Origin of the sequence: Denitrificimonas halotolerans, assembly GCF_034259425.1 — a bacterium.
GTDB lineage: Bacteria > Pseudomonadota > Gammaproteobacteria > Pseudomonadales > Pseudomonadaceae > Denitrificimonas > Denitrificimonas halotolerans.
Map to the genome: position 1 here is coordinate 1 of NZ_JAXIVU010000017.1, position 56,705 is coordinate 56,705.

The following is a 56,705-nucleotide window of genomic DNA, read 5'->3' on the forward strand; positions in this document are numbered from 1 at the left end:
ATTACATTAGCTACTATAACAACGAACGAATCATGCTTAATTTAAAGATGAGCCCTGCTCAATACAGAGCTCAGTACCTAAGTAAAAGCGTGGCTTAAGAGTCCAAGAAAAGGGGTTCACTCCATATGCCTGTCTCGTACTCGGATTTTTAATGTTTTGGTGTGCTTTATCATACTGTATACAACACCAGTACCAACCTATACTGCAAAGACTTTAGCAGCCTGTTAAGGGGTTAAGGGGCTGCTTACGCAGCCCTCGTTATCCATCCCCGCACTAAAAGTACGAGGTCTTACGCGATTTTGATAATACAGCACAACAGTTACAGACATTAGTTAATGTCAACATCGTTGCCTTCCTTAAAAATACTGCCTGCATGAACGCAGCAATGGCCTTTTATCACAACAATTCGCCTGATGCTTTATCCATAGTGTTGAAGCAGGTATCATTGCCCCTCAACTCTATCTTTCCCTCTTAAACTTGCGCGCAGGCACAGCAGTCCATGTCGACGGTTCGTATTGGTTCCTACACATTAGCTAACAACCTGATTCTCGCTCCTATGGCTGGCGTTACGGATCGCCCACAACGTTTGCTCTGCACGCGCTTTGGCGCGGGTATGACCGTTTCAGAAATGCTCACCAGTGATACACGCTTATGGAACAGTCGCAAATCAAGCTTACGTCTGCTCAATGAGCAAGATCCTGAACCCCGCTCAGTGCAAATTGCCGGTGCCGAACCCGATATGCTCGCTCACGCGGCGCAACAATGTGTTGCCTTAGGTGCACAAATTATTGATATCAACATGGGGTGCCCTGCAAAGAAAGTCTGCAACAAAGCAGCCGGCTCAGCATTACTCAAAGACGAACAGCTTGTTGCACAAATATTACAAGCAGTACGCGCGGCTGTTGACGTGCCGGTTACTTTAAAAATTCGCACAGGATGGGATCAAAACTATAAAAACGGAGTGAATATCGCTAAAATTGCGGAGCAATCAGGTATTAATGCCCTTGCGGTACATGGCCGCACCCGTGCAGATCGCTACAATGGTGACGCCGAATACGATACTATTGCGCAAATTAAGCATGCGATATCCATTCCCGTATTTGCTAACGGAGATATTGATAGCCCAATCAAAGCCAAACAAGTGCTCGATTACACCGGTGCTGATGGCTTATTGATTGGTCGCGCAGCACAAGGACGGCCATGGATTTTTCAGGAAATTAACCATTTTCTACGTACAGGCGAACAGCCACCTGCAATCAGTTTGCATACCTTAGAATTGGTTCTACTTGAACACCTTGACTTGCTCCATGCCTTCTATGGTCAACCCATGGGCGTACGCATCGCCAGAAAACATACGCACTGGTACTTAGCATCACTACCAGGCGCACAACAATTTCGTACAACGTTTAATCAGCTTGATTGCGAAGACGCACAGAAAGAACAGATTCAGATTTTTTTCAACAACCTTCGTGCTTTAGGCTTAACAGACGCTGCATGATTCTAATGATGAAACGTTCAGTTATGAGATATCTGCCGTGACAAAAACTACTATGCCGCTTTCTACCATCAACACCACCGAACACTTGACGTTACGCGCCTGTGTCGAAAAAACAATGCAAGATTACTTTGCTCATTTAGATGGTGCGCATGTCAATGATGTATATAACTTAGTACTCAGTGAAGTTGAAGCACCATTGTTTGCCTCAGTAATGCAGCATGTTAAAGGTAACCAGACCCGCGCCTCCGAGATGCTCGGTTTAAACCGTGGCACACTGCGCAAAAAACTGAAGCAATATAACCTTCTTTAAAAATAACACTGCACAAAAGCGTTGCAGTTTGCCCTTTATAGTTAGGATACCCAATGTCTGACCACACCACCAAAACGCCCATTCGTCGTGCACTCATCAGTGTTTCTGATAAAACTGGTATTGTTGAATTTGCCCAAGCGCTGGTCGCTCAAGGAGTTGAGATTCTCTCTACTGGTGGCACCTTTAAATTGCTCCAAGACAATGCAATTCCAGCCATTGAAGTTGCCGACTACACAGGCTTTGCGGAAATGATGGACGGCCGTGTTAAAACACTCCACCCTAAAATTCATGGCGGCATCCTCGGCCGTCGTGATATTGATAGTGCAGTAATGGAAGAACACGGCATCAAACCGATCGACTTAGTTGCAGTGAACCTCTACCCCTTTGCAGCAACTGTTGCCAAGCCAGGCTGCACACTGCCTGACGCTATTGAAAATATTGATATCGGCGGCCCAACTATGGTACGCAGCGCAGCAAAAAACCATAAAGATGTGGCCATAGTAGTCAACACCGATGATTACAAGGAAATCATCGAAAGCTTAAAGCAAGGCGGCTTAAGCTACGCACAGCGCTTTAACCTTGCGCTCAAAGCCTTTGAGCACACGGCTGCCTACGATGGCATGATTGCAAACTACTTAGGTACAATTGATCAGTCTGCGCCAACCTTAAGCACAGAACAACGCTCTGATTTCCCCCACACCTTTAATACCCAATTTATTAAAGCGCAAGACATGCGTTATGGTGAAAACCCACATCAAAAAGCAGCGTTCTATACTGAAGCCAACCCACAAGAAGCTAGTGTTGCCAGCGCAGTTCAATTACAAGGTAAGGAACTTTCATTCAACAACGTAGCCGACACCGATGCTGCTCTTGAATGTGTAAAAAGTTTTGTAAAACCTGCCTGTGTGATTGTGAAACACGCCAACCCATGTGGTGTTGCTGTCGCCACTGACGAGGAAGGGGGTATTCGCAAGGCCTACGATCTCGCTTATGCCACCGACAGTGAATCTGCTTTCGGCGGTATCATCGCTTTTAACCGTGAATTAGACGGTGCAACTGCACAAGCTATTGTTGAACGTCAATTTGTTGAAGTCATCATCGCCCCACGCATTAGTCAAGCAGCTCGCGATGTAGTAGCAAGCAAAGCTAACGTACGCCTCTTAGAGTGCGGCCAATGGCCTGCCGAGCGCAGCCCAAGCTGGGATTACAAGCGTGTTAACGGTGGTCTCTTGGTACAGAGCCGTGATATTGAAATGATCACTGCTGATGACTTAAAAGTGGTCACTCGTCGCGCACCTACCGAGCAAGAAATTCACGACCTAATATTTGCGTGGAAAGTTGCTAAATTTGTTAAATCCAATGCCATTGTCTATGCGAAAAATCGCCAGACCATCGGTGTTGGTGCAGGTCAAATGAGCCGCGTAAACTCTGCCCGTATTGCAGCCATTAAAGCTGAACATGCAGGCTTAGAAGTAGCCGGCGCAGTCATGGCATCGGATGCCTTTTTTCCATTCCGTGATGGCTTAGATAACGCAGCAAAAGTAGGTATTCGTGCAGTAATCCAGCCCGGTGGCTCAATGCGCGATGAAGAAGTGATTGCTGCAGCTGACGAAGCAGATATTGCCATGGTATTCACTGGTATGCGCCACTTCCGCCATTAATCGCTCTTTTAAGGACCATTTCTATGAAAATTTTAATTATTGGCAATGGCGGGCGCGAGCACGCTCTGGCCTGGAAAGCAGCGCAAGACCCACGTGTCACTCAAGTATTTATTGCTCCTGGTAACGCTGGTAGCGCAACAGAAGACAAATGTGAAAACATTGCCATTGATGTCTTAGCTATTGATCAGCTCGCCGATTTTGCTGAGCAAAATAATGTTGCCCTAACCATTGTCGGCCCTGAAGCTCCGCTGGTTGCAGGTGTTGTGGATAAGTTCCGTGAACGTAACCTAGACATCTACGGCCCCACTGCTGCTGCAGCCCAATTGGAAGGGTCGAAAGCTTTCACTAAAGATTTCTTAGCTCGCCATAATATTCCAACAGGTCGCTACGCTAACTTCACTGAAGTCGAACCTGCTCTAGCCTATATCCGTGAGCAGGGTGCACCTATTGTGGTTAAAGCTGATGGTTTAGCCGCCGGCAAAGGTGTCATAGTGGCCATGACCTTAGAAGAAGCAGAGGCTGCAGTTATTGACATGCTGTCTGACAATGCTTTTGGAGATGCCGGCTCACGTGTAGTGATCGAAGAATTCCTCGATGGTGAAGAAGCTAGCTTTATTGTAATGGTAGATGGCGAAAACGTTCTACCTATGGCCACCAGTCAAGACCACAAGCGCGTCGGTGATGGTGATACTGGTCCGAATACCGGCGGCATGGGCGCTTACTCTCCAGCCCCTGTAGTGACCGATGCTGTACACCAACGTGTCATGGATGAAATCATCTACCCTACTGTGCGTGGTATGGCAGCTGAGGGCAATATCTACACCGGCTTTTTGTACGCAGGTTTAATGATTGATAAAACCGGAGCGCCAAAAATCATTGAATACAACTGTCGTTTCGGTGACCCAGAAACGCAGCCGATTTTACTGCGTCTTGAATCCAGCTTAATCCTACTCATTGAAGCAGCTTTGGCTAAAGCCTTAGATAAAGTTGAAGCACAATGGGACCCCCGTCCAAGCTTGGGTGTGGTACTCGCGTCAGGCGGCTACCCTGCCGATTACAGCGCAGGCCATGAAATTAAAGGTTTGGATGCCGCAGCTCAACTCGAAGGCAAAGTGTTCCATGCAGGCAGCAGCCTAAAAGACGGTAAAATCGTCAACACTGGCGGTCGCGTACTCTGCGCAACAGCCATGGGAAACACCGTTGCTGAAGCACAAGCCAATGCTTACAAACTAGCTGAACAAATCAGCTGGGAGGGTAGCTTCTACCGTAAAGATATTGGTTATCGTGCAATTGCTCGCGAGCAAGAATAACCTGCCCACCCCGAATAGCGCCTCACACTGAGGCGCTATTTTTTCGCTCCTAGGTTCCCACTCAGCACACATAATTCACTACAATTATATGCGTGACTGCCCATGATCATGATGCTGTAAATACGCCACAGCCAAACCACTACAACTGATAATACACACCCCTAAAATCGAGAGTGCATCAGGTAGCTGTCCAAAGGTAAAGTAGCCCACCACCCCAGCAAAAATAATCTGTCCATAAGTAAAAGGCGCTAAGGTTGCAGCTGTTGAATACTTTAAAGCCATGGTCAGCAACATGTGTGCTGTCATCGCTAAAATACCCAACACCAACATAAAAGTGAGATCTAAACTTGGTACATCTAAGGTGTACTGACCAGGCAGTAACGCAGTCAACACTAAGGTTCCAAAAAGCCCTGATAGGAAGTTACTGGTTACCGCATGATCGGTGCTAGCTAAGCGTCGAGTCAATAATTGATAAATAGCAAAGCAAATCGAGCCTCCCAAAGGCAAAAGAATTGCAGGGGTAAAAAGGTCACCACCTGGGCGCACAATAAACATCACGCCTAAGAAACCAATACTGACCGCCACCCACTGACCTTTACTGACCTGCTCGTGCAATACCACCGCTGAAAGCACAGTAACGATCAAGGGGGCTAAAAACATCACCGCAGTTGCTTCCGCCAACGGAATGTAGCGCAATCCAGCAATAAACAAAAAACTAATGCTCAATAAACTGATGGCACGTAATAACTGCAACCACGGCCGTCGTGTGCGTAAAATTGCCCAACGCATTTTAGGAAAAAACAACAGTACCATGGCAACTGTTTGGATAAAGTAACGCGCCCAAATCACCATGATCAATGGGTAGATGTGTGTTAAATATTTGGAAACCCCATCGTGACTGGCTAATAACAAACCTGCACAGAGGACCAATAAAATACCGTAAAGCGGTTTTGATGTTGTACTCATAAATCCTTCACATATTAGTTAGCTTGCTAACTATATCCAATAAAAACAGCGCCTGCATAGAGTTTGACCTCTACAAACAGCTCAAAAGGTTTTGAAAGTTAACAAGTGCCCGGGCTAGAGTTACCTAAAAGAGGTTAATACATACATTTAAAAAGCAGCGTATTTTTAGGTCAGATACTGAACTGTATATACAGCCCAAGCTAAAGTCTGCTAGCACACCACAATTTATTCAATGAGGTTTAATTAGCGCAATTAGAATGCTGTACCTGTGCGCAATGCTTCTTTTTCCGCCACAGAGGGGGGCTTACGGCTGGCTAAATAATGACGACTAAAGCGGCTAAACCATTTTTCTAGAGCTGCCCCTGCGATACTGTCTTCAGCTAAATGCAAGCACAATGCTGTCACTTCTGCGGTGCATAAATGCTCATCACGAGTCGAGCGACGCAACCGATAACGGGAAATATCATCAGGCTGTAAACTCAATACAGGTAAATCTGCTAAGTAAGCTGATTTTCGGAACATTTTCCGTGCTTCAGTCCAAGTTCCGTCTAGCACGATAAATAACGGACGCTTACCCTCGACTTCCAATTGAGCATTTGGCACTGTATGTACCACGCGCTCAGCAGGTACATACTCTTCAGGGAAAACCACATAAGGCTGCCACTGAGGATCAGCCAACAGTTCGAGAATCCCTTGATCCACTTCAGTACGCGACCAACCAAAAGCAAAGGTATCTGGCACCACATCCGCAATCAGCCACCCCGTATTGGTCGGCTTGAGTGGCTCAGCATCGTACATCAGTAAACATACGGCACTTTTAGCCGTAACCTCAGGCCGCCAAGCACACATACAATAATCGATACTGACCCGGCATCGCTCGCAGCGTACTAATAAGGCACCACGGGCAAGAAAAGGTTTTTTGCTGCGTGCCAAGCGTTGATCACGCAAACGCGCTACTGCGTGCGGCATAAAATACACTCGAAAGAATAAAACGCATAGTTTAACAGATTTAGCGAGCAGCTTGATGAGCTTTGCTCACTCATCCTGAACAATTGACACCTTCATACTAAAAGCGCGAGGCTTTCCTAATTTTGGTTACAATCAAGCCAATGCATAGCTAACCATGCTTGACATCCTCCCCAACCTAAAGGACAAGGATTCCTACTGCTAGACGACCATGCCCGGCCGCAAGAATGTTACGTGCCGCGTTGATATCGCGGTCGTGGGCGACACCGCACCCACTGCACGTCCATTTTCTTATTCCAAGTCCTGCGATACCTTTCGGCCTCAATTCGGGCAAGCTACCACAATGCGAACAGGTTTGGGTGGTGTATGCCTCGTTCACTTCCTTAAAAACAATGTCTGCGTGAGCGCATTTATAGTCCAGCATTGTTTTTAATTGACCCCAACCAGCATCCAACACTGACTTGGCCATCGTGGTTTTAACAAGTTTTAAGCTACTGACATTGCCCACATAGATTTCACCGCAGCGATTGATTAGCTTACGGCTGAACTTGTGCAATGCATCTTTTCTACGGTTAGCGATTTTCGCATGAATGGTTTTGACTTGGGTTTTATTTCTGGCTCGTTGTGCTATGGCCAACTTTTCCTCGAGGCCACGATAGAAGCGACCCGCTTCCAGTTTTATGCCATCCGAGCAGGTGGCAGTGTCGGTCAAACCAAGCTCAATACCAATACGGTCTTGGCCTTTGCTTGGCTCGACCTCCACATCAACCACTACAATAAAGTACCAGCGGCCACGGGCATCTTCGTTGAAGCTACCAGAGCGGAATTTATATTGGCTCAGGCCGTAGCTGTCCCACACCTTGAAGTAGTGGCCGTTGTGGTAGACCTGCCCGTTTTTCCATTGAGCTGCACCGGTATTGACGGGTATCCAGCCCAGTGAGCGGCGTACACCGCCTGATTTGCGCCAGTTCAGCCGCACCTTATTAAACTGCTTGCGGCGTGTGACATACTCACCCGCGATGCACTGTAAGGTTTGGCTGTGCAGCCCAAGCTCTTTATCTGCGCCCTTAGTGTAGGGATGCATATCATACGCAGACAAAAACACACCGCGCTCCTTAATCGAGCGGCGGCTTAATTCATTAACAAAATTCCAGACAAAATTGACGCTTCGAGCCATGCGGTTTAGCAAGGGCACATGCCTATCTTGTACTTGAACTTTTAATGTTTTGGTGTGCTTTATCACACTGTATACAATACCAGTACCAACCTATACTGCAAAGACTTTAGCGTGTTTGTTTAGGGGTTAAGGGGCTGCTTACGCAGCCCTCGCTATCCATCCCGCACTAAAAGTACGAGGTCTTACGCGATTTTGATAAACAGAAACGCAACCCGAAGGTTGCGCTCTGTATTCCTTATTATCTATCTGTTACTTAAAGACAATCTGACCGTCTTCAACAAACGCCTTAATAGTGGTTCCTGGCTCAAAATCACCAGCTAGTATCTGTTGTGCCAATGGATTCTCTATCCAACGCTGAATCGCACGCTTCAGCGGACGTGCACCATAAACTGGGTCGTACCCTTCTGCGACCAACTTTTCTAACGCTTCAGGTGTTAACTCAAAGCTCAGTTCACGCTCCACTAAGCGCTCACGCAAACGACCCAGCTGAATATCAGCAATACCGGCAATTTGCTCCGAGCCCAGAGGCTCAAAGATCACTAGCTCATCAATACGGTTGATGAACTCTGGTCGGAAGTGTGCACCAACCGCATCCATCACCGCCGCACGCTGCGCCTCACGATCTCCCATCATCTCTTGGATCTGTACCGAACCTAGGTTCGACGTCATCACTACAACCGTATTACGGAAGTCCACAGTACGGCCATGACTGTCGGTTAAGCGCCCATCATCTAACACCTGCAATAACACGTTAAACACGTCTGGATGGGCCTTTTCTACTTCATCCATTAACACCACTGAATACGGCTTACGACGCACAGCTTCAGTTAGGTAGCCGCCTTCTTCATAACCCACATAACCTGGAGGTGCACCAATTAAACGCGCCACTGAGTGTTTTTCCATAAATTCGGACATATCAATCCGGATTAAGGCATCCTCGGTATCAAACAAAAACTCCGCTAAGGCCTTACACAACTCAGTTTTACCCACGCCGGTAGGCCCTAAGAATAGGAATGATCCACTTGGGCGATCGGGGTCTGACAAGCCTGCTCGTGAACGACGCACGGCATTAGATACAGCCACTACAGCCTCATCTTGACCAATCACGCGTGTGTGCAATAGCTCTTCCATTTTCAATAACTTATCACGCTCACCCTCAAGCATTTTCGATACAGGAATACCTGTCCAGCGAGAGACCACATCTGCGACCTCTTCGTCTGTCACCTGAGTGCGCAATAACTGATTCTCTTCTTTAGTTCCTTCATCAACCTGTGCAAGGCTTCGCTCTAGCTCTGGAATCACACCATATTGCAACTCTGCCGCACGGTTGAGATCACCTTTGCGTCGCGCCAGCTCAATCTCTTGACGGGCCTGTTCAATTTTCTGCTGCAACTGTGCAGAACCTTGTACCTCTGCTTTTTCAGACTTCCAAATTTCCTCTAAGTCAGCATATTCACGCTCTAGCTCAGTGATTTCTTGCTCAAGTTTTTCTAAACGCTTCAAAGTTGCTGCATCTTCTTCTTTATGCAGTGCTTGACGCTCAATTTTCAATTGGATTAAACGACGATCTAAACGGTCTAACGCTTCAGGTTTCGAATCAATTTCCATCCGGATCATACTGGCCGCTTCATCAATCAAATCAATAGCCTTGTCTGGCAACTGACGATCAGTGATATAGCGATGAGACAGTTTAGCTGCAGCAATAATGGCGCCATCCGTAATACTGACACCATGGTGCACCTCATAGCGCTCCTTCAGGCCACGTAAGATCGCAATGGTATCTTCTTCGTTAGGTTCATCCACCTGAACCTTTTGGAAGCGACGCTCTAGGGCTGCATCTTTTTCAATATACTGGCGGTACTCATCCAAAGTGGTCGCACCAACACAGTGCAATTCTCCGCGAGCCAACGCAGGTTTCAACATATTACCTGCATCCATTGCGCCTTCACCCTTCCCAGCGCCTACCATAGTATGCAGCTCATCGATAAAGAGAATGATCTGACCTTCTTGTTTAGCCACCTCATTGAGCAAACTTTTCAAACGCTCTTCAAATTCACCACGGTACTTAGCTCCCGCGATGAGCGCTCCCATATCTAAAGACAATAGACGCTTACTCTTTAAGCCATCCGGCACTTCACCATTAATAATGCGCTGCGCTAAACCTTCAGCAATGGCTGTTTTACCTACGCCTGGCTCACCAATTAACACAGGGTTGTTTTTGGTACGGCGCTGTAAGACTTGAATAGTGCGACGTATCTCATCATCACGACCAATTACAGGGTCCAACTTACCCTCTTCTGCACGCTGCGTTAAGTCAATGGTGTACTTGTCCAAGGCTTGCCGTGACTGTTCAGCATTTGGGTCATTCACAGTTTCACCACCCCGCAAGTTAGTGATGGCATTTTCTAATGACTGTCGGGTGACTCCCTGGGATAACAAAATCTTACCCAAGACGGTATTTTTATCCATTGCAGCCAGCAAAACCAACTCGCTGGAAATGTACTGATCACCTTTTTGTTGCGACAAGCGATCAGCCTGATTCAATAAGCGGGCTAAATCCTGCGATAAGGTCATATCGCCCGTAGGGTTTTGTAGTTTCGCAAACTGATCCAAACCTTGAGTAAGCTCTGTATGAAGTTTCTTAACATCAAACCCCACTTGCATCAGCAGGGGGCGAATCGCACCGCCTTGCTGATCCAGTAATGCCAACATTAAGTGCAGCGGCTCAACTGCAGTATGGTCCTGACCAATTGCTAATGATTGTGCATCAGACAGTGCAAGCTGCAACTGACTGGTAAAACGATCAATACGCATAATTTTAATTCCTCATTATCAATACTGTGAGCCGGCCATTCACACATTACAGACCTTACTCACTCTCATGCTTTGTATAATGAGGGCACTTTGGTAAATTTCAAGGCGTAAACTAAGTCACTCAGCGCTTGCCATCACAAATTGACTGCTACTGAACCAGAAAAAACAAAAATAGGCCCAACTTTACCTCCTATTATTCAACCTTACCTCCTGCAACCCCCTCGATTTGGCCTCGCCCCCGCCTGAAAAACTAACCCTTAGTTGTATTGCACAAAAAATCTATCAGTTAAAAGCGTTGAAACGCAGTGAAATCAAGGGGTATCTTATGATTTCCACGAATAACACCAAAGTATAGGCTTCCGTTTCTCTTTATTTTCAGGATAGTAGAGGTTGAGTATTTCTCAACAACGGGAACCTTCCGTATTCTAAATATAATAATGGAGAGCAGTTGTTATGACTGATTCTAAAGAAGCAAGAAACAAAGCGTATTGGGCAGCAAACTTGCGCCTGATTATGTTCTGTTTGTGCATCTGGGCCACAGTTTCTTATGGCTTTGGTATGCTCTTACGCCCATACCTCATGGGCATTTCCATTGGTGGTGCAGATCTAGGATTCTGGTTTGCACAACAAGGCTCAATTTACACCTTTGTCTGCCTGATCTTTTTCTACGCATGGAGAATGAACAGACTGGATAAAAAATTCGGCCTGGAGGAATAACCCATGAGTCAATTTGTCGTCAACATGATCTTTGTTGCTGCTTCATTCGGGCTTTACACCTGGATTGCAGTTTGGGCACGTGCAAAGTCCACCCGCGAATTTTATATCGCAGGTGGTGAGGTGCATCCAGTCTTTAACGGAATGGCAACCGCTGCTGACTGGTTGTCAGCGGCATCCTTTATTTCTGTCGCCGGTCTAATCTCAGTCGGTTACGTTAACTCGTCCTTTATCCTAGGTTGGACCGGTGGCTATGTACTACTTGCTACCTTGCTAGCACCTTATCTGCGTCGCTTTGGTAAGTACACAGTGCCTGACTTCGTAGGTTCACGTTATGACAGCCGTGCAGCTCGCCTGGTTGCTGTAGTCTGCTTAATCGTGATCTCGCTGACCTACGTGATCGGTCAAATGACCGGTGCAGGTGTTGCCTTTGCCCGTTTCTTAGAAGTGAGCAGTACTACGGGACTGATCATTTCAGCTATCGTAGTGTTCTTCTATGCCGTTCTCGGTGGTATGAAAGGGGTTACTTATACTCAGGTCGCACAGTATATTGTCCTAATTCTTGCATTTACTGTTCCTGCGGTTTACTTGTCTTTACAAATGACTGGTCATTTCCTGCCACAAGTCGGCTTTGTCAGTGACTTTGGTAATACAGGTCAGCCATTACTGCATAAGCTGAACGAAGTGGTTCGTGACCTTGGTTTCCAAGACTACACTGCTGATGTCGAAAACAAGCTCAACATGTTCCTCTTTACCTTAACCTTGATGGTCGGTACTGCAGGTTTGCCACACGTGATTATCCGTTTCTTTACCGTACCTAAGATCTCTGATGCACGTTGGTCCGCAGGTTGGGCTCTGGTATTTATTGCGCTGTTCTATACCACTGCGCCACCATTAGCGAGCATGGCCCGTTTGAACCTCTTAGAATCAATCTACCCTGGCGAAGGTATCGAAGAAGCCATGGTGTATGAGGAACGTCCTGAGTGGTTTGAAAAATGGGAAACCACTGGCTTATTGACCTTTGAAGATAAAAACAACGACGGACGTATTCAGTACTACAATGATAAAAACGAAGAGTATGCTGCCACCACAGCGGCTGAGCGCGGCTGGGAAGGTAATGAGCTCACCATTAATAACGATATTTTAGTTTTGGCTCTGCCTGAAATTGGCAATATGCCGAGTTGGATTATCGGTTTAATGGCTGCCGGTGGTATTGCTGCTGCACTGTCCACTGCATCAGGACTGCTCTTAGCAATTTCTTCTGCAGTCAGTCATGACTTAATTAAAAACACACTATTCCCACAGATTTCAGACAAAGCAGAAATGCTTGCTGCGCGGATATCCATGGTAGGAGCTATTTTAATTGCTACATGGCTAGGGATTAACCCGCCTGGGTTTGCCGCACAAACGGTGGCTCTAGCGTTCGGTATGGCAGCATCGTCTATCTTCCCGACGCTGATGATGGGTATTTTCTTCAAGCGTATTAACGCCAAAGGTGCTGTTGCAGGTATGAGTATTGGTGCGCTGTTCACCATCTGCTATATCTTCATGTACTTAGGCTGGTTCTTTATCCCTGGAACCAACAACTTCCCGAATACACCTGAATTCTGGGTGTTTGGAATCTCTCCTTTATCGGTCGGTTGTATTGGTGCTGTGATTAACTTCCTTGTGGCAATCTCTGTATCTTATGCGACAGAGGAGCCTTCTGAAGAAATTCAGCGCATGGTGGAAAGCGTACGTTACCCTTAATCAGGTAGCGCACCGATGAATCAGTAGTTTTTGACTACTCATCTCAAAGTGGGCTTCCGAGGAAGCCCACTTTTCATTTAAGAGTACTGTGTATGACTTGGCATTTATTTGCAGTTTTTATTATTGGTCTATGTTTGGGTGGCATTGCCTTTTTTCTGAGAAAAGTCAGCCGCGATAGACTCCCCAAGTGGATTATTCCAATCTCTGCTGGAATCGGCATGTTCAGCTACCTTGCTTATTACGACTACACATGGTTTGAGTTCAAGCAAAGTCAATTACCTCCAGGATCTATAGTGGTAGAGCGTGCACACCACAGCAACTTTTTTAAACCTTGGGGCTATATTGTTCCCTCAGTCACCTCTTTTGTCGTCTTAGACGGTCAGGTTCGCACCACTCAAATCAACAGTGAAACCCTTGTAGAATATGTACGTTATGAGTTTATTAATGACTATAGAGAACGCTTAGAAACACAACCCTATGTGCTGAACTGCTCCACTGCTGAGCAACTACCAGTGTTAGACAAGCAGCAAAAGCAAACAATAAAGGTTGAGCAAGTTAGCCGCGACAGCTTACTCTTTACACAGTTGTGTCACACACACTGAGTTCTCAAAACACCATGCGGCCACCGCGCACTTTCGCTGCCGACAAACCATGCGGCAGCAGTGTTTGCTGATGATGGGCATGACACAAAGCGATAGCCAACGCATCCGAGGCATCAATCTGTGGTTTTTTAGTCAATTTAAGTAGATGCATGACCATCAGCTGCACCTGTTCTTTTGCTGCACGCCCGCTCCCAACCACTGCTGACTTTACTTGTGTCGCGCTGTATTCAGATACAACCAAGCCTGCCTGAGTGCCGGCTACAATAGCTACTCCCCGTGCCTGCCCCAGCTTTAAAGCAGAGTCTGCGTTACGCGCCATAAACACCTGCTCAATACCCATAGTATCCGGCTGATAGGTTTGAATAATCTCACTCACGCCAGAGAAAACTGCATTCAAACGCTCAGGCAACTCGCCTTTACCGGTACGTATACAACCTGAAGCCACATATTCACAACCTCGCCCTGTATCACGCACTACACCGTAACCTGTAATCCTCGACCCTGGATCAATACCTAAAATAAGTGTCATTTGGATACCTTTTGTCAGCCTTTATAGCACTGTTGTTTTCTGCACAAATAAAAAACCTCTGGGCTTGTAAACAAGCAGCCAGAGGTTTGTGAGCAACAGAATCAACTGAAATTTACAGTTGCTCCATAATTTCCTCAGGAATCTCAGCGTTGGAATAGACGTTCTGCACGTCATCCAAGTCTTCTAAAACCTCCAACAGTTGCATAGCTTTTTTTGCAGTTTCTAAATCAAGCTCTGCCGTTGTTGTGGGCAACATCGTTACTTCGGCTTGCTCAGACTTAAACCCAGCAGCTATCAGACCTTCATTCACACGAATAAAGTCCGCAAAAGAAGTTAACACCTCAACAGAGCCATCATCGTTGGTCACAATGTCATCAGCATCCAACTCCATAGCAACTTCCATCAAGGCTTCTTCATCAACACCTGGTGCATAGCAAATCTGCCCTTTACGCTCAAACAAATAAGCAACTGAACCATCCGTCCCTAAATTGCCACCATACTTATTGAAAGCATGACGCACTTCTGCAGCCGTTCGGTTACGGTTATCGGTCATGGCCTCGATGAGCACAGCCACTCCACCTGGTGCATAGCCTTCGTAAATCAGCTCTTCAACGTTATCACCATCGTTAGCACCAACACCACGCGCAATAGCACGGTCAATAGTGTCTCGCGGCATATTTGCAGCTAGGGCTTTATCTACGGCCAAACGTAAACGCGGATTATCAGCAGGCTCGCCACCGCCTTCTTTTGCAGCAACTGTCAGCTCACGAATTAACTTAGTAAAAATCTTACCGCGCTTCGCATCTTGACGCTCTTTACGGTGCTTAATATTCGACCATTTCGAATGCCCTGCCATATATGACCCCCGTTCCTCTGTTTTTCCTGTGAATAACGATAGATTACAACTGACTGCTGCACCTCTGGTGCAGCAGCATGCATATTAACGCCCTGTGTTATTCAGCTTTTGGCTGCTCACGTAAGCGAATGTGTAAGTCACGTAGCGCTGCATTATCAACCGTACCCGGCGCATGAGTCATCACACAGGCTGCACTCTGAGTTTTCGGGAAGGCAATGACCTCACGAATAGACTGAGCGCCAGTCATCAGCATCACTAAACGGTCCAAACCAAAAGCCAGCCCGCCGTGCGGTGGTGCACCATACTTTAAAGCATCCAGTAAGAAACCAAACTTTTCTTGCTGCTCGGTTTCATCAATACCTAGGATTTCAAACACAGTTTGCTGCATGGTACGGTCATGAATACGGATCGACCCACCACCTAACTCCGTACCATTCAATACCATATCATAGGCACGTGATAGTGCTTTTTCTGGGTGTGCACGTAACTCATCTGGTGTGCACTTTGGTGCTGTGAATGGGTGATGAATGGCCGTCAGTGAACCATCATCATTCGTTTCAAACATTGGGAAATCAACGACCCACATTGGTGCCCACTCACAAGTGAGCAAGTCCAAATCATGTCCTAAGCGAATGCGCAATGCACCCAATGCATCATTCACCACCTGAGCTTTATCAGCACCGAAGAACACAATATCCCCATCAACTGCACCCACACGATCGAGGATGGTATTGAGGTTATCTTCAGGAATAAACTTCACGATAGGTGACTGTAAACCTTCCGCACCTTTAGCACGTTCATTAACTTTAATATAGGCCAAGCCACGTGCACCATAATTACCGACATACTTAGTGTATTCATCAATTTTACCACGCGGCATGCTTCCTTGGCCGGGCACACAAAGTGCTGCAACACGACCTTTCGGATCATTTGCAGGACCACTAAAGACCTTAAAGTCCACATCAGTTAACTGGTCTGCAACATCCACCAACTCCAACGGAATACGCAGATCTGGCTTATCTGAACCAAAACGACGCATAGCCTCTTCATATGGCATGTGCGGGAAGTCACCAAACTCTACATCCAGCACTTCCTTAAACAACTGACGCACCATTGTTTCTGTGATAGACATAATGTCTTCTTCATCCATGAAACTGGTTTCCATATCAATCTGAGTAAACTCAGGCTGACGATCAGCACGTAAGTCTTCATCACGGAAGCATTTAGCAATCTGATAATAACGATCAACACCTGCAACCATCAACAGCTGTTTAAACAGTTGCGGTGATTGCGGCAAAGCAAAAAAACTACCCGCATGAGTACGGCTTGGTACCAAATAATCACGCGCACCTTCCGGTGTTGCACGGGTTAAGATAGGAGTTTCTACATCTAAGAAACCATTGTCATCTAAGTAACGTCGGATGCTGCTAGTAATACGTGAGCGCAGCTTTAACTTGGCTGCCATTTCAGGACGACGCAAGTCAATAAAACGGTAACGCAATCGCGTTTCTTCACCGACATCCGAATGCTCATGCAACGGGAAAGGTGTGGTTTCTGCTTGATTTAAAACTTCTAAGTCTGTGGCAATTACTTCAATGCCACCGCTTGGCATATTTGGATTAACTGCACCTTCTGGGCGTGGATTCACTACACCCGTTACTTTAACAACATATTCGCTACGGACACGATCGGCCGTGGCAAAAACTTCGGCCAGTTCTGGATTAAACACAACTTGAGCCAAGCCTTCACGATCACGGATATCGAGGAAAATAACTCCACCGTGGTCACGACGACGGTGTACCCAACCGCAAAGAGTAACGGTCTGCCCGTTAAGGGATTCGTTTAAGTGTCCGCAATAGTGGCTGCGCATCATGATAGCGTTCGCTTCCTAAAAATTTGAAATAACTGATACCTGGTTTATACAAAACACTAATCAATAGCGTCAGTTTACAAGCATCGCAGAAAACCCTGATTATATAGCCTAACCGCCTGAACTGCTATGCCATGTGTAGCAGCCTTATACAACGGCTCACTTTCACACAAGAACAGCTCACCTACTCATTAGTACAGAGTACAAAAAATATTTCCCACAACTCTTTAAAGCCTTAACTGTTCAGGCCTAACTCAAATTTCCCAAACTCCCTACGCAAAGCTGAATTTAGTTGTTTGAGTCATTGACGTGTTTGCTGTTTAATAAGCTATGAGTGACTGAAGATTTCTCTTCAGTGATTAAAAACGACATCAGCGCAGCTGGTTGAGAGCGTTGTACTTCTAGTCGATTATTATATTGTTGTGATTCTTATCAAGGTGAGTCCATTGCGTATGTTAAAAATTGTTCATTTGGTTACTGGTGCTATCGCACTCCTTCTCACACTGGCACTAGCCAGCAAAAATACAGGAGCAGCTCTACTCCTCGCTTCATTTGCGTTTGCTAACTTACTTATTGCGCCTATCCAACCGACTTGGGCACGAGGTGCTCGTCGCCAACTGCAAGGTTTAGTCTCTGCTTTAATTGTTTTAGCCACTGCAATGCAAGCAGTCTTCATTATCAGCGGAGTAGATGCTCCTGATCAGTTCAACGCCTCACTGCTCAGTGTAGCCACTTTATTTGCGGCGGTGATTCTGCACTTAGCTCTCAATTTACGTAAGGTGAGCACTAAAAGCTCCCCGCTATCTCAGGACCTTAGCGACCGTGAAACTGGTACAGTAAAATGGTTTAACACTTCAAAAGGATTTGGTTTTATTTCGCGTGACTCTGGTGATGATATTTTTGTGCACTTTCGGGCTATTCGTGGTGAAGGCCACCGCGTCCTGGTCGAAGGCCAACGCGTTGAATTTACCGTAGTTGACCGTGAGAAAGGTTTGCAAGCCGAGGACGTCATTGCGGCACTCCCTGACGAGCGCAACTAAAGACGCACTGAATCACTCAAAAGGTCTGCTCAATAGCAGGCCTTTTTATTACCCTCAGTACAGTACTACATTTGGAGCTTTGAACAATAAAAACACCCGCTTAAGAGCGGGTGTTTTTATTCATATAACTCCACAACAATGGCGGCTAAACTCCACGCAGCTGTCGTGCTTCCAACAAGCGGGTGCATGCCGTAATAAATGCCGCAGTGCGTAAAGAAACATCATGCTCTTTAGCTGTTGCCGTCAGCGCATGATAGGCATCTAGCATAATTTTTTCTAAACGCTCATTGATTTCCTCTACACTCCAATAAAAATTCGAAGTGTTTTGTACCCACTCAAAATAGCTGACAGTCACCCCACCCGCGTTAGCCAACACATCTGGCACTACAACAATACCCTTGCTATTTAAGATATCATCCGCTTCAGGTCGGGTTGGTCCGTTGGCGCCCTCTACAATAATGCGCGCTTGAATCGAATCAGCATTCTTTCTCGTAATTTGTCCTTCCAAAGCAGCAGGAATTAAAATATCTGTTTCTACCGACCAGAACGCTTCTGCAGAAATAGCAGTAGTATTGGCTGCACCGCCTACACCACCCGTTTGCTTAACATGCTGAAGTAAAGCCTCAACATCAAGCCCTTCAGGGTCAGCAATACTGCCTGTGTGGTCTTGAACTGCAACAACTTTGGCACCCACTTCGGTGAATAAGCGCGCTGCAGTACCACCGACATTACCAAAGCCTTGGATACTCACTCGCGCACCCGCAAGGTTAATACCTGCATCTTTAGCTGCTGCCACACCTGTAATAAAAACGCCGCGACCAGTCGCCTCAACACGCCCTAAACTACCGCCAAGGGGGATAGGTTTACCCGTTACAATACCCGGCTGAGCAGAACCAGCACGAGCTGAGTAAGCATCCATCATCCAAGCCATAGTTTGCGCATTGGTATTCACATCAGGACCTGGGATATCTTTATCAACACCAATAATCGAGCTGATTTCATTGATATAACGGCGCGTAATGCGTTCCATTTCAGCCGCGGAGTGTTGACGCGGATCGACACGCACTCCACCTTTACCGCCACCAAATGGCAATCCAACGACCGCTGTCTTCACTGACATCCAAGCCGATAACGCCATGACTTCAGATAAGGTGACATCTTGGTGATATCGCACACCGCCTTTACCTGGTCCACGGCTCAAGCTGTGTTGCACACGATAACCTTCAAAGTGCGCAATACTGCCATCATCCATACGCACAGGGATGTCAACAATCAAGCTCCGTTCTGGGTGCTTTAAGGTATCAACCCACTCGCGTAACGCCCCTAAATAAGGCGTAACTCGATCCACTTGCTCAAGAAAAACCCCCCATGGGCCTGGATTATCAGGGTCTAAATAGGATGGCAGATGTTGGTTTTGTTGTTCTGACATGGTTCAACCTTCGTCATTTAAAGTGTAAGCCTGATTCTTGAATAGGCCGTGCAAAACTAAACATCTTAACGTATTGATTGATGACTGACTCGTCAAAAATTAATGTTTTATCATTTTTATCCAAAAACTGGTTAAAACTTCAGGAATCATTTTGCTTACCAAAATCGCGGCAAGCCTCGTACTTTGAGTGCGAGGATGGATAGCACGGGCCACGCAAGCAGCCTCTTAACAGACGGCTACAACCTTTGCAGCACAAGCCGACACTGACGTTATATACAGCTTATTGACATCCTCCCCGTCCTTTAGGGTGGGGAGGATGTCAATCACACAGACACAATTTGATATATAGGTAGAACCTACCCCTATAGCCTCTCTGAATGTTCTAGCATTTCCTTACCACAATCTGATACCTTCCTATTCATACAAGTCTATTTGTGACTAAAGTCAATTATATCGATCACATTTGTTAGCCTATTTCCCAGGTGGTGAACTATGAACGACCCTCAATTACTCTTTCAACCTTGTCAACTCGGCACACTCTCACTTCCTTCTCGCATTGTGATGGCGCCTATGACCCGCAACTTTTCACCGAACGGAATTCCTACCGAGCAAGTCATGGAGTATTACCGTAAGCGCGCAGCTGCAGGAGTCGGCTTAATCATTACTGAAGGCACAACGATCAATCATTGCGCAGCGAATGGTTATCCACAGGTACCACGTTTTTATGGAGAAGATGCCTTGGCCGGATGGAAAAAAGTAGTGCAAGCGGTACATAACGAAAGAGGAAAAATCATGCCACAATTGTGGCATGTGGGTAATGTTCGCCGCCTAGGTACTGAACCTGATCCAAGTGTTCCTGGCTATGGTCCAATGGAACAAAGCAAGGAAGGTAAAAAAATTGTACACGGCATGACTCAAGCGGATATTGATGCCGTAATTGTGGCCTTTGCCCAAGCAGCTCAAGATGCGCAGGCCATTGGGATGGACGGTGTAGAGATCCATGGCGCCCACGGTTACCTAATTGACCAGTTTTTCTGGGACGGCACCAACCAAAGATCCGATCAATATGGCGGCAGCATGACTAACCGCAGCCGCTTTGCAGTGGAAATTGTACAGGCAGTACGTGCCGCTGTTGGCCCTAACTTTCCAATTGTTTTCCGTTTTTCACAATGGAAGCAACAAGACTATAACGCTCGCCTAGCGCACACGCCGGATGAACTCAAAACTTTTTTACAACCCTTAGTTAACGCTGGCGTTGATATTTTCCACTGTTCAACTCGTCGCTTTTGGGAACCAGAATTTGAAGGCTCAGACCTCAACCTAGCTGGCTGGACTAAGCAACTAACAGGAAAACCCACCATCACCGTAGGCAGTGTCGGCTTAGATGGCAGCGAATTCACTAGTTTCTTAGCGGGCACCAAAGAAGTGGCACAACCTTCCAACCTAGAGGGCTTGCTTGCTCGTCTTGCAACAAATGAGTTTGATTTGGTGGCCGTTGGCCGCGCCTTATTACAGGACCCAGAATGGTGCGTAAAAGTCCGCGAAAACCGCTTAACGGAACTTTTACCTTTCAGCCGTGAAGCTTTAAGCTCACTCTCTTAAGTGAGCTTAAAATGACTGTGCAGCTCAATCAGTCGCTGCACAGTCATTACTCTATAATTAAATTGGCTACTCCTCAGCGCCTTCACGATCACGATAACCAAGCAGATACAAAATACCATCCAAGCCTAAAGTTGAAATCGCTTGGCGAGCAGACTTTTTAACCATAGGCTTAGCACGGAAAGCCACACCTAAACCAGCAAGTGCTAGCATAGGTAAATCATTTGCACCATCTCCCACGGCAATGGTTTGCTCCAAGCGCAAGCCTTCTTGTTCTGTAAGCTCTACCAACAAATCAGCTTTACGCTGTGCGTCGACAATGGGCTCAATCGCACGCCCCGTTAACTTACCGTCTACGATCTCCAGCTCATTGGCATAGACATAATCAATACCTAAGCGCTTTTGCAGCTGCTTAGCAAAGTAGGTAAAGCCACCTGATAAAATTGCCGTTTTATAACCTAAGCGCTTCAGTTCAGCAAATAACATCTCAGCACCTTCGGTCAGACGCAGGGAGTCCGCAATCTCTTGCAATACATCCTCAGATAAACCTTCTAATAAGGCTAAACGTTCTTTAAAACTAGCCTTAAAGTCCAGCTCACCCTGCATAGCTCGTTCAGTAATCGCTGCAACTTGCTCACCCACGCCTGCGGCTTTAGCGAGTTCATCAATGACTTCTGCCTCAATCAAGGTTGAGTCCATATCAAACACCGCTAAACGACGATTACGACGAAAAACAGTGTCACGTTGAAAAGCAATATCTACATTCAGTTCTTGAGCCACACTTAAGAACTCTGCACGTAAAGCCGCAGCATCAGCCGGTTCGCCACGCACAGAAAATTCAATACAGCCTTTACCTTGATTCTCAGGCATATCTAAAGACATGCGCCCAGATAAGCGATCAATATGATCAATGTTTAAACCATACTCTGCCGTAATAGCACTGACACGCTGTAACTGCTCAGCCGTCACCTGACGTGTGAGCAATGTGACAATGTAACGGGGTTTGCCCTGCCCAGCGACCCACTGCTGATAATCCTCTTCTGAGACTGGCGTAAAGCGCACTTGCTGATCCAGTTTATAACCAGTAAAAAGGACTTCCTTGAGCACAGCAGACGCATGCTCATTGCTCGGGATCTCAACCAAAATACCAAAAGACAGGGTGTTATGAATAACGGCCTGACCGATATCCAAAATATTCACACCACTGTGCGATAGCACGCCCATAATGGCGGCAGTTAACCCCGGACGGTCTTCACCTGTGATGTTAATCAGGACAATTTCGCGCACGGTGCTTTCTCCGCAGATAAAAAAGAGTCATTCTAGCCATTTAATCGCATAACGGGCAGTCCTTTTGCTTGTTCTATGCATTATGCTCGCTATACTTTACCTTTCTTATGCTGCTAACAAGAGTTTTGCTAGCAAACTGTTGACGCTTATACCGTTATTTACTTGGAATTTCTTGTCTATGCCTCCAGAGTCTGTACATCCACAGCGCGCCAGCATTACTTCGCGTATCGCAGGTTATAACTCATTAATTATTATCGCCTGTCTCGCAGCTTTCGCTTGGTTAATGCACACACAACTGCACTGGTCCGCCGAGCAACAAGCCGATGCCTTAGGTCAAAGCTTATTACAGCACACCCACACCGCAGCAGAAGATGCCTTAGCCGCAGAGGACACCCTAAGCGTTGCTGTCCTTTTACGAGAGCTAGTTAATAACCCTTATGTCAGCTATGCAGCCCTGCATGGAAAAGATAACCGTATTTTAGCCGAAGCTGGTCAGCGCCCTAAAACCAAGGGAAACAACTCGGGACTGTATTCCAAGCAACTGTTTAAAGAGAACCAAACAACAGGCTCCTTGCATTTACAAATTGATATGCGTCAACTGCAAGAACCCATGCTGTTTAGTATGCAGTCCATGGCCATCGTAAGTATCACGCTCTTTTTACTGGCACTTTTTTTATCCATACATCTCGGCCGTTCTGTTGCCCTGCCACTCAAGAGCTTAAGCAACTGGCTGATCAACCCAGCGCCTCCCGCACCCTATATCCAGCACACAGATGAAATTGGCCTACTTGCGCGCCAACTAAATAAATACTTTCTTGCTGACACACAAAATACGGATCTGGACGCAGTTGCAGTCGAGTCAATGAGCAACCCGCAACCGGAAGAGCAGCCCGTAACAACCACCACAAACCCTGTAAAGCAAGTCAGCGAACAGCCTTTACCCGGTCACTCTCAAGTTTCACCACCAAATACAACGCCAGTCAAAAAACTGGTATACAGCCCTCATAGCGCAATTTTAGCGGTAGAGCTTGGCAATATGGAGCAATTACGTCAGTTACCACCTGAACGCCTAACGGGACTCCTTAAAAAGTACCGCTATGCCGTTGAACAGGCTGCTCATTTATATGACGGCCAACTGCACCCTTTAGCAGACGGTCGCAGCATTATCACGTTTAACGCAAACTTGCCTGACTACCCACTCAATGCACTGTGCTGTGGTGAACTTCTGCGGGCTTTTGCGCACCACTTACAGTTGGATATCACTGATACGGATATCAACGTGCAAGTTCAGTTGGGTTTAAGTGAGGGTTCTGTGGCTAAAGACGCTACTCTGGGCGAACTATTACTGAGTGAAAGCGCGCAAACAGCCCTCACCTTAAGTCAATATAGCCGCAACTTATTACTGTTAAGTAACAGTTTGGCAAACAATGCCACTCTGACAAACAGTGCTCGTATTCGCTCTATTGCCAATCCTGCAAAAACCAGTTGCCTCGAAACTTTGCTAGAGCCTTATCCAACCCAACTGGAAACGCAGTTACACCGCTTACAAATACGGGATTGACATCCTTCCATCCTCCTCGACCTAAAGGGCGGGGATTCCTACTGCTAGACGACCATGCCCGGCCGCGAGAATGTTACGTGCCGCGTTGATATCGCGATCATGGGTGACACCACACCCACTGCACGTCCATTCTCTTATTCCAAGTCCTGCGATACCTTTCGGCCTCGACTCGGGCAAGCTGCCGCAACTCGAACAGGTTTGGGTGGTGTATGCCTCGTCAATTTACTTAAAAACAATGCCTGCGTGAGCGCATTTATAGTCCAGCATTGTTTTTAATTGACCCCAACCAGCATCCAACACTGACTTGGCCATTGTGGTTTTAACGAGCTTTAAACTACTGACGTTGCCCACATAGATTTCACCGCAATAGTTGACCAGCGTGCGGCTGAACTTGTGCAGGGCATCTTTTCTACGGTTAGCGATTTTCGCATGAATGGTTTTGACTTGGGTTTTATTTCTGGCTCGTTGTGCTATGGCCAGCTTTTCCTCAAGGCCACGATAGAAGCGGCCCGCTTCTAGCTTGGTGCCATCCGAGCAGGTGGCTATATCAGTTAAGCCAAGGTCAATACCGATGCGGTCTTGGCCGGCGGGTATCTCAGTCTGCACATCCACCACTACATTGAAGCACCAGCGGCCACGGGCATCTTCATTGAAACTGGCCGAGCGGAGTTTATATTGGCTCAAACCGTAGCTATCCCAGACCTTAAAATAGTGGCCGTTGTGGTAGACCTGTCCGTTTTTCCATTGAGCTGCACCTGTATTGACGGGTATCCAGCCCAGTGAGCGGCATACACCGCCTGATTTGCGCCAGTTCAGCCGCACCTTCTTAAACTGCTTGCGGCGTGTGACATACTCACCTGCAATGCACTGTAAGGTCTGACTGTGCAAGCCCAGCTCTTTACCCGCGCCCTTAGTGTAAGGGGGCATATCAAAAGCAGCCAAAAACACACCACGCTCTTTAATCGAGCGTTGACTTAATTCATTAACAAAGTTCCAGACGAAGAAACTGTGCTCAGCAGTCAACACCTAAAATCGCTTGAAAGTATTTTTAACGGTGTGTGCGTGAGCTTTGAGTCAGAATTGGTTGAATTTAATGGCGAAGCTGACCACGTACACCTTCTGGTAAACTTTCCTCCCAAGGTTTCTTATCACGCTTAGTAAATAGCTTGAAAGGCGTATCAAGCCGCCGACTTAAACAAATGCATCCTGAGTGGGTTAAGTCTGCATACATGAAAAATGCATTATGGAGTCCGAGTTACTATGCTAGCAGCGTAGGCGGAGCGCCTATTGCAGTGATCCGGCAATACATTGAGCAGCAGACAAAACCCCAGTAGGGTTGCAGAAGCAACCCTCACTATCCAGCCTCAGACTAAAAGTACGAAGTCTTACGCGATTTTGATAATACCTATCTCGTACTCGAATCTTTAATATTTTGGTTGTTTAACCATACTGTATATACACCGGTGCTTACGCATACCGTAAAGACCATAAGCACTTATTCACTGGTTGCATAAACAACACTGACTCTGTAACTTCTTAAAAGCGATACACTTCAGGTTCACGCTCAAATTCAAACTCCACTTTAGGCATTTTTATGCTTTCCTGCTCAGGTTGTACTTGTGCTTCGTTTTCACTGATAGTGCTCACTTTATTACGAGCCTGCCGCTTACTTGGCTGATTGGGCACCGTTTCTTGCAGTGCTTGCCCGAGCTGCTTCGAGAGCTGTGCTAGCAATTCACTTTGCGCACGTACTTGATCACCTACGCTACCATTGTGCGACTGCTCTAAGCTCGTTAACTGACTCTTACGCAATACTCCCTCACCATCTAACACGCGCCACTGTGCTTCAAGTACTGCGGGCTGTTCAACCCCAGAATCTAAACGACTAATACTAAGCACCACCTGTGCCTGCGCCTTCATCCCTATACGGTCAGGGTATAAAGAAATACGACTGGTACCCAACTCGGCCGAAATTTGACGCAATAAAAAATGACCAATTTCATCTTCTAAATTCCCTGCCCAGCGAGCCTCTGTACTAATGATCAAACTGCCGTCAGTATTACGTTGTAAAAGGCTTTCACGTTGCAAGTAATCAGCAATATTTAAAGGTCCTAGCAGGACAGTCGCACTGCTATTTAAATTTACCTTTTCCATTACCGGCTGTTGTAATTGATACAGCTGGGCCGGTGGCGCAACACTACAACCAACCGTACCTAGTGTTAATGCCCCGAGTACTGTCATCGCCAGCGGCAAGCGTTTTAAATAATTCATTCATTCACCGTTTCTTGCCAAAGATTATCGATTGCGGCTGTTGCTCAATACTTTCCGCAGTACGTTGCAAAGCTTTACTGGCTTGGCCTAGATTTTGTAAAGACTGTAACAATTCATATTGTAACTCTGACTCTGGACCAATACTGCGACGGCTGTCACTGACCATTGTCTCCATCTCTTGCAGGGCATCTCGTGCATTTTGTGCAGCATGACGCACATCAGCAAGCGCCTCTTTCAGTGCAGAGCTACCACTTTCCACATCATCCAACATGGTTGGCAAACGTGTATTTAATTGCTGACTGATTTGTTCAAAGTTATTTAAAGTAACACTGAGGCTTTCAATCGCGGCTTGCGTCTCCGGTGCAGAAGCTAAACGCTCAAAAGCTAACAACGTTTTATTTGCAGCTTCTAACGTTTCCTTCATAGGGATTTCTTTTAACCCACTGACCAACTCACGCAGCACATCTGCAGCCTGATCAATACGCGATGGCACTGTAGGTATAGCCGGCAATTCAATCACATGCGGGTCACGAATATAACCTTCCTGGCCCGGAAAAAAATCCAACGCAACTATGGCTTTGCCTGTTAATAGACTCGGGGTTTGCAACTGCGCGCGTAAGCCACGCTCAATTAAACGATCAACCACACGATCGAACCCTCCCTCTGCACTACGGCCGCTATCAGCGCTGATGCGAATAGTGACAGGCATCACCACATCATTGATGCTGCGATCGTAAGATAATTCGATCTGTCGAACATTACCTACTTTAACGCCACGATAAGTGACATCCGCCCCTACATCCAAGCCGTCTAAAGCCCCAGTAAAATACACGACATACTCAACAGGCTTAGCTAACAAGCTATCGCGACTGAGCAATAATAAGCCGGCCGCTAACAACGCCACGCCACCCAATAAAAATACACCTATAAAAAAAGGCTTGCGCGATTCAGTCATTTTTCACCTCTTGTGTTGCGCCTTGACCGCGCCGTAAAAAACGCTGCACTGTCTCTGGTCCGTGCTTTAATATTTCATCCAATGAGCCTAAAGCAATTTGTGTGCGGGTTTTATTGTCTAAGAATAAACAGGTATCAGCTACCGCGTAAATGCTTGGCAGTTCGTGCGTAACAAGAACAATACTCGACCCTAAGCTATCACGCAGTTGTAAAATCAGTTCATCTAGCGCCATTGAGCTCAATGGATCCAACCCTGCTGAAGGCTCATCAAAAAATAGCACTTGCGGATCCAAAGCCAAAGCACGAGCTAGTGCGGCGCGTTTACGCATACCACCTGAAAGTTCAGCTGGATACAAATCATCACAACCCGCTAAACCGACAAAAGCTAACTTAATAGCTGCCAACTCATGCAGATCTGCCTTACTGAGTTCTGGACGCCAAGTACTTAAGGGTAAGCAAATATTCTCGCGAATCGTCATCCCCCCCCACAAAGCACCATTTTGATATAAAACCCCAAAATGTTGCTGCAAGTTGGCACGACTATCTGCATCATGCGCCCAAAAGTCATTGCCGTGAAAATATACTTTGCCGGCCAAAGGCGCCTGTAGACCAATCAGATGTCGCAACAAAGTGCTTTTCCCACAGCCACTGCCGCCCATAATGACAAAAATCTCACCTTTTTTAATAGTGAAATTTAAGTCTCGCTGAATCACTAATGAGCCATAACCTGCACTGAGGTTTTCAGCCACTAATATCGCGTCACTCATGCTTAGATCCCCAGCTGCGTGCAAATAAGGGTAATCAAGGCATCACTAACCACTAACGCAACAATAATGCTCACCACGGCATTAGTAGTTGCCTGACCAACAGCTTGTGCATTACGGCCACAAGACAGACCGTAATAACAGCCAATCAACCCAATCAGTACAGCAAAGACCAAACTTTTAAACAGGCCAATCAAAAAATCCGTCAGGGTTAACATTTCTAAGCTTTGGTTAATGTATTGCGCTGCAGAAATATCAAATAACCCCGAACCAATGACAAAACCACCAAAGATACCTAAAAAATCAGCAAAAACAGTAAGGATCGGCATGCTCACAAGCAGCGCTAGCAAGCGTGGTAAAATCAAAAACTCTAAAGGTGGGAAGCCGAAGGTTTTAAGTGCATCAATTTCCTCGTTGGCCTGCATACTACCAATTTCTGCTGCATAGGCAGCACCGGTACGCCCAGCCATAATCACTGCAGTCATTAACGCACCCATTTCTCGAGTCATCCCAATGGATACCATGTTGGCAATATACAACTGAGCACCAAAGGCCTCTAATTGCACGGCTCCCACGAAAGCTAAAATCAAACCAATTAAAATAGCAATCAAAGCAACAATAGGTAGAGCCCCTGGGCCGCACTGTTGTAAAGCCATCCAAAAATCAATCATGCGCATGCGTGCTTTACCAACCATGAGACGCCCGAGTGCTTGGACCACTTCCCCAACAAAAGTGCATGCACGCGCTACGGCACGGCCAACACTTATGGTATGCAACCTAATCCGTGATACCCAACCGTACTCAGGATTATCAGCCGCTTGAGCTTGTGTTGATGGAGTAGCAGCCATTTCCAATAAACGCTCAACCCCATCAGGCAACCCCTGCATATCCAAAGTGACTTTGTGCTCGCCTGCTAAGCGCTGTAAGCGCCGCAATAAAGCCAACAAGCTGCTGTCCCACGCCTCTACAGCAATCTGCACACCTACCTGTTCAGGTAAGCGTCCCCCTCTGCGCCATACATCCACCAGCTCAGGCTTGCGCTGTTCTAAGGTCCAATGTCCACTGACCTGCAAAACCGGCTGCTCACCACTGTGATCCCAATCTAGCACTGCTAGTTTGCTCATCTGATTACCCTTTTACTGCTGCATGCCTGCGTTTGAGTTTTCATACAACAGATGGCTCTTGCCGCCGATCAAGACTCCACGCGTAATCCATCAACGCGCTGAAAACCACGTGGTAACTTATTACCACGGCGCCCACGCTCACCTTGATAATGCTCAAGGTCACTAAACTTTAACGATAGAGTACGCTTACCTGCTTGCAATACCAAGACTGACTGCTCCGAGAGTACAGCGAAATCTACAACCCACTCTTCACGTTTTGCCGCTCGATCAGTAGGAATACCAATTAACTTATTACCTTTACCGCGACTGAGCGTCGGTAAATCAGATACTTTAAAAACCAATAAACGACCTTCATTGCTGACTACTGCAAACCAATCCTTCTCAAAATCATTCACAGGCTTAGGAGTTAATACACGCGCTGCTTTTGGCAAGGTAATTAAAGACTTCCCAGCACGATTCTTCGCCTGCATGTCTTCACCTTTTACGACAAAACCATAACCTGCATCAGACGCCATGACCATCAATTGCTCATCCGTCGGCATTACCACGCTCTCAAACACTGCGCCAGCCGGTGGGGTCAAACGCCCTGACAAAGGCTCACCTTGGCCACGTGCAGCAGGCAATGTGTGAGCCATTAATGAGTAACTGCGTCCCGTGCTATCTAAAAATACTGCAAACTGGTTGGAGCGACCGCGAGCGGCCTGCTTAAAGCCATCACCCGCCTTATAAGACAAGCTAGCAGGATCAATATCATGTCCCTTCGCACTACGCACCCACCCCTGTTCCGACATCACCACAGTCACAGGTTCAGCCGGCACCAAGTCTGTTTCAGATAAAGCACGCGCCTCGCTACGCTCAACCAAAGGTGAACGGCGATCATCACCATAAACTTTAGCATCAGCAATCAACTCTTTACGTACGAGGCGCTTCAGTTTTGCTTCGCTCCCTAGTAAGGCTTGTAATTCTGCCTGCTCTTTAGCCAACTCATCTTGTTCACCGCGAATTTTCATTTCTTCTAAGCGTGCCAACTGACGCAAGCGTGTATCAAGAATGTAATCAGCCTGAATTTCACTGATACCAAAACGGTCTATCAATACCATTTTAGGGTGATCTTCACTTCGGATTATTTCAATCACTTCATCCAAGTTTAAAAAAGCAACTAACAAACCTTCCAATAGGTGCAAGCGTCGCTCAACTCGATCCAAGCGGAACTGCAGCCGTTTGCGAACAGTATCCACACGAAACACCAACCACTCGACTAATAAGCTACGTAAATCTTTCACCTGTGGACGGCCATCTAAACCAATCACGTTAGTGTTAACGCGATAACTGGACTCCAAGTCTGTTGTCGCAAATAAATGTTGCATCAACTCTTTCGTAGAAACTCGATTAGAACGTGGAATCACAACAATACGACAGGGGTTTTCATGGTCAGACTCATCCCGTAAATCCGCAACCATTGGCAGTTTCTTCGCCTGCATTTGCGCGGCAATCTGCTCGATCACCTTTGCCCCAGAAACTTGATGCGGCAAAGCTGTAATCACCACATCACCATCATCAATATGGTAAACCGCACGCATTCGTACTGAGCCACGCCCTGTGGCATAAATTTTTTGGATATCCTCACGCGAAGTAATAATTTCCGCATCCGTTGGATAGTCAGGCCCCTGAATATGCTCGCACAAGTCCTCTAAGGTCGACTTAGGCTTATCCAACAACTGCACGCAGGCAGCCGCCACTTCACGTAAGTTATGTGGTGGCACATCGGTGGCCATCCCGACCGCAATACCAGTGGTACCATTCAATAATAAGTTAGGTAAACGTGCAGGGAGGACTGCCGGCTCATTCATAGTGCCATCAAAGTTAGGAATCCAATCTACAGTTCCTTGCCCTAGCTCAGTTAGTAAGACTTCTGAATAACGCGCCAAACGTGCTTCGGTGTAACGCATAGCAGCAAAAGACTTGGGATCATCCGGTGCCCCCCAGTTACCTTGCCCATCGACCAAAGGGTAACGATAACTAAAAGGTTGAGCCATCAGAACCATGGCCTCATAACAAGCACTATCACCATGGGGATGAAACTTACCCAGTACATCCCCTACCGTACGGGCCGACTTTTTATGTTTGGAGTCAGCGTCCAAACCCAACTCACTCATGGCATAAATAATACGACGCTGCACCGGTTTCAGGCCGTCACCAATGTGCGGTAAAGCTCGGTCCATAATTACGTACATGGAGTAATTTAAATAAGCTTGTTCGGTAAATTCGGCCATTGAGCGGCGCTCGACACCCTCAAGGCTTAAATCAGTGGGTTGCGTCATGCACAGCCTCTATTAAATAAGTTTGCAGAAAGATTAATATGAGCGAGCAAGAAGGGATGCATTACACCTGCACCTCAGCCAGATCACCTTTACTTTCCAGCCAAGCTTTACGGTCACTGGCACGCTTTTTCGCCAACAACATATCCATCATTTCTTGAGTGCCGGAAAAATCGTCTAAAGTTAATTGCACTAAACGTCGAGTATTGGGATCCATCGTGGTCTCACGCAGCTGCAATGGATTCATCTCACCCAACCCTTTAAAGCGAGTCACTTGTGGTTTTCCACGTTTTTTCTCAGTTTGAACCCGTGCAAGAATACTTTCCAACTCATCGTCATCTAAGGCGTAATGAACTTCTTTACCGATATCCACGCGATATAAAGGTGGCATAGCAACATAGATATGCCCTGCCTCAACCAAAGGTTTAAAGTGACGCATAAATAAAGCACAAAGCAAGGTAGCAATGTGCAATCCATCGGAGTCAGCATCCGCCAAAATGCAAATTTTTCCGTAACGTAATTGACTGATATCAGGGGAGCCAGGATCCACTCCCATTGCCACTGCGATGTCATGCACCTCTTGCGAGCCAAGCACAACACTACCATCAACTTCCCACGTGTTAAGGATCTTACCGCGCAACGGCATGATGGCTTGAAACTCCTTATCCCGAGCTTGTTTCGCACTGCCTCCAGCCGAATCCCCTTCGACCAAGAATAACTCACCGCGCGTTGGATCCTGCCCAGCACAATCAGCTAATTTACCGGGCAGTGCCGGCCCTTGGGTAATACGCTTACGCTCAACCCGACGACCTGCTTTTAAACGACGACCTGCATGACTAATGGCCAGCTCGGCTAACTGTAAACCTAACTCAGAATTTGCATTAAGCCACAAGCTAAAAGCATCTTTAACCACACCTGAGACAAAACCAGCCGCAGTACGAGAAGATAAACGTTCCTTAGTTTGTCCTGAAAACTGTGGTTCTTGCATCTTCATGGACAAAACAAAACTGATACGCTCCCAAATATCTTCCGGCGCTAATTTAACGCCGCGAGGTAGCAAGTTGCGGAACTCACAAAACTCACGCAACGCATCCAATAAGCCTTGACGAAAACCATTGACGTGGGTTCCCCCTTGCGAGGTTGGGATCAAGTTCACATAGCTTTCTTGAACCAGCTCACCGCCTTCAGGCAACCACAATACAGCCCAGTCTACGCGCTCATGGTCCCCAGCAAACTCACCACAAAAAGGTTCTTCTGGTAGGCTGATAAAGTCAGCAACAGCATCAGTCAAATAGGAACGTAAACCGTCTTCATAAAACCAGGTGACCAGTTCTTTAGTATTCTTATCTTCGAATTTAACTGTCAAACCAGGGCATAATACCGCTTTGGCTTTTAAAATATGTTTGAGTCGACCGACCGAGAACTTAGCAGTATCAAAATACTGTGAATCCGGCCAAAAACGGATACTGGTACCCGTGTTACGACGCCCGACTGTTCCTATCACTTCCAAGTCAGAGGCTTTAAAACCATCACGGAAGGTCATCTGACTTTCTTCACCATCACGCCGCACTCGTACCTCTAAAGCGGTGGACAAAGCGTTCACAACAGAAATACCTACTCCGTGCAACCCTCCAGAAAACTCATAGTTTTTATTGGAAAACTTACCACCAGCATGCAATCGAGTAAAAATCAACTCAACACCAGGAATACCTTCTTCAGGATGAATATCCACCGGCATACCGCGGCCATCATCAATCACTTCTAATGATTGATCTATATGTAAAATAACTTGCAGGTTGCTCGCGTGACCAGCAAGCGCCTCATCCACACTGTTATCAATGACTTCTTGGGCCAGGTGATTGGGACGCGTCGTATCGGTGTACATACCTGGGCGTTTACGCACAGGATCTAGCCCAGATAAAACCTCAATAGCGTCAGCGGTATAAGTCGTATTAGTCATAGATAATAGAATTACTCAAAAGCAGAAAGATCGAGTTTTTGCAATACTGAAGGCGTCACACCTGCATAGCTGAATAATGCAGGCAAATGCTCAATAAAATTTTCAAAACCATGGAACCCGCCCTGCTGCACATTAACAGAGCAGTTGCAATAGTACTGTTCAGCCAACCAGTAGTCTAGCGTTTCATCGCCTGTTTGTAACCAAACGCTGAAACGCTGCGGATCACACGGTGACGGAACTTCTAGCGCTGCCAGTCCATGTAAGTGCGATTCAGTCAGTAACCACTGCTCTCCGGTGTAAAGATTGACTTGCTCTGTAGCAAAGTTGTCGAATAATCGATGCGGACGTACCGCCGGATTAATTAGCAAAGCTTTTAATAGGTAGCGTTGAGCAAGGTAAGTTGCGTAATAACCACCTAGCGAACTTCCTACTAATACTGGCTGCCCTAAACTTTCAATTATCTCTTGCAACTGCGCGATAGCACGATGTGGATGATGATGAAGCGCTGGTACTTGTAAATCTTCTTCAGGCAACTCTAATTGCTGCCAAGCCTTGCGCACTTGCTGTGCTTTGAAAGAGGCCGGTGAACTATTAAAACCATGGATATAAACAATACTCGGACGTTTGCACATACAACTCTACGCTTATTAGCCTCCCTTCACTAAAGGACGAAGACTCTGACAGGGCGGCCATACTTAACCGCGAGGATACTCTAAACCGCATTTATATCACGGTCGAGGGCAACACCATACCAACTACATACCAACTACATACCAACTCACTTACCTCAAGCACTACGAACACCTTACGGCCTCAATTCGATAGTAGACTGTCACTGTTCGAGCCAGTTTAGACGATATTGATGGTATTAACGTCCTTAAGGACAATCCTCTCGGAGCACTCTTACCAGTCCAGCATCGCTATTCTTTGATCTCAGCCAGTAGCTCGCATTGATTTAGCCATTAGGGTTTTAACCAAATTTTAAGCGTCTTACATTACCCACATAGATTGCACCGCAGAAAATCAACAAGCGCCAATAAAATAACGTAATAAAATTCAATCTGTGCTTGTATTACCGTCAAGGCTAAGTTGTTAAACTAACCAAACAACGCTAACAAATTAATCACCTGAACAGTTGACATTTAAATCGAGCACACGCGACACTCCCGTATCCAGTTGACCCTCATCATATAAGTGCAGCCAACGATAACCGGGCATTTGTTCATCAAGGGCAAACTCAGCGCTACCCGGAGCAAACTGAATACAGGTTGAAGGCGTTCCTAACCAACGCACCCCATTCGCTTCCTGATCAAAGGTTTGATGCACATGCCCACATAAGACTGCCCGAACATTGTCATAAAGCGCGATTCTCTCAAGTAATTGTTCGGCATTATGCAAACCTATCTTATCCATCCAAGCACTCCCCACAGGCAGCGGATGGTGGTGCACGGCAATAAGCACATACCTACTTCCTGCAGTGGCTAAAGCCTGATCGAGAGCTTTAAGCTGCTCCTCAGCTAAAAAACCATGTACTTGCTCAGGTATTGAAGAATCTAAAACCACAATACGCCAATACTCTAAATCATATACCGAATGCAACCAATCTTTGTCTGCACAAACCTGCTGCAAAACAACCCCCTCATCATGGTTACCAGCTAACCAGCGCATGGGGGCATTCAAAGTACTGACCATTTCGGCAAAGCGGATATAAGAGGCAGGCGAACCATCTTGGGAGATATCCCCTGTACATAACAGCAAATCTATTGTGTCTTGCTCAACACGCACTTGATCAATCACCTGCTTCAAACTGTCCTGAGTATTTACCCCTGACATACCTCCATTTAAATCAGCAAACAAATGACTATCAGTCAGCTGTACTAATGTTTTATAAGAACGTGCAGATGTCGGATGCATAAAAGGTCACTCTAACTACAGTCAAAATCATACAAAAGATTGTGCTTACCGCATGCAATAAGCACAAACCCAAACGCATATAAGAGAGGATAGTGCCTGCATTTTACTACACAGACTGTTATTATCTCGGCTTTTGCAGGCAGCCAACTCCATGCTGGAAAGACTCTTCCAATTAGAAGCCAACAACACCAACTTCCGCACCGAAGTCATGGCAGGTATCACCACATTCCTCACCATGGCTTACATCTTCTTTGTCAACCCAAATATGCTAGCAGAAATTGGTATGGATCACGGTGCTGTGTTTGTCGCCACCTGTTTAGCCGGCGCTATTGGTTCAGTCATTATGGGAGTGATAGCCAACTACCCCATTGCCCTCGCTCCAGGCATGGGTCTGAACGCCTTCTTTACGTACACTGTCGTGGGCACCATGGGTTATTCATGGGAGGTGGCTTTAGGTGCAGTTTTTATTTCCGGTTTTTTGTTTTTCGCGATGTCGATTTTCAAAATCCGCGAATGGATTATTAACAGCATTCCCATGCCCTTACGCTCTGCCATTAGCGCGGGGATTGGCTTATTCTTGGCACTGATTGCCCTTAAAAATGCAGGAATTGTCGTGGGCAACCCAGACACTTTGGTCACCTTAGGAAATCTAGCCCAACCTGGCCCTATTTTTGCCACGCTTGGGTTTATTCTTATTGTGGCTTTAGCCTATCGTAAAATTACCGGTGCAGTAATGATTGGCATCTTATTGATCACTGGCTTCTCCATAGCTATGGGCTTTTCTGCCTTAAATGGTGTTATCAGTATGCCGCCAAGCATGGTGCCCACCCTATTAAAGTTGGATATTGCCGGCGCCTTTGATGTGGGCTTAATCAGTGTCATTTTTGCTTTCTTATTTGTGGACTTGTTTGACACTTCAGGCACTTTAATTGGCGTCGCCCAACGCGCTAACTTGGTAGATAAGGACGGTAAAATGCCGCGCCTTGGCCGCGCACTACTTGCAGACAGCACCTCCACGATGGCTGGTGCTTGCATGGGAACATCCACAACAACGAGCTTTGTCGAGTCTGCTGCAGGTATTGCCGCCGGTGGCCGCACAGGGTTGACCGCTTGCACAGTCGCAGTGCTTTTCTTACTGAGCTTATTCTTTGCACCACTGGCGTCGGCTGTACCCGCCTATGCCACAGCACCAGCGCTGTTCTTTGTTGCTGTATTAATGACCAGCGGCTTAGCCAAAATTGATTGGGATGACTTGACTGTAGCAGCGCCCGTCGTTGTCGCTGCATTAGCCATGCCTCTGACCTTTTCCATTGCCAATGGTATTGCTTTTGGTTTTATCACCTGGACTGCTATTAAGCTGCTCAGCGGCCGTTGGAAAGACCTCAATAGCGCGATGTGGGTGTTATCCATACTCTTTATTATCAAACTGGGTTTCTTTGCCTAATGCTAAATTCTGATTTCTCTCCTGCCGCTTACTTAGCACAACTGAATGCTAAGCAAGCCCGCTTAGAACACTTGCTTTGCGAATTTAACGCACCAAAATTGCAAGTCTTCAGATCCGCTGAGCAAAATTTTCGCCTCCGAGCTGAATTTCGTCTCTGGCGTGAAGATGGTCAACGTCACTATGCCATGATGACTCCAGGCGACAAGCGCACTCCTATTCTTATTGATAACTTCCCCATTGCTAGCCAACTGATTAATACCCTCATGCCGCGTTTAAAAGCAGCTTGGGATAACAATGAAGCCCTGTCAGATCGCTTGTTTCAAGTAGAATTTTTAACCACCTTATCCGGTGAAGCGCTAATTACTCTGTGCTATCACCGCCCACTGGATGAAGCATGGCACACTGCAGCTGAGCAATTAAGCCAAGATTTAAATGCCAGTATTGTTGGCCGCTCACGGGGCAAGCGCACAGTGATTGGTCGTGATTATGTGGTAGAAAAACTTGAGGTGGCGGGTCGTGTATTCAGCTATCGCCAGCCTGAAGGTGCCTTTACCCAACCCAATGGCGCGATGAATGTGCAGATGCTCAACTGGGCCTATGACACGCTTGGCGAGCAAAATGATGACTTGCTAGAGCTGTATTGCGGTAACGGTAATTTTACTCTGCCACTCTCCACTCGAGTGCGTAAAGTATTGGCCACTGAGATCAGTAAAAGCTCGGTCAATGCTGCACTGGCCAACTTGGCCGACAATCAAATTGAGAATATTGAACTAGTGCGTCTGTCAGCAGAAGAACTGACTCAAGCTCTGAACAAAGTACGCGAGTTTCGCCGTTTAGCCAATATTGACTTAGACAGTTATGAGTTTGGTACGGTATTTGTGGATCCGCCGCGCGCCGGCATGGATCAAGATACCTGTGAATTGATTCGCCGCTTTCCGCGGATTTTGTATATTTCCTGTAATCCAGAAACCTTAGCCGAAAACATTCGCCAACTCAGCGATACGCACAAGATCACTCAAACAGCGCTATTTGACCAGTTCCCTTGGACGGATCATATCGAAAGTGGAGTGCTACTCGAGCGCAAAACCAACTAGCCAAACACCCACCCGCTATTACACACTTACTCACTCTTCAAGGCAATAAGCATAATCACGGTGCTCATTGCCTTGAGTGATAGCTCCTAAGCTTTACGCTTTATCAGCAAGCTTCTTAATATTCTCATTAATTTTAAACAGCACAATCAAGAGCTCACACCAAATACGCGCACCTACAGCACCTCCCAGCATGATACCGATACCCATGAGGAAGCCACCAAAGGTAAATCCGCCATAACTTGAAAACATAGAGGCAAAACCAGAAAAAACTGCAACCAATAGCAATAACCAATACACAAATGTAATGATTTTCGGGGTCAGCATGTTTTCAAAAAACAAAATATCTTTCATTGAATACTCCTTGATGTGGTATGTGCCGTAGCTGAATAGTTCAGCTATTTGTAGAACATAATATTTTAACTAACAACGAGAGTCTGAATCGCTCTTAAACCCTACACAATATAGTTTACCGCGCTATGTCGACTGGGACTCAATTGCCAACAACAATACAAAGGACTAGAACAACTTTGCTTTGCTGTATATTGCACTGACAACTGCTGTTATCTCCATCTCAACGAGCCCATCTTAAACTAAGTTCTAAGCGCTGCCATCCATGGCTACGTTTATCGCCGCAACAGTATGATCAATTGTTAAATATAACCTATAACCAAAGCTTTAACTTAGTGTGCCTGCCTCAACACCACTCAATTATTAAAATGAAGCACGAACTCCCGCATACCAAGTGCGGGTGAAATTGACGGGGTAAATCACATCATCTCTGAGCCATAATCCGTTCTTGCGGTTAAACACGTTATTCACCTGCGCAAACAAGGTGAAGTTATCGATTTTATGGGCATAACCAAAATCAGTAGTGTTGTAGGCTTTTTGCTTCTGCTTAAACTTATTTTCAAAATCCTCTTGAGCATAGGCACGGCTGCGCCAGTTTTGCGTCAAGGTTAATGTGCCATCTTGCACGACTCGGTAATCAATGCCTGCTGTAATGCTGTGCTCGGAAACTCCCGGTAAGTTTTTACCATTATAAGCACCGCTCCCCTCATCTTCTTTATCAATTTTTGCACGTGTCCACGCATAGTTAATACGGGTTAGCAGCTCTGGAGTAACTTGGAAGCTGTCCTGCACTTCTAGACCGTATTTATAAGATTTATCGATATTGGTATTAACAAAGGTTGCTGGGACCATGTAAATTTCATTTTTTAGTTTAGAATAATAGCTGGTGACTTTTAGCTTATTACGTTCGGTAACATGGTTAAGACCGATGTTCAGTGTTTTACTTTTTGCGGGCTTGATAAAATCATTAAAAATAACAGACCAATCATTAGGATCAAACCCAAAGAAACGCTCGATATCCGGTGCTTGAAAGCCTTGATTCAGGTTAGCAAACACGCTTAGCTCTTGGCTGTATTGATGGTTAACACCTATATCCCAAGCATCTAGTGTGTGATCATCTTTTAACTTTGTTGTTTCTTTATATTTGTATTTTACTTTCTCGCGGCGAGCACCAGCACTGAAGGTCGTATCACCTAGAGCATAAAGCCCTTGCAAGTAAACTCCCTTATTATCCTTGTGCGTTTTGTTAGTATTTTGCCTCCGCTCGCCATCAAACAGCTGCACGCCAGCCACCAAGGTTAAACGTTCGAGACTTAGCTGGCCGGAAAAGTCTGTTGAGCGGTAATCGAACTTACTCGGTTTAGAACCTGGATAAACAAATTCGACCTCTTTCTTTTCTGCTGCATGATCGATATCAAACGAAAGTAACTCGTTAACCTGATAGCTGGCTCCCAATCGATTTACATCAGTTTTAAATTCCCACTCTCGATGCATGGCCGCTGGAGAGTTGTTTTGCGACGGTTTTTTATCAAACTGCTTTTTGTTAATCCAGCCGCCATAATGCGCATCCATCCGAGCACGATCCTTACCCAGTCGCAACTCTAAACCATCAACGGGAAAGACTTTCAGCGTGGCTGATAAATTATTTGCATCAGATTCATCTGTTTTACCATTTACATCTTTTTTACGCAGACCGTCGCTGTCACTATTTTCAGCCAACACCTGTAAGGCAAAAAACTCTTCACTCAGCCCTGCGCTAACACTCGCAGCAGAATAACCATCGCTGCCAGCCGCCATACTAAAATCAACGCCCTTCTGATCTTTGGTAACAATGTTAATCACACCGGCCATTGCACCATCACCATGAGCAACAGAGCCACTGCCTTTAATAATTTCGATGCGCTCAATACTGTTGAGCGGGATGCTACTGAGTAACTGCGGCGACATATCAATATTATTTAAACGGCGACCGTTCAGCGTCACGACAATATTTTGATAGCCATCACCAATACCATAACCACGCATATCCAGTTTCTGCTGGTAAGGGTTTCCAGAAGTCAGCACATTAACCGAGCTAAAACGCCCTAAGTAGTCATATAGGTTAATGGCCGCAGAGTTTTTAATATCCTCGGCGCTATGCAGTTCTGAAGCGTAAGTGGCGCGCACGTCTTCTTGCGCTATACGATTACCGGTGATTACAGTATCTGAGAGTTTTAAAATATCTTCGTTGGTATCAGCAGCAACTGACAAGGTTGACGCTGGCAACAGCGCTACAGCAAGCGCAAGGCGAGACAATTTCATTTAGATTGGTTCCTCAAAAATAAATACAGCTTTTGAGGAGGGCAAAAACAAGCGCGCACCAAGGCACAGCACTTGACGGTGCCGCCCTCCGCAACACCCGTCGAAATCCGTAAGGCAGGTCTACGGGCTAACGAATACACTTGTTCACCTTCCCAGCTTGACAGCCAGTGGTTATTGAACAAACGCGCGCTAGAGCGCATCGTTTACCGTTGCGGGGGCAGCGTAAGTCGGTTAAACCGCTTAACTTCCCTTTTCAGGCTGGACTCGTCCAGCGCACCTTACAGAATCAAAGTGCGGGAACAATAGACGCCCCAAAGGCGTTGGTCAAGTTTGGAACAAAGGATTGCAAATTCTTTGATGTTTAAGCGCACCAGATAGGATGCAACACAAAGCGTTACATCCTAAATCTATCGCTCTAAAAATTTTCTGTCGATTAACATATGACAAAAACCACCGCTCAATTCATATCAAGCAGTGATTTATACTGTGATGTCTAATGTTGCAAACTCTCTGCGCAATGAACGCAACTGATTCGCACATCAAAAGATCTAAATGGGCTGTATATCTACACCTAAACGTTGCTCTACAGCTTGCACAATACCTGCAACACTTAAACCACAATCTGCAAGCATTTGCGCAGGCTGCCCATGCTCAATATAGTGATCTGGCAAGCCCATGTGCAGCAACGGAACCTGCAATTGCTCAGCAGCTAGAAATTCACCTACTGCACTACCCGCCCCACCCATCACCGTATTCTCTTCAATGGTAACAAACAGTGCATGATCAGCAGCCAAGCGCCGTAGTAATCCTTCATCTAATGGCTTAACAAAGCGCATGTCTACTACAGTTGCGTCCAATTGCTCGGCGGCCTCCAACGCAACAGCAAGCTGCACACCAAAGACCAAGAGTGCAACACCTTGACCCTCACGGCGTAACACAGCTTTACCTAATTCAACCGAATCCAAACTGCTACTGATTTGGACGTTAGGTCCTGTACCACGTGGGTAGCGTACCGCTGCAGGCCCCACATGGTGATAACCAGTATTAAGCAAAAGTCGCAGCTCATTTTCATCGCTTGGCGTCATAATCACCATATTCGGAATGCAGCGTAAATATGAAATATCAAAACTACCTGCATGGGTTGGGCCATCTTCACCGACTAAACCAGCACGATCTACAGCAAATAAAACATCTAAGTCCTGCACTGCCACATCATGAATTAACTGATCATAAGCACGCTGTAAGAATGTAGAGTAAATGGCAACAACAGGTTTAGCACCTTCACAGGCCATCCCTGCCGCCAAGGTCACCGCATGCTGCTCAGCGATCGCAACATCAAAATAGCGCTCAGGAAACTGCTCACTAAAGGCAATCATATCCGAGCCTTCTTTCATCGCTGGTGTGATACCGAGTAAGCGCTCATCATGAGCGGCCATATCACACAACCACTGGCCAAAAACTGCCGAGTAACGTGGCCCTGATGGCTTACTAGGTGCTGCAGGTTTTTTACTTATTGCGTGATAAACAATAGGATCCAGCTCAGCGGGTGCAAAGCCTTTACCTTTTTTCGTAACCACGTGCAAAAATTGAGGTCCCTCTAAATCACGCATATTGCGTAAAGTGACTAATAAGGTTGGTAAATCATGCCCATCAATAGGGCCGATATAGTTCCAACCCAACTCTTCAAACATAATACCTGGCGCTAAGAAGCCTTTTGCATGCTCTTCTGTTTTACGAGCAATCTCCCATGCACCGGGTAAGCGTGAAAGTATTTTCTTGCTGCCTTCACGCATAGTCGAGTAAGTGCGACTCGTGAGTATTTTAGCTAAGTGATTCGATAACCCACCGACATTATTGGAGATCGACATATCGTTATCATTAAGGATCACCAACATACTTGCACCCGTCTCCGGTGCATGATTCAGTGCTTCAAACGCCATACCTGCAGTCATCGCGCCATCGCCAATCACGGCAACCGTTTTACGCTCAGAACCCTGTAGCTTTGCAGCAATGGCCATACCTAGCGCAGCACTAATAGAGGTACTCGAGTGTCCTACACCAAAGGTGTCATATTCACTTTCGCAACGTCGTGGAAAGGCCGCCAATCCATCTTTTTGCCGTAAAGTCTGCATCTGTTCACGACGTCCCGTTAACACTTTGTGTGGGTAGGCTTGATGGCCTACATCCCAAACCAAGCGATCTTCAGGCGTATCAAACACATAATGCAAAGCCAAGGTCAGCTCAACCACACCTAAACCAGCGGCAAAGTGTCCGCCTGTCTGCGCAACGCTCCATAATAAAAACAAGCGCAACTCATCAGCTAAGCTCACCAATTCAGCTTCAGATAGCAGACGCAGCTCGGCTGGCGTCTGTACTTTATCAAGCAGAGGCGTTTCGGGGCGTTCAACAGGAAATTCGTGAAATGTCTTAGGCATTTAAATGTCGTGTTAATTCATCAAGAGGGTGAAGTTTACCTGAAAGCAAACAAAGTCCACAGTACCGAAATGCGGAATAAAAGTTTTAGACACTATTATTGAGTTTTAATCAGCAGCGCCTAGCTCAGAAAAAAATCTGGTAAAGTAGTGTTAAATTTCTCATCACCCCACACGTTTTAATAGGTAACAGGCCATTCTATGATCGCAAGCATGCTACTGAACGAAACCACTCTATTGTGGGGGTGGCTATTGTATGGCCCTATGCTGTTTTATGCTATCTGGCGCGCCCCTTGGGTCGAGCTTTTTAGCGACAATCGTCGTCAACACTTGCTACTTGGCACAGTTTTAGTCTTATGCATCCTTTGGTTGATGCGCCGCGACTTTCCAAGCGGCTTATCATTCCACTTTATTGGTATGACTGCTGTGACTCTTTTACTTGATTGGCCCTTAGCCATACTCGCCGGTTTTATTGCTCAACTCGCTCTACTGACTTTGGGCAAACAAGAACTCAATGTGTTGGGTGCTAATGGACTCATTCTTATTATTCTGCCAGTTTTCATCGCCCACTGTTGTGCCAAAGCAATTGAGCGCTTACAACCCGAAAATTTATTTATGTATATCTTTTTTTCTGGTTTTTTTCCTGCAGCCCTAACTGCGACACTCTGCATTGCCAGTGGCAGTCTATTACTTTGGGCTAATGGTATTTATCAATTCCCACCATGGATTGAAGATTATTTTGGCATGCTCTTACTGGTGGCATTTCCTGAGGCATTTATTAATGGTATGGCGGTAACCGCCTTTGTGGTCTTTAAGCCCGACTGGCTGGAAACTTTTAATTACAGCCGATACTTACAAGCGCCTTGGAAAGACGACAACCACTCCTAACACAGGAGTCTTCAAGCAATGCTTTAAAAGCAAAGACTCATTACCTATCCGCTCATCCACTATGATTACACAAAAAAAAGCCGACGCATGCCGGCTTTTTTTTACTTTTTATCTACTCTGCCCTAACGTGCAAAATAGCTATAACACTACGCGTACGGGTGACGTAGAACAATAGTTTCATTGCGATCTGGCCCCGTTGATACGATATCGATCGGTGTGCCAATCAACTCTTCAATACGCTTGATATAAGCACGCGCGTTAACAGGTAATGCTTCAATCGAAGTCGCACCTAGAGTTGACTCACTCCAACCTGGCATCTCTTCATATACTGGTACTAAGCCATCGTAGCTATCAGCATCGGTTGGTGCTTCAATTTCTTCACCAGCCGCATTCTTATAAGCAACACAAATCTTTACTGTTTCTAAGCCATCTAGTACATCTAGCTTAGTTAAGCAGATACCAGAAATGCTATTAATTTCTGAGGTACGACGCAAAATCACCGCATCAAACCAACCGCAGCGTCTCGCACGTCCTGTAGTCGAACCGAATTCATGTCCCTTCTCAGCCAAGTAGGCGCCGGTCTCATCAAACAACTCTGTTGGGAATGGACCTGAGCCAACACGTGTGGTGTACGCTTTGGTAATACCCAAGATGTAATCTAAGTACAACGGACCAAAGCCTGAGCCTGTTGCAGTACCACCAGCAGTAGTACTAGAACTGGTTACATAAGGATAAGTACCGTGATCAATGTCCAACAATGACCCCTGTGCACCTTCAAACATTATGCGTGCACCTTGCTTACGCAAAGTGTGTAAGCGTGCAGTTACATCAGTCATTAAAGGTTTCAAAACTTCTGCATAACCCAAAGCTTCATCCAGGGTTTTCTGATAATCAACCGGCTCAACTTTATAGAAATGCTCTAACATAAAGTTATGCTGATCCAGTACCTCACGCAACTTCACTGCAAAACGCTCAGCATTGAATAAATCACCAATGCGCAAACCACGACGTGCAACTTTATCTTCGTAGGCAGGACCAATACCACGGCCTGTAGTACCAATTTTACCTTCGCTACGCGCGGTCTCACGTGCCTGATCCAACGCAACATGGTATGGAAGAATCAAAGTACAGGCAGGGCTGATACGTAAACGTTCACGTACAGGCACACCTTTTTCTTCCAGTTTAGTGATTTCTCGCATCAAAGCATCCGGTGCAACAACCACACCATTACCGATCAAACATTCAACGTTTTCACGCAAAATACCCGATGGAATCAAGTGCAATACAGTTTTCTCACCGTCAATAACTAAAGTGTGACCCGCGTTGTGGCCACCCTGGAAACGGACAACGGCAGCGGCTTGATCTGTTAATAAATCAACAATCTTCCCCTTACCTTCATCCCCCCACTGAGTGCCTAAAACGACAACATTTTTACCCATAACCCCTGCCCTCTTCGCGCAAATAGGAGGTCGGCTTAACCGACAAACGTGACCGCAAATGCGGCTTAAAACTTATAAAGGCTGAACTTCCCAGCCTGAGGAATTTTGAACGAGCTGACGATCACACCTGGCTTGCGCAGCATCACTCACGCTTTGCCCAGGCAACGCTTGCACCACGCGCTGACCTTGGTTACGTAATGCACAAACAGCTTGCCATAAATCATCTGCAGCACCCGTAGGCGCCCAAATACCACTAGGTAACTCTGCAGCCTTACGCTGACCTAAGTTCACTAGGGTTTTTAAATCTGTAGAAAAACCTGTCGCAGGACGTGCACGACCAAACACAGCTCCAATGTCATCATAACGTCCACCTTGGGCGATAGATTGCCCAACGTTAGGGACAAAAGCAGCAAAAACCACGCCCGTATGATAGTGATAACCACGCAACTCACCCAAGTCGAAATAAAAAGGTAAGTGCGGGTAACGCAATATCAGCGCATCTGCAACAACCGTCAGTTGATCCAATGCGGTTAAAACGCTCTCAGGTGCATCCGCTAAAATAGTTTTGGCCTGATCCAAAACCTCACGACCGCCGCATAACTGACTCAACTGTTGCAACATTTGCGCTAGCTTTTCAGGCAACTGTGCAGTTAACGCTGCTACTTCATCGACCGCCTTACGTTGCAACGCATCAAAAATCTGCGCTTCTAAGTCATCTGATAAGTTCGCTGCTCGGGCCAAACCTCGATATACACCCACATGACCTAAGTCCATATGAATATCGGCAATTTCTGCATGCTCAAGCGTTGCTAACATTAAGCTAATCACTTCAATGTCTGCAGCAGGACTGGCATCACCATAGAGTTCCGCACCCAGCTGTATCGGGCTACGTGAACGTGATAATGCGCGCGGACGTGCATGCACTACACTACCAGCGTAACAAAGCCGTGAAGGTCCTTCACGACGTAAACTGTGCGCATCCATACGTGCTACTTGTGGAGTGATATCCGCACGAAAGCCCATCAGATGGCCTGATTGTGGGTCGGTAACTTTAAAAGTACGCAAATCAAGCTTTTGTCCCGCGCCAGTTAGTAATGACTCTAGAAACTCAATATGCGGTGTTACGACAAACTCATACCCCCAAGCCTCAAACATATCTAAGACTTGTCGACGAGTTGCTTCAATTTGTGCCGCTTGCGGCGGCAGTACTTCTTCGATGCCATCTGGCAGCAGCCAGCGCTCTACCGTTGCCATTGCGCCTTTCCTCATTGTAAATACAGTGCCTGCTGGGCATTTTGCATGACCACAGGCGCAAAAAAGCCGGGAGTTTCCCGGCTGCCGCATGATACCACAGATTATTCTGTGCATGCCTCTTGCTTTTCAAACCTACGGCAATCTCGCCAAAGGTTGAACACCCATCAAAAATACGCGCGACCACAAAGATCGCGCGCATAAAGCACACTAGCTTAAGGCTTTATATTTTCCATATATTTGAAAAATTCACTATCAGGCGATAACACTAAAACATCGCTTTTATCAGCAAAGCTTTCACGGTATGCCATTAAGCTACGATAAAAAGCATAAAACTCTTGATCCATACCATAAGCTTTGGCGTAAATCTCCGTGACTTTGGCATCTCCCTCACCTCGAATTTCTTCAGCTTCACGATAGGCCTCTGCTAGCAACACTCGGCGCTGCCGGTCTGCATCCGCACGAATCCCTTCGGCGAGTTCCTGACCTTTAGCGCGGTGCTCACGAGCCTCCCTAGCACGTTCAGAGCTCATACGCTCAAATACACTTAGATTCACCTCTTTAGGTAAATCAATGGATTTGACACGCACATCAATGACTTCAATACCCAACTCTTTACGCGCCATGCGATTGAGTGAGGTGGTGATATCCGCCATTAACTCATCACGCTGACCGCTGACCACTTCATGTAAAGTACGCTTACCAAACTGGTCACGCAGACCTGACTCAAGACGTCGAGCCAAGCGCTCATCAGCCACCTGCTTAATACCAGAGGTTGCAGTGTAGTAATGATCAGCATCAGCCACACGCCACTTAGCAAAAGCATCCACCATCACTGCTTTCTTTTCTAAAGTTAAGAAGCGCTGTGTTGGCGCATCCAATGTCAGTAAACGTGCATCAAACTTACGAACTTGGTTAATGTAAGGTATTTTCACATGCAAACCCGGCTGCACGTTGGTTTTCTCTACCTTTCCAAACTGCAGCAATACCGCTCGCTCAGTTTCTAGAACAATATAAAAACTGTTCCAAGCAACCAGTGCGAGCACGGCAGCTACAATCAAAACAAAAGTCGATTTATTACTCATTAACGGCTACCTCTGGCACGTAAGTCACGAGACAGTGCGTCACTGCTTAAGCTGACATTACTGCTGGTTGGTACTGAATTAACAGTCGAACCTGAAGTATCAGTCGGTCTTTGTGATGTTGCGTTGCGCCCTTCAAGCATTTTATCCAGTGGCAAGTACAGCAAGCTGTTTTGACCTTGATCGCCTGTAAGTAGCACTTTACTGCTGTTGCTATAAACCTCTTGCATGGTTTCCAAATACAAACGCTGACGCGTTACTTCTGGTGCCTTGCGGTATTCAGCAACTAACTGGCTAAAGCGTTCCGCCTCACCCTGTGCCCGTGCAATAATTTCATCACGATAACCATTGGCTTCTTCACGCAAACGCTGTGCTTTACCTCGAGCCTCGGGAATCACACCATTGGCGTATGTTTCTGCCTGATTCTTTTCACGCTGCTCATCTTCACGTGCACGAATCACATCATCAAAAGACTCTTGCACTTCACGTGGTGGCTGAGCGTTCTGCACGTTCACCTGAGTGACTGTAATACCAGTACGGTAAGTGTCAATAAAACGCTGGAGGCGCTCTTTTACTTCGATCGCTAAAACTTCACGACCCTCAGTTAACACTTGGTCCATCGCCGTAGAACCTACCACATGGCGCAAGGCACTTTCAGTGGCTTGCTGCAAACTTACTTCAGGGCCATCCACATTCAAGACGAAATCTTTTAAGTTGCTGATTTTGTATTGCACGGTCAGCGGCACTTCAATGATGTTCTCATCTTCTGTCAACATGGGCCCTTGACGTGTATAAGCACGTTCACGGGTCACGTTCTGCTCAAACTTACGATCCATTGGTGGGAAGTAGATATTCAAACCAGGCCCCACTGTTTCGTGGTATTTACCTAAACGTAAAATAACGGCTTGCTCTTGCTCATCAAGTGAATACACCGCAGTGTACAACCACATCGCTGCAAGTGCTGCAAATACCATGGCTAGCAGTCCGAAACCACCACCTGAACCTTTCGATCCCGGTTTTTTCTTCCCGCCAAACACACCTTTAAGATTATCCTGCAGTTTACGGAGGGCTTCATCAAGATCAGGTGGTCCTTCTTTTTGGCCGCCTCGCTTATTGCGATCGCCCCAAGGATCCTGATTATTTGAGTTACCACCCGGCTCATTCCAGGCCATAGTGTTCTCCATCTATTTGAAAGGCAAAATGCACTCTAAAAGCGCACTATATTATAATAATTTGATATTACAACCACAGCGTTAAGCACATTCAGCTAACCGTCAAAGCTTGCTATAGTTGCGCAAAAAATCAGCCGGCATAATGCCTTCATCACTGAGCAGCTTATCCAACTCTGTTTTTGCAATACGTATTTCTAAAATGCTTGCACCATCGTCAGCGTGCGTCTCTTGCTCTACCGCATTAAGATCAAAGAGTTTACCGCGCAATCGCCCTTGCTGTTGAGTCAATCGCACTGTAGCAATATATATTTGCTCTTCCAACAACTCGGCAATGGCTTGTTGCAGTAATTCGATCCCCTGCTCTTTATAGGCGGAAACCCAAACCCGTACTGGTTTACCTTGTTCATCCCGTTGGATATGCGGCTCAACATTATCTAATAAATCAACTTTATTATAGACTTCTAAGGTGCGTACGCTGCTGGCATCAATTTCATCCAAAACCTGATACACCTGCTTGATTTGCTCATCACGCTCAGGCGAGTGTGCATCAATCATATGCAACAGTAAATCAGCATTGGCCGACTCTTCCAATGTCGCTCGAAACGCTTCCACTAGTTTATGTGGCAAGTGTCGGATAAAGCCCACGGTATCCGCTAAAGTTACCGCTCCTAACCCATCGATTTCAATGCGACGCACCGTTGGATCCAAAGTAGCAAACAGCTGATCCGCTGCATACACCTGCGACTCAGTTAGCAAGTTAAATAATGTTGATTTCCCAGTATTGGTATACCCCACTAAAGAGATACTAGGCATATCAGCGCGCTGACGACTGCGTCGTGCTAACTGACGTTGATTACGTACCTTTTCCAGGCGCGCTTTAATCTGTTTTACCCTCAGGCGTAACAAACGGCGGTCCGTTTCCAGCTGTGTTTCACCCGGCCCACGCAAACCAATACCACCTTGTTGGCGGCTTAGGTCTGTGCGACTTCGAATCAAACGTGTGCTGATATGCTCCAGTTGAGCCAATTCAACTTGCAACTTACCTTCATAAGTCTGAGCACGCTGCGCGAAAATATCCAAAATCAAGCCAACGCGATCCAACACTCGGCACTCTAAAGTGCGCTCTAAGTTACGCTCTTGGCTTGGCGTGAGTGCATGGTTAAAAATCACCAAGTCAGCCTCTTCGGCAATCACCAACTGTCGCAGTTCTTCAACTTTACCTGAGCCAATTAAAAAACGAGCTGTTGGTTGGTGTCGCGAAATGCTTATGAAGCTTGCAATTACAGCGCCAGCCGATACTGCAAGCTCTTGAAACTCATAAGGATCTTCTCGCACCTCAGGTGCATGCCCATCCAAATGCACAAGAATGGCACGCTCCCCTCGATGTTCAGCGATCAAAATGCTCTCCCACTAATCATTACCTAAGTCAGAACCAGTAGAGTCATCTTCGCTAGGTAAGCGTACTGGACGTCCTGGTACCACTGTGGAGATTGCGTGTTTGTAAACCATTTGGCTCACAGTGTTTTTGAGCAGAATAACAAACTGATCAAATGACTCAATTTGTCCCTGCAACTTAATGCCATTAACCAAATAAATTGATACCGGTACTCTTTCTTTACGTAAAAGATTTAAGTAAGGGTCTTGTAGCGTGTGCCCTTTTGACATGAGGTGTGCTCCATTAACTAAAGTAAAAGTATGCTTGTTGTTTAAGCAAACTAAAAATTGATTCAACTCACTCTATATGGTGAGCTCATGAAATCTTTTCAAGGTATGCGACAAATTATCGCATGACAAACTATCTAACCAATATAGGTCTTGCCAGCTGCGCAACCAAGTAAACTGCCGCTTTGCCAGTTGCCGTGTAGCAATGATACCGCGTTCGATCATTTCATCGTAGCTATACTCACCTTGCAAGTATGCCCACACCTGTCGATAACCTACCGCGCGAATCGATGGCAAGTCAGCATGCAAATCTCCACGACTCCATAATGCTTCGACCTCAGCAACAAAGCCTTGTTCAAGCATCTGCTGAAATCGCATAGCAATACGCTCATGCAAAACACTGCGCTGCTGCGGTGCAATGGCAAAGGTTGCTACATTGTACGGTAAATGGCCGCCATTAGTTGTTAGTTTTTGTATAGTTTGTTGTTGGCGATGCTCTGTCATGCTCTGGCCACTCACTTGCCAGACCTCAAGCGCACGAATAATACGCTGCGGATCATTTGGATGAATGCGTTCAGCTGAGACTGGGTCAACCTGCTGTAATTGTGCATGCAATACAGCTAACCCTTCTACAGCCGCCTGCTGCTCAAGTGCCGCACGGACCTTCGCATCCGCTGCTGGCATACTCGCCAACCCTTCTGTCAGTGCTTTGTAATACAGCATAGTGCCACCAACTAGCAACGGTATACGTCCGCGCTCACTGATCTCAGCCATCGCTGCTAAAGCATCATGACGAAACTGTGCCGCAGAATAACTTTCGGCAGGATCTAAGATATCCACCAAGTGATGAGGGTACTGCTCTAAAATTTGTGCACTGGGCTTAGCGCTCCCAATATTCATACCGCGATAAACCAACGCAGAGTCCACACTGATAATTTCGCAAGGTAATTCACGCACCAATTGCAGCGCTAAATCTGTTTTTCCTGAAGCAGTCGGCCCCATCAAAAAAATAGCAGGCGGCAAATTCTCTCTCAAAATACTCCCCTTAATCCTAACAAGCAGCTCAACTGTTAGAATTTACGCTGCACTATGGATGCAGCTACCTCATCCAAACCATGCTTATTGTGCCAGTAATTGACCCACTGCAGGGTCTTTAAACGCACGTTGTAAACCCTCACTGAGTACTTGGCTGACCCATTTGTTATTCGTTTGTTCATTAGGTGCTTTAGCATAACCTTGATTTAAAGTGGCGGCATAACGTCCATTATAGCGACGTGCGCCATTTTTCACTTCTAAGGTATAAGAAGCATGCAGCTGCGCTTCCTTAACTAAAGGACTCTTTTCAACGGCTTTGTAACTCAGCTCAGTCAGTTTTAAAGTTAATTGTGCATTATCTATACCTTGCGCCGTAGGTGTAAAACCCATCATACGGACCGCTGCATCAGTCTCTGCTTGCAAACGCGGTAAAAATGTCGATTTATCCACAGTAATCAAGCTACTCTCAGCATACACCCCCCCTCGGGTGCCAATCACTGCCGAGGAACGCGCATCACTCACCAACACTGTGACTTTTTGTCCTTGCCCTACTGCGACTACTTGCCCACTGAAACGTGGCTCTGGCTGCAAGGCTTGCGGACTCAGCCCACAGCCGGTTAAAAGCGTAGTCAAAACCACTGCTGCACTAGCAAATGCATAACGCGACATAATCTAGTTCCCTTTTTAGCCTTTCAAATATGTTAAAGTTTAACCAAGCAGTGCAGACTTGCACAGCATGCAGCACAAAGCCTTGTTACACAAAACATTTAATTTTTGTCGTTATTTGCTTAACTGCATCGATGCAAGTCTTCATATACGACCTTTCGACTAAAGAAATTTGGTCTCAATGATCGTTTTTTATATTTTCATCGTTATAATTACTAACCAACTATACGGCACCCCCTCCTTTTAGTTTTACACTGTTAGTTTGCAGCACTAGGGCTTATAGGCGAGAGGTTGCCAAGTGTCTTACCTGTAGACACGTACACCTACCAAGATAACGAGACACTGCACTATTAAAAACTCAGTGTTTACAGCAAATCTGCCCTTGGCACGTGCAATATAAATACACTTTAAAGATCCGCCACTCCATAAGATGGCGGGAAATGGTTTCACAACTTCACAAGAGTGTGGCAAGCAATGAATAGTTTGGCATTTACAGTTCCATGCACCAACAGCCCTCCTTCTTGCAGCGGTTAAAGCATTGGCTATTTCGCAATAATCTAATCCTTTCCTCGGCGGTTATCCTTTAACCCTACCGCCTAAAAGTTGCTTTTTGGAGACATACTGATGGCGCAAGACAATCAAGCAAACCTCGATGTATTGCTGGTGGGAGCCGGCATTATGAGTTCAACATTAGCAGTCATGCTAAAAGAGTTGGATCCAAGCCTTAACCTAGAAATCGTTGAACAAATGGAAGATGGAGCAATGGAAAGCTCTAACCCATGGAATAACGCCGGTACCGGTCACGCAGGACTTTGCGAGCTAAACTACACCCCACAAGCTGCCGACGGTTCTATTGATATTAGCAAAGCCATTAATATCAACGCTATGTTTGAAGAGTCCAAGCAATTCTGGGCACACCTTGTTGAAACAGGAACTTTTGGCGATCCCGACACCTTTATTCACTCTGTTCCTCATATCAGTTTTGTACAAGGCAAAGACAATATTGCCTTCTTACAAAAGCGCGCTCAGCTATTAAAAGAACACCATGCTTTCGAAAACATGGAGTTCACTACAGATAAAAGCGTCATGGCGCAATGGATGCCATTAATGATGGCCGAGCGTAAAGACGATGAAGTTATCGCCGCAACGCATATGTCCAACGGTACTGATGTCAACTTCGGCGCTTTAACGCGTCAACTTTTAAGCTATCTTGCCCAACAAGATAACAGCACGCTGAGCTATAGAAGCAAGGTCACTGATCTTGAGCGTTGCCCGCAGGGTTGGAAAGTCAGCATCAAAAATCTAGCCACTGGTCAGCGCCGAAGCGTCACCGCCCGCTTTGTATTCCTAGGTGCAGGCGGTGCTGCCTTACCACTGCTCCAAAAGTCAGGTATCCCTGAGGGTAAAGGTTATGGTGGCTTCCCTGTCAGCGGCCAATGGTTACGTTGCGATAATCCAGCCGTAGTGGAGCAGCACCAAGCCAAAGTATACAGTCTAGCCGCTGTCGGCTCACCACCAATGTCTGTTCCTCACTTAGACACCCGCATCATTGATGGTAAAAAATCTCTACTGTTTGGCCCTTACGCTGGTTTTTCCACTAAGTTCCTAAAAAACGGCTCTTTGCTTGACTTACCACTCTCAGTACGCCCATCCAATATTGGCCCTATGCTTGCTGTGGGTCGCGATAATATGGACCTAACACGCTACTTGGTCAGCGAAGTGATGCAATCAATGGAACAGCGCTTAGACTCCTTACGCCGCTTCTATCCACAGCTTGATCCGAAAGACTGGAAGCTTGAAATTGCTGGGCAACGTGTTCAGATTATTAAAAAGCACCCAGAAAAAGGCGGTATTTTACAGTTCGGCACAGAGCTTGTGAGTTCAGCTGATGGTTCTCTGTCTGCTTTGCTTGGTGCTTCACCAGGTGCTTCAGTAACTGTTTCCATCATGCTTAAACTATTGAAACGTTGCTTCCCAGAACAATTCAATTCAGCAGAATGGCAAGAAAAGCTCTCGGCAATTTTCCCTGCTCCTCTTAAAGAGTTGGAAACCAATGCCGAGCTTTATCGCAATACCCAAGAGCGCTCTGATAAATTGCTCAACTTGCGCTGATCCGCTAAAAGGCCTGAGTCGAAAAACTCAGGCCTTTTTAATAAATAATTGCCAAGTTTAGAAACTTGCAGCAAACAGTACCAACACCCTGTTTGAACTGCTCAAAGAGCAACAACTAAGCTTATCCCTATGCTGCCCTGCTGAGTTAGTCTCTAAAATTAGTAAACTGTAATGGCATACCTAGCTCTTTACTACGAAGTAAAGCAATGGCTTCTTGTAAATCATCGCGCTTTTTGCCAGTCACACGTACCTGCTCACCCTGAATAGATGCCTGTACTTTTAACTTGGCTTCTTTAATGGTTGCAACTATCTTTTTCGCCAATTCTTTATCAATCCCTTCACGCAAAATCAGCTCTTGTTTGACCACCTTGCCTGACGCATAAGGATCTTTGTATTCTAAGCACTGAATATCCACTTTGCGCTTCACCAAAGCCAACTTTACAATTTCAATCACTTGATTAAGCATAAAATCAGCTTCAGCAATTAAAGTAATGGTCTTATCTTTAAACTCAAGACTCGCTTTGCCACGCAGATCATAGCGGCGTTCCAATTCTTTAGCCGCATTATCCATAGCATTGGTTACCTCATGGGTATCAAGCTCTGAAACAACATCAAATGAGGGCATTATTATCCTCCAAAATTATATTTAAAAATTTTATTGATGAGGCTTGTTCAACAAGCACACTTGCTGTTGCAGCCTGCAACTCTGTATAAAGGGCCACACCTATTACATCTTATTCACTGAGTTAGCTGTCGATCCATGCCAAACCCATTGTTAAATACCTGCCGCGCAGATGAGGCCAAGTTTTCAGCTCGCATGATAGCGCATAATACCCAACAAACCCTGCAAGGCAGTAATCCACACATTGCCTGTAAAGTGAGCAAACTATGAAATGGCATATTTTAGGTGCCGGCAGCTTAGGCTGTTTATGGGCAGCCCGATTAGCAGAAAAAAACATCCCTGTACGCATTATTTTACGCAATGAGGGCACGCTGACGCGCTATATCGAATCCCCTGGCATTCGATTAAGTAATGCCCTACGCACTCAAACTCAGTACCACCCCATCCCTGCACAACTGGCTACCGACGCTGAACCCATTGACTGCCTGTTATTAGCTTGTAAAGCCTATGATGCAAGAGCAGCAGTGAACGCTGTAGCAAAACGCCTGCACAGCAACAGCCTCGTGATTCTATTGCAAAACGGCTTAGGCAGTCAGCAAGCCATACAAACCCTTCTCCCTAATGTACGCTGCATTGCTGCTTCTAGCACCGAAGGTGCTTACTTAGCCTCCCCTTTCCATAGTGTTTTCGCAGGCCAAGGACACATTTACCTGGGTGATTTACAAGAACAATCACAACCTCCACCACAACAGCTGCTCGACAACTGCTTGCAAGCAGAAATCCCTTGCACTTGGACGACAGACATTTTCACACACCTTTGGCGTAAGCTCGCGGTTAATTGTGCAATCAACCCGTTTACAGTGATTTACAACTGTCTCAACGGCGAACTTAAACAACATCCAGCGGTGATCAATAATCTGTGCAATGAGCTGCAGTTAGTCTTACAAGCCGCAGGTCAAGTGCAAGCAGCACAAAATTTACAACAAACCGTTTGGTCCGTCATTGACAAAACATCCCACAACTCATCTTCAATGCGACAAGATGTTGCCCAAGGACGCCGTACGGAAATCAGCTATATCACTGCTTTTGCTTGCGCTCAAAGTCGCGCACTACAATGCCAAACACCAACTCTTTTCGCACTACATACGCAATTACAAAATGCGCTGCGTAAGCACGGACTCTCGACTACCTAACCCCTTCCGGAGACTACAACATGGGCTATCGACTCAATAAAATTTACACACGCACCGGCGATGACGGACAAACAGGCTTATCCGATGGTCGCCGCGTCAATAAAAGCCACCCACGCATTGAAGCCATCGGCGCCTTGGATGAAGTAAATAGCCAACTGGGGTTATTATTAGCTGACTTGCAAGAGCATCTGACCCGGACGCCTAAACTGCAAGAAGTAATTGAGGTACTAGCCCCTTGCCAACATCGTCTATTTGATATGGGCGGTGAATTATCTATGCCTGAATATCAAGCATTGCAAGGCAGTGAAATTACTCGCATTGAACAAGTTATTGATCAGTGGAATATATGCGTAGGTCCGTTAAAAGAATTTATTTTACCCGGTGGATCACGTTTAGTCGCGCAAACCCATATCTGTCGTAGCAGTACTCGCAATGCTGAACGTCGCTGCCAAGCCTTGCATAGCAGCGAAGCCTTACGCCCAGAATTACTAGGCTACATTAACCGCCTTTCAGATCTTTTATTTGTAGCTGCACGCCTCATTGCCCAATACCAGGGATGTAATGAAATTCACTGGCAAGCTGCAGAAAAACCCTTTTGACATCCTCCCCGACCTAAAGGACGGGGATTCCTACTGCTAGACGACCATGCCCGGCCGCGAGAATGTTACGTGCCGCGTTGATATCGCGATCGTGGGTGACACCACACCCACTGCACGTCCAT

General features: G+C 46.3%; 49 protein-coding genes, 1 pseudogene and 1 riboswitch. Of the genes and pseudogenes, 18 read left to right on the forward strand and 32 right to left on the reverse strand.

Features of this window, described 5'->3' with window-relative positions; genetic code table 11:
- The first annotated feature begins 5 nt into the window (after positions 1 to 5).
- From TOI97_RS13355 to purD, 5 genes are all read left to right on the forward strand, one after another.
- Positions 6 to 98 (forward strand): IS3 family transposase, encoded by a 93-nt coding sequence (locus TOI97_RS13355; protein ID WP_407651303.1) that lies wholly within the window; start codon positions 6 to 8, stop codon positions 96 to 98.
- A gap of 401 nt (positions 99 to 499) precedes the next feature.
- Positions 500 to 1,498 (forward strand): tRNA dihydrouridine synthase DusB, encoded by a 999-nt coding sequence (dusB, locus tag TOI97_RS10735; protein WP_321554126.1) that lies wholly within the window; start codon positions 500 to 502, stop codon positions 1,496 to 1,498.
- Positions 1,499 to 1,550: 52 nt separating this feature from the next.
- Positions 1,551 to 1,808, forward strand: a complete 258-nt coding sequence (gene fis / locus TOI97_RS10740) for a DNA-binding transcriptional regulator Fis (protein ID WP_321554169.1) — start codon at positions 1,551 to 1,553, stop codon at positions 1,806 to 1,808.
- A gap of 53 nt (positions 1,809 to 1,861) precedes the next feature.
- The gene (gene purH / locus TOI97_RS10745) at positions 1,862 to 3,469 is read left to right on the forward strand and encodes a bifunctional phosphoribosylaminoimidazolecarboxamide formyltransferase/IMP cyclohydrolase (RefSeq protein WP_321554127.1); all 1,608 of its coding nucleotides are present in this window, start codon (positions 1,862 to 1,864) and stop codon (positions 3,467 to 3,469) included.
- 23 nt (positions 3,470 to 3,492) lie between these two features.
- Positions 3,493 to 4,779, forward strand: coding sequence for a phosphoribosylamine--glycine ligase (gene purD / locus TOI97_RS10750; protein WP_321554128.1), 1,287 nt, complete (start codon positions 3,493 to 3,495; stop codon positions 4,777 to 4,779).
- An 84-nt stretch (positions 4,780 to 4,863) separates the two neighbouring features.
- Here purD and TOI97_RS10755 read toward each other — a convergent pair whose 3' ends face one another.
- The 4 genes from TOI97_RS10755 to clpB form a co-directional block, all read right to left on the reverse strand.
- Complete coding sequence (locus TOI97_RS10755; RefSeq protein ID WP_321554129.1) at positions 4,864 to 5,745, reverse strand: DMT family transporter; 882 nt, start codon at positions 5,743 to 5,745, stop codon at positions 4,864 to 4,866.
- A gap of 252 nt (positions 5,746 to 5,997) precedes the next feature.
- The gene (locus TOI97_RS10760) at positions 5,998 to 6,714 is read right to left on the reverse strand and encodes a tRNA-uridine aminocarboxypropyltransferase (protein WP_321554130.1); all 717 of its coding nucleotides are present in this window, start codon (positions 6,712 to 6,714) and stop codon (positions 5,998 to 6,000) included.
- A gap of 175 nt (positions 6,715 to 6,889) precedes the next feature.
- Positions 6,890 to 7,954, reverse strand: coding sequence for an RNA-guided endonuclease InsQ/TnpB family protein (locus TOI97_RS10765; protein WP_321554131.1), 1,065 nt, complete (start codon positions 7,952 to 7,954; stop codon positions 6,890 to 6,892).
- A 183-nt stretch (positions 7,955 to 8,137) separates the two neighbouring features.
- On the reverse strand, positions 8,138 to 10,702 hold the full coding sequence (gene clpB, locus TOI97_RS10770; RefSeq protein WP_321554132.1) for an ATP-dependent chaperone ClpB: 2,565 nt from the start codon (positions 10,700 to 10,702) through the stop codon (positions 8,138 to 8,140).
- A 453-nt stretch (positions 10,703 to 11,155) separates the two neighbouring features.
- On the opposite strand from clpB, the gene TOI97_RS10775 reads away from it, so the two are divergent.
- From TOI97_RS10775 to TOI97_RS10785, 3 genes are all read left to right on the forward strand, one after another.
- The gene (locus TOI97_RS10775; RefSeq protein ID WP_321554133.1) at positions 11,156 to 11,419 is read left to right on the forward strand and encodes a DUF4212 domain-containing protein; all 264 of its coding nucleotides are present in this window, start codon (positions 11,156 to 11,158) and stop codon (positions 11,417 to 11,419) included.
- Positions 11,420 to 11,422: 3 nt separating this feature from the next.
- Complete coding sequence (locus TOI97_RS10780) at positions 11,423 to 13,165, forward strand: sodium:solute symporter family protein (RefSeq protein WP_321554134.1); 1,743 nt, start codon at positions 11,423 to 11,425, stop codon at positions 13,163 to 13,165.
- A 92-nt stretch (positions 13,166 to 13,257) separates the two neighbouring features.
- Positions 13,258 to 13,767: a hypothetical protein gene (locus TOI97_RS10785; RefSeq protein WP_321554135.1), complete on the forward strand. Its 510-nt coding sequence runs from the start codon at positions 13,258 to 13,260 to the stop codon at positions 13,765 to 13,767.
- 4 nt (positions 13,768 to 13,771) lie between these two features.
- On the opposite strand, the gene ruvC is transcribed toward TOI97_RS10785, so the two are convergent.
- The 3 genes from ruvC to aspS all read right to left on the reverse strand — a co-directional run bounded on the left by ruvC (position 13,772) and on the right by aspS (position 17,025).
- Positions 13,772 to 14,296, reverse strand: coding sequence for a crossover junction endodeoxyribonuclease RuvC (gene ruvC, locus TOI97_RS10790; RefSeq protein ID WP_321554136.1), 525 nt, complete (start codon positions 14,294 to 14,296; stop codon positions 13,772 to 13,774).
- 112 nt (positions 14,297 to 14,408) lie between these two features.
- Positions 14,409 to 15,152, reverse strand: a complete 744-nt coding sequence (locus tag TOI97_RS10795) for a YebC/PmpR family DNA-binding transcriptional regulator (RefSeq protein WP_321554137.1) — start codon at positions 15,150 to 15,152, stop codon at positions 14,409 to 14,411.
- A 97-nt stretch (positions 15,153 to 15,249) separates the two neighbouring features.
- Positions 15,250 to 17,025 carry an aspartate--tRNA ligase gene (gene aspS / locus TOI97_RS10800; RefSeq protein WP_321554138.1) on the reverse strand — a complete coding sequence of 592 codons (1,776 nt, stop codon included), beginning with the start codon at positions 17,023 to 17,025 and terminating at the stop codon, positions 15,250 to 15,252.
- A gap of 449 nt (positions 17,026 to 17,474) precedes the next feature.
- Between aspS and TOI97_RS10805 the strand changes: the two genes are divergently transcribed.
- On the forward strand, positions 17,475 to 18,062 hold the full coding sequence (locus TOI97_RS10805; protein ID WP_321554170.1) for a cold-shock protein: 588 nt from the start codon (positions 17,475 to 17,477) through the stop codon (positions 18,060 to 18,062).
- Between the two features lie 145 nt (positions 18,063 to 18,207).
- Here the strand turns inward: TOI97_RS10805 and TOI97_RS10810 are convergent, their stop codons facing one another.
- Positions 18,208 to 19,491 carry a Glu/Leu/Phe/Val family dehydrogenase gene (locus tag TOI97_RS10810; protein ID WP_321554139.1) on the reverse strand — a complete coding sequence of 428 codons (1,284 nt, stop codon included), beginning with the start codon at positions 19,489 to 19,491 and terminating at the stop codon, positions 18,208 to 18,210.
- A 492-nt stretch (positions 19,492 to 19,983) separates the two neighbouring features.
- Between TOI97_RS10810 and TOI97_RS10815 the strand changes: the two genes are divergently transcribed.
- Positions 19,984 to 21,093 (forward strand): NADH:flavin oxidoreductase, encoded by a 1,110-nt coding sequence (locus tag TOI97_RS10815; RefSeq protein WP_321554140.1) that lies wholly within the window; start codon positions 19,984 to 19,986, stop codon positions 21,091 to 21,093.
- Positions 21,094 to 21,159: 66 nt separating this feature from the next.
- Here the strand turns inward: TOI97_RS10815 and serB are convergent, their stop codons facing one another.
- A complete protein-coding gene (serB, locus tag TOI97_RS10820) occupies positions 21,160 to 22,377 on the reverse strand; it encodes a phosphoserine phosphatase SerB (protein ID WP_321554141.1) in 1,218 nt (405 codons plus the stop codon).
- Between the two features lie 82 nt (positions 22,378 to 22,459).
- On the opposite strand from serB, the gene TOI97_RS10825 reads away from it, so the two are divergent.
- Positions 22,460 to 23,938 (forward strand): histidine kinase, encoded by a 1,479-nt coding sequence (locus tag TOI97_RS10825; RefSeq protein ID WP_321554142.1) that lies wholly within the window; start codon positions 22,460 to 22,462, stop codon positions 23,936 to 23,938.
- Positions 23,939 to 23,959: 21 nt separating this feature from the next.
- On the opposite strand, the gene TOI97_RS10830 is transcribed toward TOI97_RS10825, so the two are convergent.
- Together TOI97_RS10830 and TOI97_RS10835 are read right to left on the reverse strand one after the other, a co-directional pair.
- Positions 23,960 to 24,160: a zinc ribbon domain-containing protein gene (locus TOI97_RS10830; RefSeq protein WP_321554171.1), complete on the reverse strand. Its 201-nt coding sequence runs from the start codon at positions 24,158 to 24,160 to the stop codon at positions 23,960 to 23,962.
- Complete coding sequence (locus TOI97_RS10835; RefSeq protein WP_321554143.1) at positions 24,161 to 24,964, reverse strand: RNA-guided endonuclease InsQ/TnpB family protein; 804 nt, start codon at positions 24,962 to 24,964, stop codon at positions 24,161 to 24,163.
- A gap of 9 nt (positions 24,965 to 24,973) precedes the next feature.
- On the opposite strand from TOI97_RS10835, the pseudogene tnpA reads away from it, so the two are divergent.
- Positions 24,974 to 25,272, forward strand: a pseudogene (gene tnpA, locus TOI97_RS10840) (IS200/IS605 family transposase); the annotation flags it as partial.
- A 202-nt stretch (positions 25,273 to 25,474) separates the two neighbouring features.
- On the opposite strand, the gene TOI97_RS10845 reads toward tnpA, so the two are convergent.
- The 8 genes from TOI97_RS10845 to cpdA form a co-directional block, all read right to left on the reverse strand.
- Positions 25,475 to 26,209, reverse strand: coding sequence for a PqiC family protein (locus TOI97_RS10845; RefSeq protein WP_321554144.1), 735 nt, complete (start codon positions 26,207 to 26,209; stop codon positions 25,475 to 25,477).
- Positions 26,210 to 26,213: 4 nt separating this feature from the next.
- Positions 26,214 to 27,164, reverse strand: a complete 951-nt coding sequence (locus tag TOI97_RS10850) for an MlaD family protein (protein WP_321554145.1) — start codon at positions 27,162 to 27,164, stop codon at positions 26,214 to 26,216.
- Positions 27,157 to 27,930 (reverse strand): ABC transporter ATP-binding protein, encoded by a 774-nt coding sequence (locus TOI97_RS10855; protein ID WP_321554146.1) that lies wholly within the window; start codon positions 27,928 to 27,930, stop codon positions 27,157 to 27,159. Before TOI97_RS10855 ends, TOI97_RS10850 begins: the two co-directional genes overlap by 8 nt.
- Before the next feature lie 2 nt (positions 27,931 to 27,932).
- Positions 27,933 to 29,051 (reverse strand): MlaE family ABC transporter permease, encoded by a 1,119-nt coding sequence (locus tag TOI97_RS10860; protein ID WP_321554147.1) that lies wholly within the window; start codon positions 29,049 to 29,051, stop codon positions 27,933 to 27,935.
- Between the two features lie 68 nt (positions 29,052 to 29,119).
- Complete coding sequence (parC, locus tag TOI97_RS10865) at positions 29,120 to 31,372, reverse strand: DNA topoisomerase IV subunit A (protein WP_321554148.1); 2,253 nt, start codon at positions 31,370 to 31,372, stop codon at positions 29,120 to 29,122.
- A 61-nt stretch (positions 31,373 to 31,433) separates the two neighbouring features.
- Complete coding sequence (gene parE, locus TOI97_RS10870; protein ID WP_321554149.1) at positions 31,434 to 33,329, reverse strand: DNA topoisomerase IV subunit B; 1,896 nt, start codon at positions 33,327 to 33,329, stop codon at positions 31,434 to 31,436.
- Between the two features lie 11 nt (positions 33,330 to 33,340).
- On the reverse strand, positions 33,341 to 33,961 hold the full coding sequence (locus TOI97_RS10875) for a YqiA/YcfP family alpha/beta fold hydrolase (protein ID WP_321554150.1): 621 nt from the start codon (positions 33,959 to 33,961) through the stop codon (positions 33,341 to 33,343).
- A gap of 487 nt (positions 33,962 to 34,448) precedes the next feature.
- Positions 34,449 to 35,243: a 3',5'-cyclic-AMP phosphodiesterase gene (gene cpdA, locus TOI97_RS10880; protein ID WP_321554151.1), complete on the reverse strand. Its 795-nt coding sequence runs from the start codon at positions 35,241 to 35,243 to the stop codon at positions 34,449 to 34,451.
- Positions 35,244 to 35,394: 151 nt separating this feature from the next.
- On the opposite strand from cpdA, the gene TOI97_RS10885 reads away from it, so the two are divergent.
- A complete protein-coding gene (locus TOI97_RS10885) occupies positions 35,395 to 36,687 on the forward strand; it encodes an NCS2 family permease (protein WP_321554152.1) in 1,293 nt (430 codons plus the stop codon).
- Positions 36,687 to 37,781 (forward strand): tRNA (uridine(54)-C5)-methyltransferase TrmA, encoded by a 1,095-nt coding sequence (trmA, locus tag TOI97_RS10890; RefSeq protein WP_321554153.1) that lies wholly within the window; start codon positions 36,687 to 36,689, stop codon positions 37,779 to 37,781. Before TOI97_RS10885 ends, trmA begins: the two co-directional genes overlap by 1 nt.
- A gap of 93 nt (positions 37,782 to 37,874) precedes the next feature.
- On the opposite strand, the gene TOI97_RS10895 is transcribed toward trmA, so the two are convergent.
- From TOI97_RS10895 to dxs, 3 genes are all read right to left on the reverse strand, one after another.
- Positions 37,875 to 38,132, reverse strand: coding sequence for a DUF4282 domain-containing protein (locus tag TOI97_RS10895; protein WP_321554154.1), 258 nt, complete (start codon positions 38,130 to 38,132; stop codon positions 37,875 to 37,877).
- A gap of 360 nt (positions 38,133 to 38,492) precedes the next feature.
- Positions 38,493 to 40,430, reverse strand: a complete 1,938-nt coding sequence (locus TOI97_RS10900) for a TonB-dependent receptor (RefSeq protein ID WP_321554155.1) — start codon at positions 40,428 to 40,430, stop codon at positions 38,493 to 38,495.
- A gap of 96 nt (positions 40,431 to 40,526) precedes the next feature.
- Positions 40,527 to 40,726: riboswitch (cobalamin riboswitch) on the reverse strand.
- A 252-nt stretch (positions 40,727 to 40,978) separates the two neighbouring features.
- Positions 40,979 to 42,865, reverse strand: a complete 1,887-nt coding sequence (dxs, locus tag TOI97_RS10905) for a 1-deoxy-D-xylulose-5-phosphate synthase (RefSeq protein WP_321554156.1) — start codon at positions 42,863 to 42,865, stop codon at positions 40,979 to 40,981.
- A 198-nt stretch (positions 42,866 to 43,063) separates the two neighbouring features.
- Here dxs and TOI97_RS10910 point away from each other — a divergent pair, with 198 nt between their 5' ends.
- Entirely contained in the window at positions 43,064 to 43,750 is a 687-nt protein-coding gene (locus TOI97_RS10910; protein ID WP_321554157.1) for an energy-coupling factor ABC transporter permease, read from the forward strand.
- A 146-nt stretch (positions 43,751 to 43,896) separates the two neighbouring features.
- Here the strand turns inward: TOI97_RS10910 and TOI97_RS10915 are convergent, their stop codons facing one another.
- From TOI97_RS10915 to TOI97_RS10950, 8 genes are all read right to left on the reverse strand, one after another.
- On the reverse strand, positions 43,897 to 45,189 hold the full coding sequence (locus TOI97_RS10915) for an adenylosuccinate synthase (protein ID WP_321554158.1): 1,293 nt from the start codon (positions 45,187 to 45,189) through the stop codon (positions 43,897 to 43,899).
- A 72-nt stretch (positions 45,190 to 45,261) separates the two neighbouring features.
- Positions 45,262 to 46,443 carry an ATP phosphoribosyltransferase regulatory subunit gene (locus TOI97_RS10920; protein WP_321554159.1) on the reverse strand — a complete coding sequence of 394 codons (1,182 nt, stop codon included), beginning with the start codon at positions 46,441 to 46,443 and terminating at the stop codon, positions 45,262 to 45,264.
- 212 nt (positions 46,444 to 46,655) lie between these two features.
- Positions 46,656 to 47,525: a protease modulator HflC gene (gene hflC, locus TOI97_RS10925; RefSeq protein WP_321554160.1), complete on the reverse strand. Its 870-nt coding sequence runs from the start codon at positions 47,523 to 47,525 to the stop codon at positions 46,656 to 46,658.
- Entirely contained in the window at positions 47,525 to 48,694 is a 1,170-nt protein-coding gene (hflK, locus tag TOI97_RS10930; RefSeq protein WP_321554161.1) for an FtsH protease activity modulator HflK, read from the reverse strand. Before hflK ends, hflC begins: the two co-directional genes overlap by 1 nt.
- A gap of 102 nt (positions 48,695 to 48,796) precedes the next feature.
- Positions 48,797 to 50,095, reverse strand: coding sequence for a ribosome rescue GTPase HflX (gene hflX, locus TOI97_RS10935; RefSeq protein ID WP_407651347.1), 1,299 nt, complete (start codon positions 50,093 to 50,095; stop codon positions 48,797 to 48,799).
- A 9-nt stretch (positions 50,096 to 50,104) separates the two neighbouring features.
- Positions 50,105 to 50,359: an RNA chaperone Hfq gene (gene hfq / locus TOI97_RS10940; RefSeq protein WP_321554163.1), complete on the reverse strand. Its 255-nt coding sequence runs from the start codon at positions 50,357 to 50,359 to the stop codon at positions 50,105 to 50,107.
- Positions 50,360 to 50,431: 72 nt separating this feature from the next.
- Entirely contained in the window at positions 50,432 to 51,358 is a 927-nt protein-coding gene (gene miaA / locus TOI97_RS10945; RefSeq protein WP_321554172.1) for a tRNA (adenosine(37)-N6)-dimethylallyltransferase MiaA, read from the reverse strand.
- Positions 51,359 to 51,475: 117 nt separating this feature from the next.
- Positions 51,476 to 52,060 (reverse strand): YajG family lipoprotein, encoded by a 585-nt coding sequence (locus tag TOI97_RS10950; RefSeq protein ID WP_321554164.1) that lies wholly within the window; start codon positions 52,058 to 52,060, stop codon positions 51,476 to 51,478.
- Between the two features lie 621 nt (positions 52,061 to 52,681).
- Here TOI97_RS10950 and mqo point away from each other — a divergent pair.
- Positions 52,682 to 54,169 (forward strand): malate dehydrogenase (quinone), encoded by a 1,488-nt coding sequence (gene mqo / locus TOI97_RS10955; RefSeq protein ID WP_321554165.1) that lies wholly within the window; start codon positions 52,682 to 52,684, stop codon positions 54,167 to 54,169.
- Positions 54,170 to 54,314: 145 nt separating this feature from the next.
- Here the strand turns inward: mqo and TOI97_RS10960 are convergent, their stop codons facing one another.
- Positions 54,315 to 54,794, reverse strand: a complete 480-nt coding sequence (locus TOI97_RS10960) for a YajQ family cyclic di-GMP-binding protein (protein WP_321554166.1) — start codon at positions 54,792 to 54,794, stop codon at positions 54,315 to 54,317.
- Between the two features lie 263 nt (positions 54,795 to 55,057).
- On the opposite strand from TOI97_RS10960, the gene TOI97_RS10965 reads away from it, so the two are divergent.
- On the forward strand, positions 55,058 to 55,984 hold the full coding sequence (locus TOI97_RS10965; protein ID WP_321554167.1) for a putative 2-dehydropantoate 2-reductase: 927 nt from the start codon (positions 55,058 to 55,060) through the stop codon (positions 55,982 to 55,984).
- A gap of 20 nt (positions 55,985 to 56,004) precedes the next feature.
- Complete coding sequence (locus tag TOI97_RS10970; protein ID WP_321554168.1) at positions 56,005 to 56,583, forward strand: cob(I)yrinic acid a,c-diamide adenosyltransferase; 579 nt, start codon at positions 56,005 to 56,007, stop codon at positions 56,581 to 56,583.
- Between the two features lie 13 nt (positions 56,584 to 56,596).
- On the opposite strand, the gene TOI97_RS10975 is transcribed toward TOI97_RS10970, so the two are convergent.
- Positions 56,597 to 56,705, reverse strand: a 109-nt coding sequence (locus TOI97_RS10975; RefSeq protein ID WP_321552891.1) for a zinc ribbon domain-containing protein, incomplete at its 5' end; no start/stop codon positions are given.

Coding starts and splice junctions, on each gene's coding strand:
- hfq (WP_321554163.1), bottom strand. CDS start 50,359: ATGTCAAAAGGGCACACGCTACAAGACCCTTACTTAAATCTTTTACGT.
- TOI97_RS10920 (WP_321554159.1), bottom strand. CDS start 46,443: ATGGCAACGGTAGAGCGCTGGCTGCTGCCAGATGGCATCGAAGAAGTA.
- parC (WP_321554148.1), bottom strand. CDS start 31,372: ATGACGCAACCCACTGATTTAAGCCTTGAGGGTGTCGAGCGCCGCTCA.
- TOI97_RS10805 (WP_321554170.1), top strand. CDS start 17,475: ATGTTAAAAATTGTTCATTTGGTTACTGGTGCTATCGCACTCCTTCTC.
- TOI97_RS10785 (WP_321554135.1), top strand. CDS start 13,258: ATGACTTGGCATTTATTTGCAGTTTTTATTATTGGTCTATGTTTGGGT.
- TOI97_RS10855 (WP_321554146.1), bottom strand. CDS start 27,930: ATGAGTGACGCGATATTAGTGGCTGAAAACCTCAGTGCAGGTTATGGC.
- dusB (WP_321554126.1), top strand. CDS start 500: ATGTCGACGGTTCGTATTGGTTCCTACACATTAGCTAACAACCTGATT.
- TOI97_RS10810 (WP_321554139.1), bottom strand. CDS start 19,491: ATGTCAGAACAACAAAACCAACATCTGCCATCCTATTTAGACCCTGAT.
- mqo (WP_321554165.1), top strand. CDS start 52,682: ATGGCGCAAGACAATCAAGCAAACCTCGATGTATTGCTGGTGGGAGCC.
- purH (WP_321554127.1), top strand. CDS start 1,862: ATGTCTGACCACACCACCAAAACGCCCATTCGTCGTGCACTCATCAGT.
- purD (WP_321554128.1), top strand. CDS start 3,493: ATGAAAATTTTAATTATTGGCAATGGCGGGCGCGAGCACGCTCTGGCC.
- aspS (WP_321554138.1), bottom strand. CDS start 17,025: ATGATGCGCAGCCACTATTGCGGACACTTAAACGAATCCCTTAACGGG.
- TOI97_RS10885 (WP_321554152.1), top strand. CDS start 35,395: ATGCTGGAAAGACTCTTCCAATTAGAAGCCAACAACACCAACTTCCGC.
- TOI97_RS10960 (WP_321554166.1), bottom strand. CDS start 54,794: ATGCCCTCATTTGATGTTGTTTCAGAGCTTGATACCCATGAGGTAACC.
- fis (WP_321554169.1), top strand. CDS start 1,551: ATGCCGCTTTCTACCATCAACACCACCGAACACTTGACGTTACGCGCC.
- miaA (WP_321554172.1), bottom strand. CDS start 51,358: ATGGGGCCGACTGCTTCAGGAAAAACAGATTTAGCGCTGCAATTGGTG.
- TOI97_RS10825 (WP_321554142.1), top strand. CDS start 22,460: ATGCTCGCTATACTTTACCTTTCTTATGCTGCTAACAAGAGTTTTGCT.
- hflK (WP_321554161.1), bottom strand. CDS start 48,694: ATGGCCTGGAATGAGCCGGGTGGTAACTCAAATAATCAGGATCCTTGG.
- TOI97_RS10775 (WP_321554133.1), top strand. CDS start 11,156: ATGACTGATTCTAAAGAAGCAAGAAACAAAGCGTATTGGGCAGCAAAC.
- TOI97_RS10965 (WP_321554167.1), top strand. CDS start 55,058: ATGAAATGGCATATTTTAGGTGCCGGCAGCTTAGGCTGTTTATGGGCA.
- TOI97_RS10845 (WP_321554144.1), bottom strand. CDS start 26,209: ATGAATTATTTAAAACGCTTGCCGCTGGCGATGACAGTACTCGGGGCA.
- trmA (WP_321554153.1), top strand. CDS start 36,687: ATGCTAAATTCTGATTTCTCTCCTGCCGCTTACTTAGCACAACTGAAT.
- cpdA (WP_321554151.1), bottom strand. CDS start 35,243: ATGCATCCGACATCTGCACGTTCTTATAAAACATTAGTACAGCTGACT.
- TOI97_RS10950 (WP_321554164.1), bottom strand. CDS start 52,060: ATGTCGCGTTATGCATTTGCTAGTGCAGCAGTGGTTTTGACTACGCTT.
- TOI97_RS10970 (WP_321554168.1), top strand. CDS start 56,005: ATGGGCTATCGACTCAATAAAATTTACACACGCACCGGCGATGACGGA.
- parE (WP_321554149.1), bottom strand. CDS start 33,329: ATGACTAATACGACTTATACCGCTGACGCTATTGAGGTTTTATCTGGG.
- TOI97_RS10795 (WP_321554137.1), bottom strand. CDS start 15,152: ATGGCAGGGCATTCGAAATGGTCGAATATTAAGCACCGTAAAGAGCGT.
- hflC (WP_321554160.1), bottom strand. CDS start 47,525: ATGAGTAATAAATCGACTTTTGTTTTGATTGTAGCTGCCGTGCTCGCA.
- TOI97_RS10815 (WP_321554140.1), top strand. CDS start 19,984: ATGAACGACCCTCAATTACTCTTTCAACCTTGTCAACTCGGCACACTC.
- TOI97_RS10875 (WP_321554150.1), bottom strand. CDS start 33,961: ATGTGCAAACGTCCGAGTATTGTTTATATCCATGGTTTTAATAGTTCA.
- TOI97_RS10760 (WP_321554130.1), bottom strand. CDS start 6,714: ATGCCGCACGCAGTAGCGCGTTTGCGTGATCAACGCTTGGCACGCAGC.
- TOI97_RS10780 (WP_321554134.1), top strand. CDS start 11,423: ATGAGTCAATTTGTCGTCAACATGATCTTTGTTGCTGCTTCATTCGGG.
- TOI97_RS10860 (WP_321554147.1), bottom strand. CDS start 29,051: ATGAGCAAACTAGCAGTGCTAGATTGGGATCACAGTGGTGAGCAGCCG.
- TOI97_RS10910 (WP_321554157.1), top strand. CDS start 43,064: ATGATCGCAAGCATGCTACTGAACGAAACCACTCTATTGTGGGGGTGG.
- clpB (WP_321554132.1), bottom strand. CDS start 10,702: ATGCGTATTGATCGTTTTACCAGTCAGTTGCAGCTTGCACTGTCTGAT.
- TOI97_RS10915 (WP_321554158.1), bottom strand. CDS start 45,189: ATGGGTAAAAATGTTGTCGTTTTAGGCACTCAGTGGGGGGATGAAGGT.
- TOI97_RS10895 (WP_321554154.1), bottom strand. CDS start 38,132: ATGAAAGATATTTTGTTTTTTGAAAACATGCTGACCCCGAAAATCATT.
- ruvC (WP_321554136.1), bottom strand. CDS start 14,296: ATGACACTTATTTTAGGTATTGATCCAGGGTCGAGGATTACAGGTTAC.
- TOI97_RS10755 (WP_321554129.1), bottom strand. CDS start 5,745: ATGAGTACAACATCAAAACCGCTTTACGGTATTTTATTGGTCCTCTGT.
- TOI97_RS10900 (WP_321554155.1), bottom strand. CDS start 40,430: ATGAAATTGTCTCGCCTTGCGCTTGCTGTAGCGCTGTTGCCAGCGTCA.
- TOI97_RS10850 (WP_321554145.1), bottom strand. CDS start 27,164: ATGACTGAATCGCGCAAGCCTTTTTTTATAGGTGTATTTTTATTGGGT.
- dxs (WP_321554156.1), bottom strand. CDS start 42,865: ATGCCTAAGACATTTCACGAATTTCCTGTTGAACGCCCCGAAACGCCT.